Consider the following 54,204-nt stretch of genomic DNA (forward strand, 5'->3'; position numbering starts at 1 on the left):
GCCCACGAGACCCCGGTCAGCGTCATGTTCCCGATGGTCACGACCGTCGACGAGCTGCGGTGGGCACGCGAACGGCTCGACGAGGCCGTGCGCGCGGAAGGACGCGGCGCCCCGGCCGGGCTCGAGACCGGCGTCATGATCGAGGTGCCGTCGGCCGCGCTCAAGGCACGAGCGCTCGCTCCCTACGTCGACTTCTTCAGCATCGGCACCAACGACCTCGTCCAGTACGCGATGGCGGCGGAGCGGGGCAGCGCCGCCGTCGCCGCGCTGGCCGACCCGTACGACCCGGGTGTGGCCCAGCTCGTCGCGCACGTGTGCCGGGCGGGCAAGCCGGTCTCGGTGTGCGGCGAGGTCGCGGCCGACGAGGGCGCCGCCGCCCTGCTCGTCGGGCTCGGGGTGCGGCGGCTCAGCGTCGCCGCCCCTGCCGTCCCGACCGTCAAGCAGGCCGTGCGGGAGATCGACAGCGTCGCGGCTGCCCGGCTCGCCGAGGCCGCGTGCGCCGCCGCCTCCGGCGCCGAGGTGCGGGCGCTGCTCGGCTCGTCCTGACCGATCCGGCCAGCGCCCTGGAGCGGGATCGGCTACGGCGAGCTGAACGCCCTGCTCAGCGGTCGGTGACCGGCGCGCAGTCGGCCCGCAGCGCGCCGCCCAGCCGCGCCACGGACGCGTCGGCCTCGGCCAGGGTCCCGGCGTAGAGCACGAAGTCGTGCCACAGCCCGGGCACCCGGTCGTAGGTGTGCGGAGCCCCGGCGGCGGCGAGCCGTTCGACGAGGGCGTCCGCGTCGCCGAGCAGGATCTCGCCCATGGCGGCCAGGACGTGGATCGGCGGCAGCCCGGTGAGGTCGGCGTCGAGCGGACGCAGGTCGGCGGGGTCGGTGTCGCCGCGGTAGTCGGCGGCGGTCTGCTGCAGCCAGGCCGCGTTGAGCAGCGCGTCGGTGTGGTCGTTGGCCTGCAGGGTCGGCGAGGACAGGGTCAGGTCGATCCACGGCGAGATCAGTCCGACCGACCCGGGCAGCTCCTCGCCCTCCTCCCGCAGCCGCAGCAGCAGCGACATGGCCAGCCCGCCGCCCGCGGAATCTCCCGCGACCGCGATGCGTTGTGCATCGTGTCCGGCTGTGCGCAGCGCGCGGTAGGCGGCGAGTGCGTCGTCGACGGCGGCCGGGTGCGGGTGTTCGGGTGTCAAGCGGTACTCGGGCACGTGCACCGGAGCACCGATGGCCCGTCCCAGATGGGCGATCACCCCGCGGTGCGAACGGGCGGACCCCACGGAGTAGCCACCGCCGTGGAGGAAGAGCAGCTGGTGCGGGCCGACCGCGCCGGGCACGGTCACCCGCTCGGTGGGCACCCCGCCGAGCTCGCCGCGGACGCGGCGGGTGCCGGGTGGTGACGGCAGTGCGTACCCGGTGACGTCGATCAGGCGCCGCCGGACCGAGACGGGGAGGCGGGGGTCCAGCATGGGAGATACGACGAACCGGGTGACCACCCGGGCGACCTGCATCGGTACGCGCACGTCCGGACACTAACGGGCCGCACCACGATCACGTCACAGGCGGCGAGCGGGTGTTCTGCCGCGGTGAACGGGCGCGTCCCCTTGCGGGTGAACGGGTGGTGCGGCACCCTGGCCGTACCGACCACGCGGAGCCGGGACCCGTTTTGACCCCCTTCCGGAGGGGCGGGTACCCTTGTGTCTTGCGCCTGACTGCGGTCGGGCCGATCTGTGTGCGCCTCGCGCATCCCTACGGATGTGTCGAGCGCAGGCAGACCCCGAAGGTTCTCTCGTGAGGTCCCCCGATCTCTGGAGTGCGGACCCCACCGGGGTGACGACACGCCCGACCTCGGGGGACGACTCCGGGATCGGACCACCCAAGCACCACAGAGCAGCAGCAGTACGCCGACGGGAAGAAGTAGACGGTTACATGCCCACCATCTCTCAGCTTGTCCGCAAGGGCCGGCAGGACAAGCCCACCAAGGTCAAGACCAAGGCGCTTGCCGGTAGCCCGCAGCGACGCGGCGTCTGCACGCGCGTGTACACCACCACGCCGCGCAAGCCGAACTCCGCGCTGCGCAAGGTCGCCCGCGTCAAGCTGAGCAGTGGCATCGAGGTCACCGCCTACATCCCGGGTGAGGGCCACAACCTGCAGGAGCACTCGATCGTCCTGGTGAAGGGCGGCGGCCCGCGCGACCTGCCGGGCGTGCGGTACCGCATCCTGCGCGGCGCGCTCGACACCCAGGCCGTGAAGAACCGCAAGCAGGCCCGCAGCAAGTACGGGGCGAAGAAGGAGAAGAGCTGATGCCTCGCAAGGGCCCCGCACCCAAGCGTCCGCTGGTGTCCGACCCGGTCTACGGGTCGCCGCTGGTCACGCAGCTGGTCAACAAGGTGCTCAAGGACGGCAAGCGGTCGCTCGCGGAGCGCATCGTGTACGCCGCCCTCGAGGGCACCCGGGAGAAGACGGGCACCGACCCGGTCGTCACCCTGAAGCGCGCCATGGACAACGTGAAGCCCGCGCTCGAGGTCAAGAGCCGCCGCGTCGGTGGCGCGACCTACCAGGTGCCGGTCGAGGTGCGCGTGCCGCGCCAGACCACCCTCGCGCTGCGCTGGATCGTCAGCTACTCGAGCCAGCGCCGCGAGAAGACGATGACCGAGCGGCTCATGAACGAGCTGCTCGACGCGAGCAACGGCCTCGGCGCCAGCGTCAAGCGGCGCGAGGACACGCACAAGATGGCGGAGTCCAACAAGGCCTTCGCCCACTACCGCTGGTGATTCGGCCGACCGTCGATCGCCAATTGAGGGAGAGCTGAAGCAGTGGCAGCACAGGACGTGCTGACGGACCTGACGAAGGTCCGCAACATCGGCATCATGGCGCACATCGACGCCGGTAAGACCACCACCACCGAGCGGATCCTGTACTACACCGGGATCAACTACAAGATCGGTGAGGTGCACGACGGCGCCGCCACCATGGACTGGATGGAGGAGGAGCAGAAGCGCGGCATCACGATCACGTCGGCCGCGACCACCTGCTTCTGGAAAGACCACCAGATCAACATCATCGACACCCCCGGGCACGTCGACTTCACCGTCGAGGTGGAGCGCAACCTGCGGGTGCTCGACGGCGCCGTCGCGGTCTTCGACGGCAAGGAGGGCGTCGAGCCCCAGTCCGAGCAGGTCTGGCGGCAGGCGACCAAGTACGACGTCCCGCGCATCTGCTTCGTCAACAAGATGGACAAGCTCGGCGCGGACTTCTACTTCACCGTGTCCACGATCAAGGACCGGCTCGGCGCCACGCCGCTGCCGATCCAGCTGCCGATCGGCTCGGAGAACGACTTCATCGGCGTGATCGACCTGGTCCGCATGAAGGCGCTCACCTGGCGTGGTGAGGTCCAGAAGGGCGAGGACTACACGATCGAGGAGATCCCGGCCGAGCTGAAGGACAAGGCGGACGAGTACCGCCTGGCCCTCGTCGAGGCCGTCGCCGAGACCGACGACGAGCTCATGGAGCTCTACCTCGGCGGCGAGGAGCTCACCGAGTCGCAGCTCAAGCACGGCATCCGCGAGATCGTCCGCACCCGCGCCGCCTACCCCGTCCTGTGCGGGTCGGCGTTCAAGAACAAGGGCGTCCAGCCCATGCTCGACGCGGTCATCGACTACCTCCCGGCGCCGTCGGACCTGCCGCCCGTCGAGGGCACGCTGCAGGACGGGGAGACCCCGGCCTTCCGCAAGCCCGAGAAGGACGAGCCGTTCTCCGCGCTGGCGTTCAAGATCGCTGCGCACCCGTTCTTCGGCAAGCTCACCTACATCCGGGTGTACTCGGGTCGGGTCGCTGCTGGTTCCCAGGTCATCAACTCGACCAAGGACCGCAAGGAGCGCATCGGGAAGATCTTCCAGATGCACGCCAACAAGGAGAACCCGGTCGACGAGGCCCTGGTCGGTCACATCTACGCGGTGATCGGCCTGAAGGACACGACCACGGGCGAGACGCTCTGCGACCCGCAGGCGCCGATCGTGCTCGAGTCGATGACCTTCCCGGCGCCGGTCATCCAGGTGGCGGTCGAGCCGAAGACCAAGGCCGACCAGGAGAAGCTGGGCGTCGCGATCCAGCGCCTCGCCGAGGAGGACCCGACGTTCCAGGTCTCCAACGACGAGGAGACCGGGCAGACGATCCTCGCCGGTATGGGCGAGCTGCACCTCGAGGTGCTCGTCAACCGGATGAAGAGCGACTACAAGGTCGAGGCCAACATCGGCAAGCCGCAGGTGGCCTACCGCGAGACCATCCGCAAGACGGTCGAGAAGCACGAGCTCACGTACAAGAAGCAGACCGGTGGTTCGGGCCAGTTCGCCCGCGTCATCGTGAAGCTGGAGCCGCTCCACAGCGAGGACGGCGCCGAGTACGAGTTCGAGAACAAGGTCACCGGTGGCCGGGTGCCGCGGGAGTACATCCCGTCGGTCGACGCCGGCGCCCAGGACGCCATGCAGTACGGCGTGCTGGCGGGCTACCCGCTGACCGCGATCAAGTTCACGCTGCTCGACGGTGCCTACCACGAGGTCGACTCCTCCGAGATGGCGTTCAAGATCGCCGGCTCGATGGCCCTCAAGGAGGCTGCGAAGAAGGCCGACCCGGCCATCCTCGAGCCGATGATGGCCGTCGAGGTCACCACACCCGAGGACTACATGGGTGACGTGATCGGCGACCTGAACTCCCGCCGCGGGCAGATCCAGGCCATGGAGGAGCGGGCGGGCGCCCGCGTCGTCAAGGCACTGGTGCCGCTCTCCGAGATGTTCGGCTACGTCGGCGACCTGCGGTCGCGGACCCAGGGCCGGGCCAACTACACGATGGTCTTCGACTCCTACGCGGAGGTTCCGGCCAGCGTGTCCAAGGAGATCATCGCGAAGGCGACGGGCGAGTAATCGCCTGGAGTCGGGGACGGGTACCGTCCCCGACTCACCTGCTCCATCCCTACAGACCTGCCGTCAGCACGGCGGACAAGAACATCAGTCCAGGAGGATCCCCAGTGGCGAAGGCGAAGTTCGAGCGGACCAAGCCGCACGTCAACATCGGCACCATCGGTCACATCGACCACGGCAAGACCACGCTGACGGCGGCCATCACGAAGGTTCTGCACGACAAGTACCCGAACCTCAACGAGGCTTCGGCGTTCGACCAGATCGACAAGGCTCCCGAGGAGCGTCAGCGCGGCATCACGATCTCGATCGCGCACGTCGAGTACCAGACCGAGAAGCGCCACTACGCGCACGTCGACTGCCCCGGGCACGCCGACTACATCAAGAACATGATCACCGGTGCCGCCCAGATGGACGGCGCGATCCTCGTGGTCGCCGCGACCGACGGCCCGATGCCGCAGACGCGTGAGCACGTGCTGCTCGCCCGCCAGGTCGGCGTGCCGTACATCGTCGTCGCGCTGAACAAGGCCGACATGGTCGACGACGAGGAGATCATGGAGCTCGTCGAGCTCGAGGTCCGCGAGCTGCTGTCGTCGCAGAACTACCCGGGCGACGACCTCCCCGTCGTGCAGGTCTCGGCGCTGAAGGCGCTCGAGGGCGACGCGGAGTGGGCCGAGAAGCTCCTCGCGCTGATGGACGCGGTCGACGAGTCGATCCCGGAGCCGGAGCGCGACACCGAGAAGCCGTTCCTCATGCCGATCGAGGACGTCTTCACGATCACCGGTCGCGGCACCGTCGTCACCGGCAAGGTGGACCGCGGCGTCGTCAAGGTGAACGAGACGGTCGAGATCGTCGGCATCCGCGAGAAGTCGACCACGACCACCGTCACGGGCATCGAGATGTTCCGCAAGCTGCTCGACGAGGGGCGTGCCGGCGAGAACGTCGGCCTGCTGCTCCGCGGCATCAAGCGCGAGGACGTCGAGCGCGGCCAGGTCGTCGTGAAGCCGAACTCGATCACCCCGCACACCGAGTTCGAGGCGCAGGTCTACATCCTGTCCAAGGACGAGGGTGGCCGCCACACGCCGTTCTTCAACAACTACCGTCCGCAGTTCTACTTCCGGACGACGGACGTGACGGGCGTCGTGACGCTGCCGGCGGGCACCGAGATGGTCATGCCCGGCGACAACACCAAGATGACGGTCCAGCTCATCCAGCCCATCGCCATGGAGGAGGGCCTGCAGCTGGCCATCCGCGAGGGTGGTCGGACCGTGGGCGCCGGCCAGGTCACCAAGATCATCAAGTAGTACCGCCGCGGCCCGCGGACCCTCGTGGTCCGCGGGCCGCACCCCGGTCAGGGGTGCTCCACCTCGGTGTGGCATCCTTGACGAGTTGCGCGTAGGGCACCTGTGTGCCTGGCGCCAACCCCCGAGCACAGCGAACCTCCCCCCGGGGGGTTGCGGGTGATCCGGGGACGAGTCCGTGAGGTCACGGCGACACGCCCGACCTCGTGGACCGGAGCCACCCCAGTGAGACCGGATGGGCTCCTGGCGTGTGCCCCGACCCGGAGCACGTACACGAGCGGTAGGAAGAAGAGGACGACCGACGACCATGGCGGGACAGAAGATCCGCATCAGGCTGAAGGCCTATGACCACGAGGCCATCGACGCCTCCGCGCGCAAGATCGTCGAGACGGTCACGCGCACGGGCGCTCGGGTCGTCGGGCCGGTGCCGTTGCCGACGGAGAAGAACGTGTACTGCGTCATCCGCTCGCCGCACAAGTACAAGGACTCGCGCGAGCACTTCGAGATGCGGACGCACAAGCGGCTGATCGACATCCTCGACCCGACGCCGAAGACGGTCGACGCGCTCATGCGCATCGACCTCCCGGCCAGCGTCGACGTGAACATTCAGTAGGACGCGGACTGATGGCAGACAGGCAGATCACCGGGATCCTGGGCACCAAGCTCGGGATGACCCAGGTCTTCGACGAGAACAACCGGGTGGTCCCGGTCACCGTGGTCCAGGCCGGACCGAACGTGGTGACCCAGATCCGCACGCCGGAGAAGGACGGCTACACCGCCGTCCAGCTCGCGTTCGGCGCGATCGACCCGCGCAAGGTGAACAAGCCCGAGACGGGCCACTTCGCCAAGGCCGGCACCACCCCGCGGCGCCACCTCGTGGAGCTGCGCACCACCGACGCCGCCGACTACTCGCTCGGGCAGGAGATCACCGCCGAGGTGTTCGCCGCCGGCGTGAGCGTCGACGTCGTGGGCACCAGCAAGGGCAAGGGCACCGCGGGCGTCATGAAGCGCCACGGCTTCCACGGCCTCGGCAACTCCCACGGTGTCCAGCGCAAGCACCGCTCGCCCGGCTCGATCGGTGGCTGCGCCACCCCGGGCCGCGTGTTCAAGGGGCTGAAGATGGCCGGCCGCATGGGCCACGAGACCGTCACCACGCAGAACCTGACGGTCCACCGGGTCGACGCCGAGCGCGGGCTGCTGCTGATCAAGGGTGCTGTCCCTGGTCCGCGCGGCGGCCTGCTGTTCGTGAAGTCCGCGGCGAAGGGCGGTGCGAAGTGAGCACGGTGAAGGTCGACCTCCCGGAGCACGTCTTCGACGTCCAGGCGAACGTCGGGCTGATGCACCAGGTCGTGGTGGCCCAGCTCGCGGCCGCCCGCCAGGGCACGCACGACACCAAGACCCGTGGCGAGGTGCGCGGCGGTGGCCGCAAGCCCTACCGCCAGAAGGGCACCGGTCGCGCCCGCCAGGGCTCGACCCGTGCGCCGCAGTTCACCGGCGGTGGCACCGTCCACGGCCCGACGCCGCGCGACTACACGCAGAAGACCCCGAAGAAGATGAAGGCGGCCGCCCTGCGCGGTGCCCTCTCCGACCGGGCTCGCGGTGACGTCGTGTTCGTCGTCGACTCGCTGGTGACGGGCGACGCGCCGTCCACCAAGGCCGCGCGCACCGCGCTCGCCGAGATCGTCGACGCCGGCACCAAGGTGCTGGTCGTCGTCTCCCGCGACGACGTGCTGCACCAGCTGTCGCTGCGCAACCTGCCCGACGTGCACCTGATCGCGCCCGACCAGCTGAACACCTACGACGTGCTCGTCAACGACGCCGTGGTGTTCCTGCAGGACGCGTACGAGCTGTTCCTCGCGGGGCCGATCGCCACCGCGGGTGCCGCGAAGGGGGCGGCCCGCGAGAGCGAGGTCGCGCCGAGCCTGGTCAAGGGTGCTGCGGCCGACGAGGCCCCCTACGGCCCCGAGAGCCACGCGCCGCTGGCCGACGGCTCGCAGCCGGAGGGTTTCCCGGTCAAGGGCAACGCCGACTCGATGCTGTACCACGTGCCGGGCAGCTCGTTCTACGCCCGCACGGTCGCCGAGGTGTGGTTCACCACCGCCGAGGCGGCGGAGGCGGCCGGTTTCCAGCTGCCGCCGTCGCAGCGTAAGGAGGAGGACAAGTGATCCCCGACCCGCGCGACATCCTGCTCGCGCCGGTGGTCTCGGAGAAGAGCTACGGGCTGCTCGAGGAGCGCCAGTACACCTTCATCGTCCGACCCGACGCGAACAAGACCCAGATCAAGATCGCCGTGGAGCAGGTGTTCGACGTCAAGGTGCTGTCGGTCAACACCCTGAACCGCACCGGGAAGCGCAAGCGCACCCGCTCGGGCTACGGCAAGCGCAAGGACACGAAGCGCGCGATCGTCACAATCTCCCCGGAGAGCCGTGAGATCGACGTCTTCGGCGGCCGGGCGAGCTGAGGGGCGTAGAGACAAGATGGCCATCCGCAAGTACAAGCCGACCACTCCGGGCCGCCGCGGCTCGAGCGTGTCGGACTTCGCCGAGATCACCCGGTCCACGCCGGAGAAGTCGCTGATCCGCCCGATCCACAGCAAGGGCGGGCGCAACGTGCACGGGCGGGTCACCGCGCGGCACCAGGGCGGCGGGCACAAGCGCGCCTACCGCCTCATCGACTTCCGGCGCAACGACAAGGACGGCGTTCCGGCGAAGGTCGCGCACATCGAGTACGACCCCAACCGCACCGCCCGGATCGCGCTGCTGCACTACGTCGACGGCGAGAAGCGCTACATCATCGCCCCCGACAAGCTGAAGCAGGGCGACCGCGTCGAGGCCGGCGCCAAGGCCGACATCAAGGTCGGCAACAACCTGCCGCTGCGCAACATCCCCACCGGCACCGTGATCCACGCGATCGAGCTCCGCCCCGGCGGCGGCGCGAAGATCGCGCGGTCCGCCGGTGCGCGGGTGCAGCTCGTCGCCAAGGACGGGCCGTACGCGCAGCTGCGCATGCCTTCCGGCGAGATCCGCAACGTCGACGTGCGCTGCCGCGCGACGATCGGCGAGGTGGGCAACGCCGAGCAGTCCAACATCAACTGGGGCAAGGCGGGCCGCATGCGGTGGAAGGGCAAGCGCCCGACCGTCCGTGGTGTCGCCATGAACCCGGTCGACCACCCGCACGGTGGTGGTGAGGGCAAGACCTCCGGTGGTCGCCACCCGGTGAACCCGGCCGGTAAGCCCGAGGGCCGCACCCGCAAGGCCAACAAGCCGTCCGACAAGTTGATCGTCCGCCGGCGTCGCACCGGCAAGAAGCGTTGAGTAGGAGGTAAGACATGCCACGCAGCCTGAAGAAGGGCCCGTTCGTCGACGACCACCTGCTCAAGAAGGTGGACGCCCTCAACGAGTCGGGCAAGAAGACCGTCATCCGCACGTGGTCGCGGCGGTCCACGATCATCCCCGACATGATCGGCCACACGATCGCGGTGCACGACGGCCGCAAGCACGTGCCGGTGTTCGTGTCGGACTCGATGGTCGGCCACAAGCTGGGTGAGTTCGCCCCCACGCGAACCTTCCGCGGCCACATCAAGGACGACCGCAAGGCGAGGCGTCGATGACCACCGCAGAGAACAGCACCGAGGCCCGGCCGACCGCCCGCGCGGTCGCCCGGCGCATCCCGATGAGCGAGCGCAAGGTCCGCCGCGTCGTCGACCTGGTTCGGGGCAAGCACGTCGACGAGGCTCTCGCGATCCTCCAGCTCGACGTGCACGCCGCCAGCGAGCCCGTCTACAAGGTGATCGCCAGCGCGGTCGCCAACGCGAACAACAACCTGCAGCTCGACCCGCGGTCCCTCTGGGTCAAGACGATCTACGTGGACCAGGGCGTCACCATGAAGCGGATCCGGCCGCGCGCGCAGGGTCGCGCGTACCGCGTCCGCAAGCGCGCGTGCCACATCACGGTCGAGGTCGAGTCTCGTCCGACCACCGGTCGCGCAGCACGGGCACAGGGGAGGGCCCGCTGATGGGTCAGAAGATCAACCCGCACGGGTTCCGGCTCGGCATCACCACCGACTGGAAGTCGCGCTGGTACGCCGACAAGCAGTACTCCGAGTACGTCAAGGAGGACGTCGAGATCCGCCGCATGCTCTCCAAGGGCATGGAGCGGGCCGGCATCTCCAAGGTGGAGATCGAGCGCACCCGGGACCGGGTCCGCGTCGACATCCACACCGCCCGTCCGGGCATCGTGATCGGCCGCCGCGGCGCGGAGGCCGACCGGATCCGGGGCAACCTCGAGAAGCTGACCAAGAAGCAGGTCCAGCTGAACATCCTCGAGGTCAAGAACTCGGAGTCGGACGCGCAGCTCGTCGCGCAGGGCGTTGCCGAGCAGCTGTCCAACCGCGTCGCCTTCCGGCGCGCGATGCGCAAGGCCATCCAGTCGGCCATGCGTTCGCCGCAGGTCAAGGGCATCCGCGTGCAGTGCTCGGGTCGTCTCGGCGGCGCCGAGATGTCGCGCTCGGAGTTCTACCGCGAGGGTCGCGTGCCGCTGCACACGCTGCGCGCCGACATCGACTACGGCCTGTTCGAGGCCCGCACCACGTTCGGCCGCATCGGCGTCAAGGTGTGGATCTACAAGGGCGACGTCGTCGGTGGCCGCCGTGAGGGCGTGCCCGCCGCGCCGGCCGGCAACGAGCGCGGCCCGCGCCGCGAGCGTCCGCAGCGCCGTCGCTCCGGCGCGTCCGGCACCACCGGCAGCGGTGGCACCGACGCCGGGCGCGCTGCCGCTGCGGAGAGCTCGGCCCCCGAGGCCGCTGCTTCGACCGGTGGGGAGAGCTGATCATGTTCATCCCCCGCCGTGTCAAGCACCGCAAGCAGCACCGTCCGCACCGCACCGGTCTCGCGACCGGTGGCACCCAGGTCACCTTCGGCGACTTCGGCATCCAGGCTCTGGAGCCGGCCTACGTGACCAACCGGCAGATCGAGTCGGCGCGTATCGCGATCAACCGGCACATCCGCCGTGGCGGCAAGGTGTGGATCAACATCTTCCCCGACCGCCCGCTCACCAAGAAGCCCGCCGAGACCCGCATGGGTTCCGGTAAGGGTTCGCCGGAGAAGTGGGTGGCCAACGTCAAGCCCGGCCGGGTGCTGTTCGAGATGAGCTACCCGAACGAGCAGACGGCTCGCGAGGCGCTGCGCCGCGCGATCCACAAGCTGCCGATGAAGTGCCGGATCGTGACCCGCGAGGGTGGTGACTTCTGATGGCGTCCACGACCGCGGCCGAGCTGCGCGAGCTCACCGACGAGGAGTTGGTGCTGCGCGTGCGCGAGGCCAAGGAGGAACTGTTCAACCTGCGGTTCCAGATGGCCACCGGGCAGCTGGACAACAACCGGCGGCTGCGTACCGTCCGGCACGACATCGCACGGATCTACACGATCATGCGTGAGCGCGAGCTGGGTCTGTCGGCCGCACCGAGCGATGACGAGGTGTCGGCATGAGTGACGACGTGAAGGTGGACAAGCGCGGTGAGCGCAAGGTCCGCGAGGGCCTGGTGGTGTCCGACAAGATGGACAAGACCATCGTGGTGAACCTCGAGGACCGCGTGAAGCACCCGCTCTACGGCAAGGTCATCCGCCGGACGCACAAGGTCAAGGCGCACGACGAGGCCAACACGGCCGGCGTCGGCGACCGCGTCCGGTTGATGGAGACCCGCCCGCTGTCGGCGACCAAGCGCTGGCGGCTGGTGGAGATCCTGGAGAAGGCGAAGTGATCCAGCAGGAATCGCGGCTGCGCGTCGCCGACAACAGCGGTGCCAAGGAGATCCTCTGCATCCGCGTGCTGGGCGGCTCCGGCCGCCGCTACGCGGGGATCGGCGACATCATCGTCGCCACCGTGAAGGACGCCATCCCCGGCGCCAACGTGAAGCGTGGCGACGTGGTCAAGGCCGTCATCGTGCGCACCGTCAAGGAGCGCCGCCGGGCGGACGGCTCGTACATCAAGTTCGACGAGAACGCCGCCGTGATCATCAAGGCGGACGGCGAGCCGCGCGGGACCCGCATCTTCGGGCCGGTGGGTCGCGAGCTGCGCGACAAGCGATTCATGCGAATCGTCTCGCTCGCGCCGGAGGTGTTGTAGTGAAGGTGAAGAAGGGCGACACGGTGCTCGTGATCGCCGGTAAGGACAAGGGCGCGAAGGGCAAGGTCATCCAGGCCTACCCGGACCGCGACCGCGTGCTCGTCGAGGGCGTGAACCGGATCAAGAAGCACACCCGGATCACGCAGAACCAGCGGGGCGCCCAGTCGGGCGGCATCATCACGACCGAGGCTGCGATCCACGTCTCGAACGTGATGGTCGTCGACTCCGACGGCAAGCCGACCCGCGTGGGCAAGAAGACCACCGACGACGGCAAGCGCGTGCGGATCTCCCGGCGTTCCGGGAAGGAGATCTGATGACCACCGCTGAGAAGGTGGCGCCGCGGCTCAAGCAGCGCTACCGCGACGAGATCAAGGGCGAGCTGCAGGAGCAGTTCTCCTACGACAACGTCATGCAGATCCCCGGCGTCGTGAAGGTCGTCGTCAACATGGGCGTCGGCGACGCCGCCCGTGACGCGAAGCTGATCGAGGGCGCCGTGCGCGACCTCGCCACGATCACCGGCCAGAAGCCGCAGGTCCGGCGGGCCACGAAGTCGATCGCGCAGTTCAAGCTGCGCGAGGGCATGCCGATCGGCGCGAAGGTCACCCTGCGCGGCGACCGGATGTGGGAGTTCCTCGACCGTCTGCTGACGATCGCGCTTCCCCGTATCCGCGACTTCCGCGGCCTGTCCGGCAAGCAGTTCGACGGCCGGGGCAACTACACGTTCGGGCTCACGGAGCAGTCGATGTTCCACGAGATCGACCCGGACTCGATCGACCGGCCGCGCGGGATGGACATCACGGTCGTCACCACGGCTACGACGGACGAGGAAGGCCGCGCGCTCCTGCGCAAGCTCGGCTTCCCTTTCAAGGAGGCGTGAGATGGCGAAGAAGGCCCTGATCGTCAAGTCCAACCGCACCCCGAAGTTCAAGGTGCGGGCCTACACGCGGTGCCAGAAGTGCGGTCGTCCGCGCTCGGTGCTGCGCAAGTTCGGCCTGTGCCGGGTGTGCGTCCGCGAGATGGCGCACGCCGGCGAGCTGCCGGGCGTGAACAAGAGCAGCTGGTAACACCCCTCAGATCGCCGCAGGCCCGTAGGGGAACCACGGCGGGAAAACGAGTGTGACGTCGCCATGACGATGACCGATCCGATCGCGGACATGCTGACCCGGTTGCGGAACGCCAACTCGGCGTACCACGACCAGGTCACCATGCCGCACTCCAAGCTCAAGTCCGCCATCGCGGACGTCCTGCTGCGGGAGGGCTACATCGCCTCGCACCGCACGGAGGACGCCGAGGTGGGCAAGAGCCTGGTGATCGAGCTCAAGTACGGCCGCAACCGCGAGCGGAGCATCGCCGGTCTGCGCCGGGTCTCCAAGCCCGGCCTGCGCGTGTACGCAAAGTCCACCAACCTGCCCCGGGTCCTCGGCGGCCTCGGCGTCGCGATCATCTCGACGTCGAGCGGCCTGCAGACCGACCAGCAGGCGAAGAAGAACGGCGTGGGCGGGGAAGTCCTCGCCTACGTGTGGTGAGGGGGTAGGAACCATGTCCCGAATCGGGAAGCTGCCCATCGCCGTGCCGTCCGGGGTGGACGTCGCCATCGACGGCCGCACCATCACGGTCAAGGGCCCGAAGGGCACCTTGAGCCACACCGTGATCGAGCCGATCACGGTCGAGCGTGGCGACGACGGCGCTGTCGTGCTGAAGCGCCCCGACGACGAGCGGCGCAGCAAGGCCATGCACGGCCTGTCGCGGTCGCTGGTGAACAACCTGGTCGTCGGCGTCACCGCGGGCTACGAGAAGAAGCTGGAGATCGTCGGCGTCGGTTACCGCGTTGCACTGCAGGGCGGCAACTTGAACTTCGCGCTCGGCTTCAGCCACCCGGTGGTCGTCGAGCCGCCGGCCGGCATCACCTTCGCGGTCGAGTCCCCCACCAAGTTCTCGGTGTCGGGGATCGACAAGCAGCTGGTCGGCGAGACCGCTGCCAACATCCGCAAGATCCGCAAGCCCGAGCCGTACAAGGGCAAGGGTGTGCGGTACGCGGGCGAGAACGTGCGCCGCAAGGTCGGGAAGACGGGTAAGTGATGGCTGCCAAGAACACTGCGATCTCCGCGAACGCGAAGAAGCGGGCTGCCTCGCGGGTGTCGGCCGAGCGCCGCACCGCCCTCGCTCGCCGCCACGCACGGCTGCGCAAGAAGGTCGTCGGCTCCGCCGCCCGTCCGCGCCTGGTCGTCAACCGCAGCTCGCGCCACATCGTGGCGCAGCTGGTCGACGACCTGGCCGGGCACACGCTGGCGTCCGCCTCCACGCTGGAGGCCGACGTGCGCGCGCTCGACGGCGACAAGAAGGCCCGCGCGACGAAGGTCGGCGAGCTCATCGCCGAGCGCGCGAAGGCCGCCGGCGTCTCCGCCGTCGTCTTCGACCGGGGTGGTCGCGACTACCACGGCCGGATCGCGGCGCTCGCCGACGCTGCTCGCGAGGGTGGCCTGGAGTTCTGATGACCATGATCAAGATTGAAGGGAACGTCTGATGCCGGGACGTACACGGCGTGACGGCGGAGGACCCGGCGGCGGCAGCGGCGACAACCAGAACCGCGACCGCCGGGACCGCCGGGACGGAGGCCGTGGCGGGGCGGCCCAGGACAAGACCCCGTACATCGAGCGGCTGGTCACGATCAACCGCGTGGCCAAGGTCGTCAAGGGTGGTCGGCGCTTCAGCTTCACCGCCCTGATGATCGTGGGCGACGGCGACGGCCTCGTCGGCGTCGGCTACGGCAAGGCCAAGGAGGTGCCGGCGGCGATCGCCAAGGGTGTCGAGGAGGCGAAGAAGAACTTCTTCCGCGTCCCGCGCATCGGCGGCTCGATCGTCCACCGGGTGCAGGGCGAGGCGGCCGCGGGTGTCGTGCTGCTGATCCCGGCCAGCCCCGGTACCGGTGTCATCGCCGGTGGTCCGGTGCGTGCGGTGCTCGAGTGCGCCGGCATCCACGACGTGCTCTCCAAGAGCCTGGGCAGCGACAACGCGATCAACGTGGTGCACGCCACGATCGACGCGTTGAAGCAGATCCAGCGCCCGGAGGAGGTCGCGGCCCGCCGCGGCCTGCCGCTTGAGGACGTCGCGCCGGCCGAGATGCTGCGTGCCCGTGCCGCCGAGGCACAGGCTGCGAGGGCGTGATGGCGAAGCTCAAGATCACCCAGGTGCGCAGCACCATCGGGTGCAAGGCAGACCAGAAGGCCACGGTGAAGTCGCTGGGCCTGCGCAAGATCCGCCAGTCGGCCGAGTGGGACGACACTCCCCAGGTCCGCGGCATGATCAAGGCCGTTCGCCACCTGGTGACGGTCGAGGAGGTGAAGTCCTGATGAGCGAGCCGATCATCAAGATCCACCACCTGCGTCCGGCTCCCGGCTCCAAGACCGCGAAGACCCGGGTCGGTCGCGGTGAGGGCAGCAAGGGCAAGACGGCCGGTCGCGGTACCAAGGGCACCGGCGCGCGGAAGAACGTCTCACCGCGCTTCGAGGGCGGGCAGATGCCGCTGCACATGCGGCTGCCCAAGCTCAAGGGCTTCAAGAACAAGTTCCGCGTCGAGTACCAGGTCGTCAACATCGGTGACCTGGCCCGCCTGTTCCCGAAGGGCGGCGAGGTCGGCCCCGAGGAGCTTGTGGCCGCGGGTGCCGTTCGCCGCAACCAGCTGGTCAAGGTGCTCGGCTCCGGCGAACTGGAGGGCGTGAAGCTCAGCGTGAGCGCGCACGCCTTCTCCGGCAGCGCCCGTGACAAGATCACGGCGGCAGGCGGGACCGCCACCGAGCTGTAGGCGGTGTCCGTTCGGTCGGGCCGGCGCGATCGCGCCGGTCCGTGCCGTGCGGGGCACCACGGACGACGGCGTCGGCGTCGCTGTTAGAGTCGATTTCCGCCGGTCAGCTCGGAACCGGGCGGACTCACCAGGAGGATCTGCCAGTGCTCAGCGCATTCCGGTCGGCACTGACTACGCCGGACCTGCGGAAGAAGATCCTCTTCACGCTCGGCATCGTCGCGGTCTACCGGGCCGGGGCGTTGCTCCCGTCGCCCGGCATCTCGTACCCGAACATCCAGCAGTGCATCCGCGAGGCCGAGGCCGGTGAGAACTCGGGCGTCTACTCGCTGCTGAACCTGTTCTCCGGTGGTGCGCTGCTCCAGCTGTCGATCTTCGCGCTGGGCATCATGCCGTACATCACGGCGAGCATCATCATCCAGCTGCTCACCGTGGTGATCCCGCGGTTCGAGCAGCTGAAGAAGGAAGGGCAGTCGGGTCAGAACAAGCTGACCCAGTACACCCGCTACCTCACGATCGCGCTCGCGATCCTGCAGGCCACCGGCATCGTCGCCCTGGCGCAGCGCGGTCAGCTGTTCGCGGACTGCAGCCTCGCCGTCATCCCCAACGCCGGCATCTTCGACCTGGTCATCATCGTCATCGTGATGACGGCCGGCACCGCGATCGTCATGTGGCTCGGGGAGCTGGTCACCGAGCGCGGCGTCGGCAACGGCATGTCGCTGCTGATCTTCACCTCGATCGCGGCCCGGATCCCGGGCGAGGGCGCCAACATCATGCGCTCGGGCGGTCTGGTGTTCGCCGGCATCTGCGTCTTCGGCCTGGCCATCATCGCGAGCGTCGTCTTCGTGGAGCAGGGGCAGCGCCGCATCCCGGTCCAGTACGCGAAGCGGATGGTCGGCCGGCGCATGTACGGCGGCACGTCCACGTACCTGCCCTTGAAGGTGAACCAGGCCGGTGTCATCCCGGTCATCTTCGGCTCGTCGCTGCTGTACCTGCCCGACCTGATCTCGCGCCTGGCCGGCGCCACGGGCGGCCCCGTGCAGCAGTTCGTGCAGACCTACCTGGTCGACCAGTCCAGCTGGGTGCACATCGTCGCCTACCTCGCGCTGATCATCTTCTTCACCTACTTCTACGTCGGGATCACGTTCAACCCCGACGAGCGCGCGGAGGAGATGCGGAAGTTCGGCGGCTTCATCCCCGGTATCCGACCCGGCCGACCGACGGCCGAGTACCTCGGTTTCGTGCTGTCCCGGATCACGCTTCCCGGTTCGCTCTACCTGGGCATCATCGCGGTCCTGCCGAACTTCTTCCTCGGCATCACCGGCACCGGCCAGAACCAGAACTTCCCGTTCGGCGGTACGGCGGTGCTGATCATGGTCGGCGTCGGGCTGGACACCGTGAAGCAGATCGAGAGCCAGCTGAAGCAGCGGAAGTACGAAGGCTTCCTGCGCTGAACCCCGAGGTAGTGGGAGGTCGGAATACATGCGACTCGTTCTCGTCGGACCGCCGGGCGCGGGCAAGGGCACCCAGGCCGTGCGGCTGGCCGAGCGGCTGGGCGTGCCGCACATCTCCACGGGGGATCTGTTCCGCGCGAACCTGAGCCAGGAGACCCCGCTCGGTCTCGAGGCCAAGAGCTACATGGACAAGGGCAACCTCGTCCCCGACGACGTGACCGTGCGGATGGTGCGTGAGCGCCTCGCCGACGACGACGTGACGAAGGGCTTCATCTTCGACGGGTTCCCGCGCACGGTGAGCCAGGCCCGCTCGCTCGACGAGCTGCTGGACGAGCGGGGCGAGGAGCTCGACGCCGTCGTCGAGTTCCAGGTGGACGAGGACGAACTGGTCACCCGGCTGCTCGCGCGCGGCCGCTCCGACGACACCGAGGACGTCATCCGCAACCGGCAGCAGGTCTACCGCGACGAGACGTTCCCGCTGCTCGACCACTACCGCGCGATCGTCGTGAGCGTCGACGCCCAGGGCGGCGTCGAGGAGGTCACGGACCGCGTGGCCGCAGCGCTGCAGGACCGGTAGCCATGAACCGGAGCGGGGTCCGGGGGATGGTGGCGCGCCTGCGCGGGCGCGACATCGAGGTGAAGTCGCCGGGCGAGATCGAGGCGATGCGCGCTGCGGGTGCCGTCGTGGCCCGCACGCTCGCCGCCGTCACCGAGCTGACGGCACCCGGCGTCAGCACGGCTGAGCTGGACGCGCTGGCCGAGCAGACGATCCGCGACGCCGGCGCCGTCCCGTCGTTCCTGGGGTACCGCGGCTACCCGGCGTCGATCTGCGCGTCGGTGAACGAGCAGATCGTGCACGGCATCCCGTCGGCGGCGCAGGTGCTGGCCGACGGCGACCTGATCTCGGTGGACTGCGGCGCGATCCTCGACGGATGGCACGGCGACTCCGCCGTCACGATCCCGGTGGGGACGGTCTCCGCGGCCGACCTGGCGCTGTCGAAGGCCTGCGAGGAGGCGCTGCACGCCGGGATCGCGGCAGTGCGGGCCGGGGGCCGGCTCACCGACATCTCGCACGCCGTTGAGGTCGCCTGCGAGGCCGCCGCCGCCCGCGACGGTGTGCCGTACGGCATCGTGCAGGAGTACGGCGGCCACGGCATCGGCACGTCGATGCACATGGACCCGTTCCTGCCCAACCACGGCAAGCCCGGCCACGGCCCGCGGCTGCGGGTCGGGATGGCGCTGGCCGTCGAGCCGATGCTCACAGGCGGCAGCGCCGAGACCCGCGAGCTCGACGACGAGTGGACCGTCGTCACCGCCGACGGCAGCCGGGCCGTGCACTGGGAGCACACCGTGGCCGTCACGGCGGACGGGCCGCGGATCCTCACCCTGCCTGGCTGATCAGGTCCTCGACACCCAGCTCGACGGCGGGGGCGTAGGGAACGGTGATGCGCTCGCCCGGCTTGTGGAGCCGACGCTCGACGTACCGTCCGGCGTGCGGCTCGTTGTGCGCGTAGACACCGGCCGGGGTCACGACCCAATAGTGGGTGAATCCGACCTCGGCGTAGATATCGGCCTTGCGGCCCAGGTTATAGTCGATGGTCTCCTCGGACACCTCGACAACCAGCACGACATCCTCGGCGGGCCAGCGGGACATCCGCGGAGACAGCTGTTCGATCGGGCGGGCGCCTCGTCGGCGGACGAAGCAGTCGGGCCCAGGCAGCGACTCGCCTGAGGCGAGTGAGCCGGCGCTGATCCGGTACGAGCCGTCCGGTAGTGCGCGAATGACGTTCACGGTGGTTTCGGCATGCCAATCACCGATCGGCATGTGCCTGACCACCCCGTCGAGCAGTTCGGCGCGCTTGCCGTACTCGCCCGCTTCCCATGCCATGACGAACTCGCGCAGCGTCGTGCTTTTCTTGCCGTCGGTCGGAACGGCCATGGGACGAGGCTACCCGTGGTGGGGGCGTCTGTGATCCACGACTCCTTCAGGCACAGAAGCGCTGGTCTAGATTCTCGGCATGAGCTCGGACGCCGCAACGGAGCAGACGCCCGGCAAGACCATCGGGGTGGTGCGGGAGTCGACACCCGGCGAGACCAGGGTCGCGGCGACACCCGCGACGGTGGCGCAGCTGCTCAAGCTGGGCTACTCGGTGGTCGTCGAGGCGGGGGCGGGCGCGCGCTCCGACTTCCCGGACGAGGCCTTCGTCGAGGCCGGTGCCAGCATCGGCGACGCGTGGCAGGCGGACGTCGTGTTCGCCATCAACTCCCCGTCGGACGAGGAGCTGGCGCGGATGCGGCCGGGCGCGACGCTGATCGCGATGCTGGCGCCCCGCCTGGACCCGGACATCGTCGAGCGGCTGGCGCGGCGTCCGATCACGGCGTTGTCGATGGACGCGGTGCCGCGGATCTCGCGGGCGCAGTCGCTCGACGTGCTCAGCTCGATGGCGAACATCGCCGGCTACCGGGCCGTCGTCGAGGCCGCCCACGAGTTCGGCCGGTTCTTCACCGGGCAGGTGACGGCGGCCGGCAAGGTGCCGCCGGCGAAGGTGCTGGTGGTCGGGGCTGGCGTGGCGGGGCTCGCGGCGATCGGTGCGGCCGGGTCGCTCGGCGCGATCGTTCGGGCGACGGACCCCCGGCCTGAGGTCGCCGACCAGGTGAAGTCCCTCGGCGGGGAGTACCTGTCCATCGCCTCGCCCGAGGTGGAGGTCTCCACCACCGGCTACGCCAAGGAGATGGGCGACGACTACAAGGAGCGCGAGGCGGCGCTCTACGCCCAGCAGACCGCCGACGTCGACATCGTCATCACGACGGCGCTGATCCCCGGTCGGCCCGCGCCGCGGCTGATCACCGCCGAGATGGTGGCGGCGATGAAGCCGGGTTCGGTGATCGTCGACATGGCGGCCGCGAACGGCGGCAACGTCGAGGGCACGGTGAAGGGGGAGAAGGTCGTCACGCCGAACGGCGTCACGATCATCGGCTACACCGACCTCGCCGGCCGGCTGCCGGCCACGGCGAGCCAGCTCTACGGCACCAACCTCGTCAACCTGATGAAGCTGCTCACACCGGAGAAGGACGGGCGGCTCGTCCTCGACTTCGACGACCCCGTCCAGCGCTCGATGACGGTGGTGCGCGACGGCGAGTCGACGTGGCCACCTCCCGAGGTGTCCGTGTCGGCGGCACCGGCCGCGGCCGCGCCGGCGGCGGTGGCCGTGCCGGAGAAGCACCCGATGTCCGCCACCCGTCGGGGAGGGCTGATCGGTGTGGCGGGGCTCGTGCTGTTCGCGTTGATCGCGATCTCCCCGCCGTCGCTGATCGGGCACCTCGTGGTGTTCGCGCTCGCGATCGTCATCGGCTACTACGTGATCGGGAACGTGCACCACGCGCTGCACACCCCGCTGATGTCGGTGACCAACGCGATCTCCGGGATCATCGTCGTCGGCGCGCTCCTGCAGCTCGGCCAGCACAGCACCGCCGTCACGGTCATCGCCGGAGTAGCCGTGCTGCTCGCGTCCATCAACGTCTTCGGCGGTTTCGCCGTCACCCGGCGCATGCTCGGCATGTTCCGGCGCAGCTGATCGATGCGGAGCTGACACCATGACTGCACAGACCGTCGCCAGCGCCGCGTACGTCGTCGCCGCGCTGCTGTTCATCCTCGCGCTCGCCGGGCTCTCCCGCCACGAGACCGCTCGCGCCGGCAACACGTTCGGCATCGCCGGCATGGCGATCGCGCTGATCTCCACCCTCGTGCTCGCCCTCAGCGGTGGCATCGGCGGGCTCGGGCTCGGCCTGCTCGTCGCGGGCGTGGTCATCGGCGCGGCGGTCGGGCTCTTCCGGGCCTCGCGGGTGCCGATGACCGGCATGCCCGAACTGATCGCGCTCTTCCACAGCTTCGTCGGGCTCGCCGCCGTGCTCGTCGGCTGGAACGGCTACCTCGAGGTGGAGGCGGCCGGCGGTGGCGGGCTCGCCGCGGACCTGCTCGGCATCCACCGCGGCGAGGTCGCGATCGGCGTCTTCATCGGTGCGGTGACCTTCACCGGCTCGATCGTCGCCTGGGGCAAGCTGAACGGCCGCTTCAACTCGAAGCCGCTCGTGCTGCCCGGCAAGAACGCCCTCAACCTGGGCTCGCTCGTCGTCTTCGCCGGGCTCACGGTGTGGTTCGTCATCGATCCGACGCTCACCGCGCTCGTCGTCATCACGGTGATCGCGCTGCTGCTGGGCGTGCACCTCGTGGCGTCGATCGGCGGCGGCGACATGCCGGTGGTCGTGTCGATGCTCAACAGCTACTCCGGCTGGGCGGCAGCGGCGTCCGGCTTCCTGCTCGGCAACGACCTGTTGATCATCACGGGCGCGCTGGTCGGCTCGTCCGGTGCGTACCTGTCCTACATCATGTGCAAGGCGATGAACCGGTCGTTCATCTCCGTCATCGCCGGCGGCTTCGGCATCGAGGCGCCGAGCGGCGACGCCAAGGACTACGGCGAGCACCGCGAGGTCAACGCTGAGGGTGCAGCCGCGCTGCTCTCGACCGCGTCCAACGTCGTGATCACGCCCGGGTACGGCATGGCCGTCGCGCAGGCGCAGTACCCGGTCGCCGAGCTGACCCGGGCACTGCGGGACAAGGGCGTGAACGTCCGCTTCGGCATCCACCCCGTGGCGGGCCGGCTGCCCGGCCACATGAACGTGCTGCTCGCCGAGGCCAAGGTGCCCTACGACATCGTCCTGGAGATGGACGAGATCAACGACGACTTCCCCGACACCGACGTCGTGCTCGTCATCGGCGCCAACGACACCGTCAACCCGGCGGCGACCGACGAGCCGAACTCGCCGATCGCCGGCATGCCGGTGCTGAAGGTGTGGGAGGCGGGCAACGTGATCGTCTTCAAGCGGTCGATGGCCGCGGGGTACGCGGGCGTCCAGAACCCGCTCTTCTTCCGGGAGAACAGCCAGATGCTCTTCGGGGACGCGCGGGACCGCGTCGAGGAGATCGTCAAGGCGCTGTGACGGCCGCGGCGAACGCCGCGTGGTCGGCCTCGGTCCGGTCGGCGTAGGCGTCGGCGAACGTGGCCACCGCGTCGTCGAACTTGCCCGACGAACCCAGGTAGGCCGCGATCGCGGCCCGGTCGCCGGTGCGGGCGTGGGCGCGGGCCAGGCTCCACGCGCACATGCCCGCGTAGGACGCGAGCGTGTCGGGACGCTCGATCTCCTCGACGTCGATCGAGCCCTTCCAGTCGCGCAGCTGCCGAACGTAGTAATCGCGGGACGTTCCGTCGGGCTCGGTGATGCGCTGCCAGCCCAGGAAGATGTCGGACACGGTCTGCATGAGCCGCTGGCCCTCCACGACCCGCTGCCCGTCGTGGCCGTGGTCGGCGTCCCCGAGGTAGGGCTCCAGCACCGACGGCCCGGCCTCCTTGGCCTGCAGGAACAGCGGGTCGTCCGCGTCGCGGCCGATGAACAGCAGCATCCAGCAGCGGTTGCCCACGCTGCCGACGCCGACCACCTTCTGCGCGATGTCGGTGAGCCGGTACTGGTCGAACAGCCGCCGGCGCTCCGGCAGCAGCGACTCCCGGTAGCCGGCCAGCATCGTCTCCAGCATCGCCACCACGCGGCGGCGCACCCGCGCCTTGGGCACCAGGTGGTGCAACGGCACCACGAGCGGCGGATCGGCGACGATCCGCGGCGTCCCGTCCTCGACAGTGGCGAAGCGCGCGAGCGAGTCACGGTGGTCGCGTTTGCGCGCCTTCGCCAGCCGCTGCGCCGAGCCCTTCCCCTCGATCATCTTCCGGGCATGGCGTTCGTCGGCGATGGCGTACCAGACCTCCAGGTTCGTCATCTTCGCGAACCCGCGCATGGCGCGGCGGTACGCACGGACCGTCGTCGTGACGATCTCGCGCCGGTCGCCGTCGGCGAACCCGCGGTCGCGAGCGGCCACCTCGACGCTCGCCGCCAGCCGCTTGACGTCCCACTCCCACGGGCCCGGGAGGGTCTCGTCGAAGTCGTTCACGTCGAACACCAGGCGCCGCTCCGGGGAGGCGAAGAACCCGAAGTTGGCGAGGTGGGCGTCGCCGCACAGCTGCACCTGCGTCCCCGACACCGGCGTCGCCGCGAGATCGGCGGCCATCACCGCAGCCGCGCCGCGGAAGAACGCGAACGGGCTCACCGCCATGCGGGCGTGGCGCAGCGGCACCAGCTCGGGCACCCGGCCGGCATCCTGCGCCAGGACGATCTCCGTGGCGTCGGGACCGCTGCGCGCGGGCAGCTCAGCGTGCGCCGAACGCCGGACGGTCCGCCGCTGCCGATCGCTCACGCGACCAGCATCCCGCACCGCAGCCGGGCTACAGCGACTGCCGCACGAACCTCGCCACCCTCGGTGGGCCGCGACGCGTCGATGCACGCGTGGCCGGACTGCTGGTAGAGCCCGACGGCGAGGGCCCGGAGGCATCGGACCCGCACTGATACGTGCTCGACCTCGCCCCGGGGCGGACGGTCTCACCCGGGGGTGACTCGCGACCGGGCAGCGCTTTCGTCCTCCCGCCGGCACCGGCCACGCCCGAGGCTCTCCGGGGAACATCGCTGATCGGAGAGCCTCGACATGTCCTTCAACCTCACCCTCGACAAGAACGTCGACGCGCCCTACAGCGCGATGGCAACGGCCGGAGCTGCGCAGGACGCCTTCAACCACGCTCGCAAGAGCGAATCCCCGACCTGGTCCGGCGCGACCGACCTCACCCTGCCCGACGACCGGGTCTGGCAGGCGACGAGCCCGGAGGAGCAGGCTCTCCTCCTCGTCAACAAGGAGCGCGCCGACCGGGGGTTGCCGGCGCTGGAGTGGGACCGGGGGCTGCTGTCGCGCCAGGCGGCCAACCACTGCCGGGAGATGGTGCAGTTCGACTACTACGAGCACGCCTCGCCGCTGCGGTTCGAGAACGACGCGCAGTGGGAGTGCCTCGCGCTCGGCCCCACCGTCGCGTACGGCGTCTACTCGTGGATGTACCAGGACGCCGCGTCGAAGTGGAACCACCGCAAGTACGTGCTCGGGGAGCGCGCGGCGAAGGTCGGGATCGGCACCGCGGTGCGCCCCGACGGCCTGATCTTCCTCGCCTTCTACCTCGTCCCGGCCTCCTACGCGTCGGATCCGACCGTGGTGACCGCGCCACCCGCACTGGACGTGCCCACCGTCGTGAGGTCCGGGAAGGTGCAGGTCACGAACGTGCTGCCGGCGCAGAGCGGAGCTGCTGCCGCGATCGCGGCCGTGGTCTTCCACGCGGGGGCCGCCGTCGCGCCGCCGAAGCCGGGCGACCGCTGGCACATGAAGCCCACGTTCCTGACGGTCGCGGCGACGAACGAGCCGCCCGGCGGCACGACCTGGACCGCGCAGCTCGACGGGGCCACCGCGGCCACCCTGCACGCCGTCGCCGTCGACCGCAGCGGCAACTGGACCGACCGCGCCGCGGCAACCTCGGCCGGCACGGAGGACCCGCCGATCCGGTTGGGTACCGGGTTCACGAGCACGGACTGGGGCACGACCTTGGGCTCCGCGGTCGGGCTGACGACGACCTGGGACTCCGAGGGCGGCGCCTGGTGGGTCGACCCGGACGGGAAGCACGGGTTCGACTTCGAGAAGCGGATCGTGGGGGACCACGGTGCATGCGTCTACGGCTTCGCGCTGCGCCGGGTGAAGGGCGGCATCTACCGCTACGCCGTGGTCGTCGACGGCCGCGGGCCGAAGGGCTTCGGTTCCGGGTGGTTCACCCTGTGGTTCACCGACGAGACCGGCGACACGTACAAGCTGGGGTTGTGGGACTCGTCGCGGAAGTCGCACCAGGTCGAGTTCAACAGCGACAAGCCGTCGATCGTCAAGGTGTCGTGGGGATGACGGGTCACAGCAGACCGAGCCGCGCCCCGCGGTCCACCGCCGCCTGTCGGTCGGCGACGCCGAGCTTGGCGTAGACCGCCCGGCGGTGGGTCTTCGCGGTGTTGACGGATACGAAGAGGCGCTTGGCGATGTCGGCGAGCGACAGGTCCGTCGCCAGCAGTTCCAGGAACTCGCGTTCCCGGGTGGACAGCGGATCCGTGGGCTCGGTCGGCCCGTCGAGCGGGAGGCCGGCGGCCGCGCAGGCGGCGGCGACCCAGGCGGTCTGGACGGGCCCGGGATCGTGGCAGCGGTGCAGCGCCGCGGCGGCGAGGCGGGCGGGCTCGGCCGCCTCCGCCGTGCGGCCCGCGGTCACCAGCGTGTGCGCGACCTGGGCCAGCGCCAGCGCCTGGTGCCCCGGCAGGCCGAGCTCGACCGACCGGGCGGCGAGCCGGCGCGCGATCGTCTCGGCCTCGGCCAGCCGGCCGTCCTCGGCGAGCAACCGGCTGTGCAGCGCCAGCGCGTGCCCGGCGACCGGACCGTCGAGCAGCTCGTCGTGAGCGAGCACGCGATCGAGCTGCCGGCGGGTCTCGGCGACGTCACCGTCGTGCCACGCCCGCCAGGCCCGGACGGTCGCGGTGGAGGCGACGAGCTCCGGGAACTCCGCGAAGGCCTCCGCCCGGGCGAGCACCTCCTCGAGCCCGGGTTGGCCGGAGAACAGGATGCCGACCAGCTCCGAGACGACGCCCGCCGCGCGGGTGACGGGATCGGTGGCCGCCTGGCTCATCGCCCGACCGACGGCGACGGCACCGGTGACGTCGCCGTCGTGGCTCACCTGGATCAGGTCGACGACCAGGTCGGAGAGGCTCGGGTTGCGCGGGTCGGCCTTCCGGCGGGGACGGGTGGCCGGCCGATCGCCGAGGAACCGGTCGCTGTGCCAGAAGTTCGCGTCGATCGCCGTCTGGACCAGCTGCGGGGTGCGGGCACTGGGCGGCAGGGCGTCGACCCAGTCGAGGAAGCGACGCAGATCCGTCGGGTCGAGGCGTTCGAGCGGGCGTTCGGACAGCAGGGCGACCGCACGGGCCCAGTCCCGCGCCGCGATCGTGTGGTCGATCGCCTCGTCGGCGAAGCCCGACCGGGCGAACCAGCCCGCCGCGCGCGCGTGCAGCTCCTCCGCAGGCGTTTCCGACCACGTCTCCAGCCGAGCCGTGAGCAGCCGGCGCAGCAGGTGGTGGTAGCGGTACCAGCGGGCGTCCCCGTCGTCCGTCGCGACGATGAGGGCGTTCGCCCGGAAGAGGCGCTCGATCTCCTCGGGTGCGTCACGACGGCCTGTGACGGCTGTGGCGAGACCGCCCGTGAAGCGCTCGACGACGGACAGCTCGGCCAGCAGGCGCCGCGCGGCCGGCCCGTGCGCGGCGAGCACCTCGTCGAGCAGGTAGTCGTCGACGAGGTGCCCGTGCCGGACGAACGCGCCGGCCAGCCGGCCGGGATCGGGCCGGTCGGCCAGCGCCGCGACGGCGAGGACGGTCGCGGCGAACCACCCCTCGCAACCGGTGTGCAGGGCGGCGACCAGCCGGTCGTCGAGCTCGATCCCCGCCATGCGCAGCAGCGCGTCCGTCTCGGTGACGTGCAGGGTCAGCAGGGCCGGATCGAGCTCGCCGAGCAGGTGGCGGATCCGCCAGGTCGACAGCGGCAACGGCGGGCGCCTGCGCGTCACCAGCAGCACCCGCAACGATGTCGGGCTGCGTTCGACCAGCTCGGCGGCCGCTCGATGAGTGCTCACCTCGCCCAGGACGTGGTAGTCGTCGAGCACCAGGCCGACCCGCGGTTGGTCGTCGAGGACCGAGAACAGGCGGTTGAGGCGTTCCGCGACGGTCTCGTCCCGCTCGTCGAACGCGGCAGCGAGCGCCGGATCGGCGGCCGCGACGGCGCCGGCGGCAAGCGCCACGAAGCGGTGCGGGTCGTCGTCGTCCGGGTCGAGGGACAGCCAGCCGACGGGATCGGGACTCGTCCGCGCCCACTGTGCTGCTGCCGTCGTCTTGCCGGAGCCGGCCGGCGCGGAAAGCACGGTGACCTTGCGGGTCGCGGTCGTCCGGTGCATTTCGCGGAGCACGTCGGCCCGGTGGAGCAGCGCGGCGGCGCTCACCGGCGGATGCAGCTTGGCCGCGACCATCCGGGACAACCGCCGGTGCGGCGTCGGATCCTCGACCACCCCGTCCACGGCGCCCCCCGTCTCCAAGGGTCGGCGCGCCGGTCCAGGGTGTTACCAGGTCCAGCGGTTGCGCAGGTCCGCCCGCCAGTCGAGCGGCTTGCCGCCACCGACCGTGTTGTGGATGGCCAGGCCCATGCCGACGCCCTTGCCGATCTTGTGTGTCCGGTCGATCTGCACGCTGAAGGGGTGCCCGTTGTCGTCGGACCAGACCTCGTGCTGCTCGATGCAGCGCACCGTGCCCTGGAACCGCGTCGCGCAGTTCGTCGCGGGCTTCCAGATCTGGCGGTGCTCGAAGTTGACGATCCCGGCGCCGGGGCTCGTGATCGTGCCCTTCGCGATCAGGCAGTAGGGCTCGGCGGGGATCGTCCAGCGGACGTAGTGCTGCTGGCCGCCGTGGCTCGGCAGCGGGCGCAGGTTCCCGCAGCTGCCGTCACCGATCTGCTCGGACGTCACCCGCTGGGTGTTGTACTTGTGGTGCAGGTCGTCGGCGTAGCCGTCGAGGTAGAGCCAGTCGCCGTCGCGCAGGAAGTGCTCGATGCCGGTGGCGGGGTTGTTCCAGTTCTTCGGCTCGTCCCAGCGGATCTCCGCGGTCGTGGCGCCCGTCGGCCGCCACGCCCACTGCGACGCCGGGGTGCCGGCGGAGTCGACGAGCTGGCCGGCCGAGCGCTGGAACATCAGGGAGTACTGGTCGTAGGTCTCGCCGGGCGCGGCGGCTGCCGGGGCGGCCGTCGCCGTGACGGCAGCGATCGCGAGGGCCAGCGCCGCGCCGAGGCGACCGAATTCGATCTTCACCGCCGGGACCATAGAGCCCTTCCCGGCTCGTTCCGGTACCCGTTCGACGATCGTCGAAGCGAGATCAGTGTCCTGGCGGCGGACCCAGCAGCTCCACCGCATGGGTGGCGGCGATGTGGCCGAGCAGGACCGGGTCGACGGGCGCCGGATCGGGCAGCCGTCGCTCGCGTGCGGGCTCGCCGGCCTCCGCGGCGAAGCGCTCGAAGCCCGACGGCGTGGTCAGCTGCAGCGTGCGCAGGGGCCCACCGCTCCCGACGACGAAGGTGTGCGGCAGCCCGACCGGCAGCAGCACGAAGTCGCCGGGGCCGGCGTCGAGCACCTCGTCGCCGCAGTGGAACCGGGCCTCTCCCTCGAGGACGTAGAACGCCTCGTCCTCCTGGAGGTGGCGGTGCAGCGGCGGTGCGAAGCCGGGCGGGTTGACGAACTCCGCGACGGTGAGAGCTCCGCGGGTCTGCTCGCCGGTCGCCTTGAGGGTGACGAGGTTGCCCAGGAACCACAGCGCTTCGCCCTCTCCGGCACGCAGGCGATAGGGGCTGGTCAGAGCGGGGGCGGCCATGGCGGCTCATTTCGCTAGACGACGTCTATCCAATAGACGCAAGTATGCTCATCGAATGACCGACGTCAAGGGCCGCCGGAGTTACCGCTCTCCGGTGCGGGACGAGGCGCGGCGGCGGACCCAACAGGCGGTGGTCGCCGCGGCTGCGCGGCTGTTCGTCGAGCGGGGATACGCGGCGGCGTCCCTGCGCGAGGTCGCCGAAGCGGCCGGTGTTGCCCGCCCCACCGTCGCTGCCGCCTTCGGCTCCAAGCCCGCGCTGCTGCGCCAGGTGCTCGACGAGGCACTCGCCGGTGACGACGAGCCCGTACCCGTCGCCCAGCGCCCGTGGTTCGCGCCCGTCTGGCAGGCCGCCCGGCCCCGGGACGTGCTCGACGCCTACGCCGAGGTCTGCGTGGTGATCGGTCGCCGCGCGGGAAGGCTGTTCGAGGTCACCAGGCGAGCCGCCGGCGGGCATCCCGAGATCGAGGCGCTGTGGCTGACCCTCGTGGCCAACCGGCGCGCCGGCGCGGAGATGGTCGTGCGCAGGGCGCGGGAGGTGGGCGAGCTGCGGGCCGGCCTCACGCTCGACCGCGCGATCGACTCCGTCTGGGTCCTCAACGACCCGACGCTGTACCTCGCGCTCGCGGTCGATCGCGGATGGTCCGACGCCGAGTACACGGAATGGCTGGCCGCCCAGATGGCGGCGGCGGTGCTGGGGTGATCGGCGGCGACGGGTTCGACTACACCGCCGGCGCGAGGAACTGGCACATCTGGTCGGACGTGCCCGCGATGATCACCGTGTAGACCTCGCCCCTGCGGATCGGGCGGGACGTGCTGGCGCACGGAGACCACTCCGGCGGCGGGACGGTGACCCCCGGCGACGGCGGCGCGAACTGCGGCAGCAGGCCCTTCAGGTAGCAGACACCGATGTCCGCCGCGGCGTCGATGTCACCCCGGATGACCGCGGCCGCGCCGACCGACCACGCGTACCCGTCCTGCTGGTAGAGCCGGACCGCCAGGTGGTCGGTCTCGTATCCGCACTGGGCGACGGCGTTCGCGGACAGCGCTCGGCCGGCGGCCTTGAGCAGGGGGTCCGAGACCTTCGCGACGGTCGACCGGAACTGCGCCCGATGCGCCTTCGTGGCTTCCCCGGCATCCGACGGGACGAGGTCCAGCACCGCGCCGGCCAGATCGGCCAGCGGGATGCACGGGTTGTCGTCGACGGCGCTGAACGTCGACGTGCCCGCGGGGAGCAGAGCGCCGGCCTTGCCGGCCGCGCTGCCGCAACCGGTCTCGGCCTTCGGTCTGCTCGTCACGGAGGGACCCGGGTCGTGTCCGGGGACGTCACCGTCCGGGTCGCACCCGGCGAGGAGCAGCGCGACCGCTGCCGCGAGGGTGACCGCCACAGTGCGGAACGGCCCGCTGAACACCTGCACGACGACCCCCCGTAGCCCGACGCGACCTGCGCGGTGCGTGGTCGCGAAGCTACGTTCGGGTGGTCAGGCGCACATCGGGGCCAGCACTTAGGGCTGTGGCTCAGGCTCCGGATCGAGCGGGTGCGCCAGCTCGTCGGCCGGCAGCCGCCAGCCCACGATCGCGACGACCGCCAGCAGCACCGGGACGGTGCCCGCCACCAGGAACGTGACCGGCAGCCCGAGCCCCTCGCCGACCGGGCCGGCCGCGGCCATCGACACCGGCATCAGCGCCAGCGAGACGAAGAAGTCGAGGCTCGACACCCGGCCCAGCATGTGGGCCGGCACCCGACGCTGCAGCAACGTGCCCCAGATGACCCCGGCGGCGGCACCGGCGAAGCCCACGACGAACAGCGCCACCGCCATCAGCCAGACCTGCGAGGTGAACCCGATGACGGCCATCGGGAGGCTGCCCGCACCCCACGCCAGGATCATGACCGTGAGGTAGCGCCGAGGCATGCGGAACGACGACGTGACGATCGAGCCGACCATGGCGCCGATGCCGTACGCGCCGACGACCAGCGCGTAGCCGCTCGCACCGCTGCCGGTCTGGTTGCGCACGGCGAACGGCAGCAGGACCTCGATGGGGCCGAGCAGCAGGAACACCAGGAACGTGGCGAACGCGAGGGTGGCGAAGAACCAGCCGGTGCTGAACATGTAGCGGAAGCCCTCGCGCAGGTCGCCCAGCACCGAGGACCTCTCCGCGGTGGGCTCCGGCATCGGCAGCGGCCGCATGAACAGCAGGACGACGAGGGCCAGGCCGTACAGCGCGCCGGCGACGAGCAGCGCGATGCTCGGGGCGAACGCGCCGATCAGCAGGCCGGCGATCGCCGGACCCAGTGCGGCCTGCGCGGCCGGGCGCAATGTGCCCTCGACGCCGTTCGCGGCCAGGAGCTCGTCGGCCGGCAGGATCGTGGGCAGCAGCGCCGTGTAGGCGGGGAAGAAGAACGCCTCGGCCGCGCCCAGCACCACCGCGATCACGGCGAGGTGCCAGACCTGGAGCGTGCCGGTGACGGCCAGCAGCCCGACGAGCACGGCGGAGCCGACGCGCACCGACTCGACCACGATCAGCAGCGCACGCCGCGGCAACCGGTCGGCGGCCACCCCGCCGAGCAGCACGCTGGCCAGCAGGCCGGCCGACAGACCCGTCATCACGACGGAGACGTCGGTGGGGCCGCCGCCCAGTGCGATCACCTGCCACACCAGCCCGACCGCCCACATGCCGCTGGCCACCAGCGACACCGCCATGGACGCCGTGAGCAGCCGGTACTCCCGGTGCCGGAACGGGCGCAGAGCCCGCGGCCAGCGGGTGGGGGCGGGTGGTGCGGTGGCGGTGACGCTCGGCGTCGATGTCGGCTGGGGCTCGGGCTCGCCGGTCATGACTCCATCGCAGGCGCTCGACAGGGGTTCAGGTCAAGGACCCGACCGTATCGGGCAACCCCGACAAGATTCGCACGGTTTACCGGGCTGGCGACCCCACGCGGCGGCGACCCGCGCAGGCCACGTACACTGGTACTTCGGCGCGTCACGTGCGCCGGTTCCGTCGTGTCTCAAGCGCTCGGTTCCGGGGCGCTGGTGTGCCCAACGATAGATGGAAGAAACACACCAAGTCACGGATCGCGGAGGACATGGCCAAGAAGGACGGGGCGATCGAGGTCGAGGGCCGGGTCGTCGAACCCCTGCCGAACGCGATGTTCCGCGTGGAGCTGGAGAACGGGCACAAGGTCCTCGCACACATCAGCGGGAAGATGCGCCAGCACTACATCCGGATCCTCCCCGAGGACCGGGTGGTCGTGGAGCTGTCGCCCTACGACCTGTCCCGTGGCCGCATCGTCTACCGCTACAAGTGACGTCACACAGAGAGCGACGGACGTGAAGGTCCAGCCGAGCGTCAAGAAGATCTGCGACAAGTGCAAGGTGATCCGCCGTCACGGGCGGGTCATGGTGATCTGCGAGAACCTGCGCCACAAGCAGCGTCAGGGCTGATCAGAGCACTTCCGCAGTACGAGGAACCCGACACGCCTGAGGCGTCGCACGAGGCGCCGAACCACCTCCGGAACCAGGCCGGAGCCCCCGCGGCAGCGCGGGGGACGGGTGTCGGGAGGACCTGGCGGATGACACAGAGGAGATAGCTGCCGCATGGCACGCGTCGTCGGCGTCGACCTCCCCCGCGAGAAGCGGATGGAGATCGCGCTCACCTACATCTACGGGGTCGGCCGGACCCGCTCCAAGGAGATCCTGGCCGCCACGGGCATCAGCCCGGACCTGCGTACCCGCGACCTGTCCGACGAGGACCTGGGCAAGATCCGCGAGTACATCGAGGGCAACCTCCAGGTCGAGGGCGATCTGCGCCGCGAGGTCCAGGCGGACATCCGGCGCAAGATCGAGATCGGCTGCTACCAGGGGATCCGGCACCGCCGCGGCCTCCCGGTGCACGGTCAGCGCACCCGCACCAACGCCCGTGGCCGCAAGGGACCGAAGAAGACGGTCGCCGGCAAGAAGAAGGCAGGTAAGAAGTAATGCCGCCCCGTTCCCGTCAGGCCGGTGGAGCCAAGAAGGTCCGCCGCAAGGAGAAGAAGAACGTCGCCGCGGGCCACGCCCACATCAAGTCGACGTTCAACAACACCATCGTCTCGATCACCGACCCCACGGGTGCCGTGATCGCCTGGGCCTCCGCCGGCCACGTCGGCTTCAAGGGCTCGCGCAAGTCGACGCCGTTCGCCGCGCAGATGGCCGCCGAGAACGCGGCCCGCAAGGCCGCCGAGCACGGCATGAAGAAGGTCGACGTCTTCGTCAAGGGCCCGGGCTCCGGTCGTGAGACCGCGATCCGGTCGCTGCAGGCCGCCGGTCTCGAGGTCGGCGCCATCTCCGATGTCACCCCGCAGCCGCACAACGGCTGCCGTCCGCCCAAGCGGCGCCGAGTCTAGGAAAGGGAGTAACAACTCATGGCTCGTTACACCGGACCCATGACCCGCAAGTCGCGCCGGCTGAAGGTCGACCTCGTCGGCGGCGACCAGGCGTTCGAGCGCCGTCCTTACCCGCCCGGCCAGCACGGCCGGATCCGGATCAAGGAGACCGAGTACCTGCTGCAGTCGCAGGAGAAGCAGAAGGCCCGCTTCGCCTACGGCGTGCTCGAGAAGCAGTTCCGCCGCTACTACGAAGAGGCGAACCGCCGTCCCGGCAAGACCGGTGACAACCTCATGCAGATCCTCGAGCGCCGGCTCGACAACGTCGTCTACCGCGCCGGGCTCGCCCGCACGCGGCGGATGGCGCGTCAGCTCGTGAGCCACAACCACTTCCTGGTCAACGGGAAGAAGGTCAACATCCCGAGCTTCCAGGTCTCGCAGTACGACGTGATCGACGTCCGCCCGAAGTCGCTGGCGATGGACCCGTTCATCATCGCCAAGGAGACCCAGGGCGACCGGCCGGTCCCGGCGTGGCTGCAGGTCGTCCCGAACACGCTGCGGATCCTGGTCCACCAGGTGCCGGAGCGCGCGCAGATCGACACGCAGGTCACCGAGCAGCTGATCGTCGAGTTCTACTCGAAGTAGCAGCTCACACGGGGCGCCTCGGCGTTCCGTCCCCCCGCCCTGCAGTGGGGCGGGGGGCTCACTGCGGCATCAAATGGTGGGTGCCGCGGCAACCAAGGAGAAATTCACATGCTGATCTCTCAGCGCCCCACCCTCACCGAGGAGACGGTCGTCGAGACCCGCTCCCGGTTCATCATCGAGCCGCTGGAGCCCGGCTTCGGCTACACGCTCGGCAACTCGCTCCGCCGCACCTTGCTCTCCTCCATCCCCGGTGCCGCCGTCACCAGCATCCGCATCGACGGCGTGCTGCACGAGTTCACCACCGTGCCCGGGGTCAAGGAGGACGTCACCGACATCATCCTGAACCTCAAGGAGCTCGTCGTGAGCTCCGAGGAGGACGAGCCGGTCACGATGTACCTGCGCAAGCAGGGCCCCGGCGACGTCACCGCGGGCGACATCGTCCCGCCGGCCGGCGTCACCGTGCACAACCCGGACCTGCACATCGCCACCCTCAACGACAAGGGCCGCCTCGAGGTCGAGCTCGTCGTCGAGCGGGGTCGCGGCTACGTCCCGGCCATGCAGAACAAGGCCACGGGCGCCGAGATCGGCCGCATCCCGGTCGACTCGATCTACACGCCGGTGCTGAAGGTCACGTACAAGGTCGAGGCCACCCGCGTCGAGCAGCGCACCGACTTCGACAAGCTCGTCATCGACGTCGAGACCAAGCCGTCCATCACCCCCCGCGACGCGCTGGCCTCGGCCGGCAAGACGCTGGTGGAGCTGTTCGGCCTGGCCCGCGAGCTGAACGTCGACGCGGAGGGCATCGAGATCGGCCCGTCGCCGCAGGAGGCCGACACCATCGCGGCCTTCGCGATGCCGATCGAGGAGCTGGACCTCACCGTCCGCTCCTACAACTGCCTCAAGCGCGAGGGCATCCACACCGTGGGTGAGCTCGTCGGCCGCAGCGAGGCGGACCTGCTCGACATCCGCAACTTCGGCGCCAAGTCGATCGACGAGGTCAAGATGAAGCTCGTCGGCCTCGGTCTCGCGCTGAAGGACAGCCCGCCCGGATTCGACCCGTCGGCCGCCGCCGTCGAGTACGGCTCCGAGGCTTTCGACCCCGACTCGCCCTTCGGTGACGACGGCCAGGACTACGCAGAAACGGAGCAGCTGTAGCCATGCCTCAGCCCACCAAGGGCCCCCGCCTCGGCGGTTCGCCCGCGCACCAGCGGCTGATCCTGGCCAACCTGGCGACCTCGCTGTTCCAGCACGGCCGGATCACCACCACGGAGGCCAAGGCGAAGCGGCTGCGCCCGTACGCCGAGCGCCTGATCTCGAAGGCGAAGCAGGGCGACCTGCACAACATCCGCCAGATCGCCAAGGTCATCCGCGACAAGGACGTGATCCACCGGCTCGTGTCGGAGATCGGGCCGTTCTTCGCCGACCGCAACGGTGGCTACACGCGCATCACGCGCGTCATGCCCCGCAAGGGCGACAACGCGCCGATGGCCGTCATCGAGCTGATCACGCAGAAGACCGTCACCGACGAGGCCAACCGGGCTCGCCGCGCGGCGGCCTCGCAGGCGGCGGCGAAGGCCGAGCCCAAGGACGAGCCGAAGGCCGACGAGACCCCGGCCGAGGTCGAGGAGTCCGCCAGCACCGACGAGGCGCCGTACGGCGAGGGCAGCCACGCCCCGCTCGACGACGTCAACGAGGCGCCGGAGGGCTTCCCGATCAAGGGCAACGCCGACTCGATGCTGTACCACGTGCCCGGCTCGGCGTTCTACGAGCGGACCGTGGCCGAGGTCTGGTTCGCGAGCGCGGAGGCCGCCGAGGCCGCCGGGTTCTCGCTGCCGCCCTCGCAGCAGGAGGACGAGTCCTGACCGACTCGCTCGAACGCATCGGGCCCGCCGTCGACACCGACGGCGGGCCCGTTCGTCGTTTCCGCATGGACATCGCCTACGACGGCACCGACTTCTCCGGCTGGGCGATGCAGCCGACGCGGCGCACGGTCTGCGGGGTGCTCGTCGAGGCGTTGTCGACGGTGCTGCGCACACCCGTGACGCTGACGGTGGCGGGGCGCACCGACGCCGGCGTGCACGCCACCGGGCAGGTGGCGCACGCCGACCTGCCGGCCGATCTGGACACCGCATGGCTGGTGCGCCGGTTGGCCCGGATCCTGCCCGCTGACGTGCGCGTTCGTGCCGTGACGCCCGTGCCGGCGGCGTTCGACGCGCGCTTCTCCGCGCTGCGCCGGCACTACCGCTACCGGGTCGCGACCGCCCCGCACGGCGCCGAGCCGCTGCGCGCCCGCGACACGGTCTCCTGGCCGCACGCCCTCGACCTGGACGCGGTGCGGGCGGCGTCCGCGCAGCTCCTGGGCGAGCACGACTTCGCGGCGTTCTGCAAGCGCCGCGAGGGCGCCACGACGGTGCGGGCGCTGCAGCAGCTGGACTGGAGCGACCCCGACCCCGACGGCGTGGTGACCGCCGCCGTCGCCGCCGACGCCTTCTGTCACTCGATGGTGCGCAGCCTCGTCGGCGCCCTGCTCGACGTCGGGCGGGCGCGGCGGGCACCGGACTGGCCCGGCACGCTGCTGCGCCGGGCCGAGCGGGTCAGCGACGTGGCCGTCGCGCCGGCCCACGGGTTGACGCTGGTGGCCGTCGACTACCCGCCGGACGACCAGCTGGCCGCCCGCGACGCCGTCACGCGGCGGATGCGGACGCTGTCCTGACCCGTCTCGCGTAGGGTGCGAAGCACCTGATCAGCGGGGATGGTGACGATGCTCGACGGTGTGCTCCCGGGGGAGGCGTTCTACGCCGACCGCGTCGAGATGACGTTGGGGCGGGTGCGCATCGAGCGCTCCGGGGCGCGGTTCGTGCCGGCGGTCGCCGAGCAGGTCACCGGGGTCATCCATCTCACGTTCGCCGACGTCGCGACGTTCCTGCGCCAGCCGGAGTTCCTGCGGACGATCATGGCCGGCATCGACGTGGTCGCGCGGCTGGATCTCGCGCTCGCCAACGACGCGGACGGGGGCCTGCGGATCACCGGTGCCGTGGAGATCCTGGGCTCCCGCTTCCCGATCTCGACGTCGGCCGGCCTGCGGATCGACGACGGCAAGCTCGTCGTGTCGGCGGCATCGCTGGAGGGCGTGCCGTTCCTCGGTGCGCTGCAGGTGCAGCCGTTCGACCTGGTCCTGCCCCTGCGCTCGCCGCCGGGGATGGCGTTCACCGGCGTCTCCACAGCGCCGGGAGAGGTCCTGCTCGAGTTCGCCGGCACCGACTTCGAGCTGCGCCGCTAGTTCTGTACTGATCCATCCAAAACCGTGCTACGGTCGAGGTGTGGCCAGGCCCAGGACCTTCGACGAGGAGCGCGCGCTCGACGCTGCGATGCGCGCGTTCTGGGCCACCGGCTTCACCGGCACGTCGACCGACGACCTCTGCGCGGCGACCGGCCTGGGCCGCAGCAGCATCTACAACACCTTCACCGGCAAGCGCGAGCTGTTCCTCGCCGCCCTGCGCCGCTACTCCGACGAGATGTACGGACGGGCGAGCGAGATCTTCGGCCGGCCGTCACCGATCCGGGACCGCGTGCGAGCCCTGTTCGAGCAGGCGATCGAACCCCTGCCGGGTGATCCGGTCGGCTGCCTGGTCGTGAACTCGGTGGTGGAGCTCGGCGGGTCCGATCCCGAGGTTGCGGAGCTGCTCCACCGAGACGGCGAGCGCCGGCTCGTGCTGATGCGCGACGCGCTGGCCGCGGCGCAGACCGCAGGCGAGATCGCTCCCGGGCGTGACCCGGAGGCGCTCGCCCGGTTCGTGGGCGCGACGATCAGCGGGATGCGCGTGGCCGCCCGTGCCGGCACCGACCGGGCCGCGCTCGCCGCCATCGCCGACACCGCGATCGCGGCGCTCTGACCTGCTTTCTCGTAGTGACTTGGGGGAACCATGCCGTTGGCCGTCGTCGTGCTCGGGTTCGCGATCTTCGCGCAGGGCACGTCCGAGCTGATGCTCGCCGGGCTGCTGCCGATGATCGTGACCGACCTGGGCATCTCCGTGCCGCAGGCCGGCCTGCTGATCTCCGGCTTCGCCGTCGGGATGCTCGTCGGAGCACCGATCCTGGCCGTCGCCACGTTGCGCCTGCCCAAGCGGACGTCACTGCTCGGGTTCGTCGGCGCCTTCGCGCTGGCCCACGCCGTGGGCGCGCTCGCGCCGAACTACGCCGTCCTGATGGCGAGCCGGATCGTCGCCGCGCTGGTCTACGCGGGGTTCTGGGCGGTCGCCACGGTGACCGCGGTGGGGCTCGTGCCCCGCGACAAGCGGGCGCGGGCGATGGGCATCGTCGTCGGCGGGCTCACCGTGGCCGCCGTCGCCGGCCTCCCGCTCGGCACGCTGGTCGGCGAGCAGTGGGGCTGGCGAGCCGTCTTCTGGACGATCGCGGTGTTGTCGGCGGCGGCCGGCGTCGCGATCCGGCTGACGGTGCCGGCCGGCGTGGACGACCGCGACGAGCGCCCGAGCGTCGGTGCCGAGCTGCGCGCGATGCGCAACCCGCGGCTCTGGCTCGCCTACAGCACGAACGCGCTGATGACCACGTCGGTGCTGGTCGTGTTCAGCTACTTCGCACCGATGCTCGTCGAGGTCACCGGGCTGCCGGCGGGAGCCGTTCCGGCAGTGCTGGGCCTGTACGGGCTGGGTTCCGTCGCCGGCATCGCGCTGGCCAGCCGGACCGCGGACGGATGGCCAACCGCGACCCTGCTGGTCTCGCTCGGCGCGCTGGCCGTGCTGGCCGTGGTGCTGAACGTCGTGCTGGCGTCGGCGATCCCCGCCGTGATCACGATCGGGTTGTTCGGCATGGCGTGCTTCGCGTCCAACCCGGCGCTCAACGCCCGCGTCTTCGACCTGGCCGGGGAGGCGCCGACGCTGGCCGCGGCCACGAACATCTCGGCGTTCAACCTCGGCATCACCGTCGGGCCCGCCGTCGGCGCGGCGATCATCGGTGCCGGCCTCGGGTACGGCGCGCTCACGTGGGCGTCGGCGGTGGCTGCGGTGCTCGCCGTGGGGTCGGTGGTTGCACTGCGTGTTCGGACGGTCGACGCCGTGCGGGTGTGAGCGCTACAGCGGTGTTACGGATGGATCAGGTACTTGTCCGGGCAAGGGTGAGCAGCGGAGAGTGACCGGCGTGACCGCCGAACCCAGCACGACACCGGGCCGCGACTACGGCAGCAAGGTCGTCGCCGTCGAACCCGGGGGCAACGAGCCCATCCCGGCCGAGGAGCGGCACGGCCGCCCGATCCGCCTGTTCTGGATCTGGACCTCGCCCAACCTCGAGTTCGCCACGGTGTTCGTCGGCGTGCTCTCGGTGCTCGTCTTCAAGCTGACCTTCGGCCAAGCCGTTGCCGCGATCCTGCTCGGCAACGGGCTGGCCAGCCTCGGGCACGGCGTGCTCTCGGCGCACGGGCCGCGGGTCGGGGTGCCGCAGATGGTGCTCGGTCGGCTCGCGTTCGGCTACCGCGGCAACGTCCTGCCGTCCGGCCTGATGACGCTCACCTCGGGCTGCGGGTGGTTCGCGGTCAACAGCGTGAGCGCGTCGTTCGCGCTGAACGAGCTGACGGGCATGCCGCTGGTGGTGTCGCTCGTGCTCGTGGTGATCGTGCAGGTCGGCGTGGCGTTCTTCGGGCACAACCTGGTGCAGGCGTTCGAGCGCATCGCGTTCCCCGTCCTCGCGCTGATCTTCCTGATCGGCTCGGTGATCGTGCTGACGAGCTTCGACCCGGCCGTGCTCCCCACCGAGGGTGGTACGGGCGGCCTCGCCGGATTCCTGCTCACCTTCGGCGCGGTGTTCGGCTACACGGCCGGCTGGAGCCCCTACGCCGCCGACTACGCCCGGTACCTGCCCGCCGACAGCTCGCGGGTGCGCACCGGTCTCGCAGCCGGCCTCGGGATGTTCGGGTCGACATCGGTGCTGATGGTGGTCGGCGCGGCGTCCGTGTGCGCCGCCACCGGCGCCGGCCTCTCGTCGGACAACCCCACGGCCAACTTCACCGGGCTCCTGCCCGGCTGGCTCGCCGCCCTCACCCTGCTCGCGATCGTGCTCGGCGCCATCGCGGCCAACGTGCTCAACGTCTACTCCGGCGCGATGGCGTTCCTCTGCCTCGGCATCGACGTTCCGCTGGCGAAGGCGCGCGCCGCCGTCGCCGTCGGGTTCGGGGTGGTCGGGTTCGTGATCGCGTTCCTCGCGCTCGCCGACGCCGCACATGGCTACGAGAACTTCCTGCTCGTCATCGTGTACTGGATCGGGCCGTGGCTCGGGATCACGCTGACGGACATGTGGCTGCGCCGCACGGCGCCGGCCCCCGCGCTGCTGTACGACCGGAGCTACACCAACCACGCCGGACTGATCGCGCTCGTCGTCGGCATCGTGGTGTCGGTGCTGCTGTTCGCCAACCAGCAGCTCTACACCGGCCTCGTCGCGGCGGCCGCCCCGCAGATCGGCGACATCGGGTTCATCGTCGGGTTCGTCGTCGCCGGCGGGCTCTACGCGCTGCTCTTCCGGCGCCTCGGTGGGCACACTGGTGCCCGTGTCTGATCACGACCTGCTGGCCGTCGCGGTCGAGGAGGCGCGCGCCGGGCTCGCCGAGGGCGGCATCCCGATCGGTGCCGCACTCGTCGCCGCCGACGGCACCGTGCTGGGTCGCGGCCACAACCGGCGCGTGCAGGACGGCGACCCGTCCATGCACGCCGAGACGTCCGCGTTCCGGGCCGCCGGCCGGCAGCGCGACTACCGAACGACGACCATGGTCACCACGCTCTCCCCGTGCTGGTACTGCTCGGGGCTGGTGCGCCAGTTCGGCATCGGTCGCGTGCTGATCGGGGAGTCGACGACCTTCCACGGCGGGCACGACTGGCTCGCCGAGCACGGCGTGGCGATCACGATCGTCGACGACGCCGAGTGCGTCGCGCTCATGACCGACTTCATCGCGGCCCGGCCCGAGCTGTGGCACGAGGACATCGGAGAACCCACATGATCCCCACCGTCGACCTCGACGCCTGGCGCGCCGGCGACACCACCGTCGGACCTGCCGTCGACGATGCCCTGCAGCACGCCGGGTTCCTGCTGGTCACGGGGCACGGCGTCACCGACGCCCTGCGCGCCGAGCTGCGTGCGGCGGCCCGCCGGTTCTTCGCGCTGCCCGCGTCGGTGAAGCAGGAGTACGCGGTGCGCATCGGCGGTCGCGGCTGGCTCCCGCCGGGCGTGGAGGCGAACGGGCTCGTCGAGGGCACGGTGACGCCGCCCGACCTCAAGGAGTCGTTCGCGATCGGGCCGGAGACCTCGACCGGCGACCCGGCCGTCGACGACGTGTGGTTCCCGCCCAACGTGTGGCCCGCCGAGGTCCCGGAGCTGCACGCGGCCGCGTCCCGCTACCTGGCCGCGATGACCGCCGTCTCGCAGGACCTCCTGGAGCTCTGCGCGGACTCGCTCGGCCAGGAACGCGACGCGCTGACCCGGCTCGCCCGGCACTCCACCTGGACGTTCAACATCAACCGGTACCCGCCGCTCGCCGAGGTCGGCGAACCCGAGCCCGGGCAGTACCGGATCGGTCCGCACACCGACTTCGGCACCGTCACCGTCCTCGACCGCGAACCCGGCGTGGGTGGCCTGCAGGTCGACGTCGACCCCGGTGGTTGGGTCGACGCGCCGTACGACCCGGCCGCGCTCACGATCAACATCGGCGACCTGTTGGAGCACTGGACCGGCCGGCGGTGGCGGTCCGGGCGGCACCGCGTCCTGCCGCCGCAGGCCAGCGCGCCGCAGGAGGAGCTGATGTCGCTCGTGTTCTTCTACGAGCTCGACCACGACGCCGTCGTCACACCGCTGGAGCCGCCGGTGGGTCGGGTCGCGGGGCTGGACCCCGTCGTCTCGGCGCCGTTCCTGAAGGAGCGGCTGGACGCCATCTCGGTCTGAGGTCACACATCGCCGGGCCCGTTCACACACGTTCGAACGTGTGTGAACGGGCCCGCGCGTGTGTGAGGTGCGAGTTTTCCCGAACGGCCACGGGCGGGGCGGGCTGGTCGTTAGCGTTCTCCCGTGCCCCGTGCGAGCGCCACGCGAGCCCCCGCCACGCGGGACCAGGCCGACGCGTACCGCTTCGGGATCCGCCGCATCGAGGCCGCGCTCGTCCGCGGCGACCCCGTTCCGCTGCACGAGCAGATCCGCACCCAGCGCCGGGCCGCCGGCGGCGGGGTCGTGCTGGGTGCGCTCGCCGTCGCCGGCTGCCTGATCTTCGCGCTGATCAGCCCCCAACCGCTGTGGGAGCGCTCCGCCGTCGTCGTCGGGCGGCAGTCCGGCTCGATGTACGTGGTTGCGCACAACCCCGACCGGCTCGTGCCCGTCGCCAACCTCCTCGCCGCCCGGCTCGTCCTCGCCGCCCTCAAGCGCGGCGGCGGCGACTCGGCCGACCCGGCGACCGCCGAGCCCGTCGTCGTCGGGGACGACAGCATCGCCTCGGCACCTCGCACCGCCGCCGCGGGTGTGCCCGGGGCGACTGCCGCCCGACCGGACGCGTCCATCGCACCGCGCTGGTCCCTCTGCGACACCGTCGACCAGGCCGGACGGCTCGTCGCGACCACCGTCCTCGCCGGCGCCTTGCCCGAGCCGCCCGCGCCCGGGCCCGTCGACGACGCCGCGCTGATCACCGACCCCGGCGGCAGCCTCTGGCTCGTCGCCGACGGCCGCCGCCACCTCGTCGACCCGAACGACCACGGCGCGCTCGCCACCCTCGACTCCACGCGACCCCGAGCGGCGTCCGCAGCACTCGTCGACGCCATCCCGGAAGGCGCGCCGTACGCCGTACCGGCCATCGCCGGCCGCGGCCGGCCCGGGCCCGGCGGGCTCGACGCCACCGTCGGGCAGGTGCTCGTCACCCACGTCGCCGGCAGCGCCGACCGCTACGTCGTCGCCCTCGCCGACGGCGTCCAGCAGATCCCGCTGGGCCTCGCCAACATGCTCCTCGACGGTGCCCCGGCCCGCGAGACCACGCTCGCGGCCCTCAGCAGCGTCGAGACGGTCGACCACCTCCCCGTCGACGGCTGGCCCAGCCGGCCCATGCGCTTCCCGCGCGCCGGCGAGCTGCCCGTCACCTGCTGGGACTGGCAACCCGACCGGCCCGCCGGCACGGCCCGCACCGCCACCGCGCTCCCGCTCCCAGCCGGCGCCGCACCCGTCCAGCTCGCCCGCGCCGACGGTGCGGGAGCCGAGATCGACGCCGCCGCCGTCGGGCCGGGTGGGGCCGTCCGCGGCACCGGACCGGACGGTCCCGGGCCCGTCTGGCTGGTGGCGGCCACCGGCGTCACCTACGGCGTCGCCGACCCCGCGACCGCCGCGGTCCTCGGCGTCCGCGAGACGCAGCCCGCGCCGGAACGTGTACTGCGGCTCCTCCCCGGCGGCCCAACGCTGGACGCGGCCGGCGCCGTCACGGCAGTGGACGTGCCGCAGCCCGGTTGACGTCCAGGAGGCGTCGCGGGTGCATGCCGTCGACCATGCCGACGAAGGGCGGATGGATGCTGTAGCCGAGCATCCGGCGGATGTCCTCCGACGTCTCCCGGGCGGTGTCGGTGCTGGTCGACAGCGTGAACGCTTCCTGCGTGCGGAGCCAGGGCTGGCAGTACTGGGCGGTGGCCGCGAGCCGGGGCGCGGGGCTGCGGTTGGCGCCGCCGCCGTGCCAGAGCGAGCCGAGGAACAGCACGCACGAGCCGGCCGGCATGACTGCCGCGCGCCGCGGATCGGTGTCGGTGGGCATTCGACCGTCCGGCCAGCGGTGGCTGCCCGGGACGAGGACGGTGGCGCCGTTGTCCTCGGTGAACTCGTCGATCGCCCACACCGTGGCGGCCGACAGCTCCGGTCGGGGGCGGGCGACCGGGTAGATGCCGTCGTCGGGGTGGAGCAGTTGGGCGTCCTCGCCGGGCCGGATGTTGATGACCTGCAGCTGGGAGAGCAGGTAGTTGGGCAGCAGCAGCCGGTCGAGCAGCGCCAGGACGCGGGGGTGGTCGACGAGCCCGTCCACGGCCCGGGTCTTGTCGAGCACGCTGTAGATCCGCTGCGTGCGGTGGCCTTCGAACGCGTTGCGCCCGGTCTGCGCGAGCAGCGGGGTGAGCTCGGCGCGCAACCGGTCGCACTCCGCCGGGCCGAGCAGGCCGGGCAGGACGACGTAGCCGTCGCGGTCCAGCGCGGCCAGATCGGTCTCGAGCTGCCCGTCGTCGACCCCACGGTCGCCACCGCCCGTGGAGCGGTGCGTGCGGGCGAGGTCGCCGGCCAGGTCCTCCAGGCGGCGCACCTCGGGGTGGTGCTCGGTCATGACGCCCTCCCGGCTCCGGCGGCGCCGCGGACGAAGGCCCACAGCTCGGTGGCGACGCGGGCGCGGTCCGGGCGCGGGGTACGCGTCAACGCGAGGGCGATCGCGGTGTGGACCCCGCCGAGCACCGCCGCCACGAGCAGTTCCGGGTCCCGATCCGCCGGCAGGTCACCGTCGCGCTGACCGCGCGCGATGTTGCGGGCGCCCAGCTCGACGGCCTTGTGCAGGCGCTGCACCTCGATGCCCGCGGTGGCCGCGTCGCCGCCCGACCGCCCGAGCACGACGGGGGCGAGCGGATCGTCGTACAGGTGGTCGACCCAGGCGATCACCCGCGCCTGCTCCCGGTCGTACCAGGTGTCGCCGGCGAACTCGCGGTCGATGACCGCCTCGTCCAGCCGGTCGTAGAAGGCGGAGATGATCGCGCCGAGCAGGCCGCTCCGCGTGCCGAAGTAGCGGTAGGGCAGGCCGACGCTCACCCCTGCGCGACGGGCCACGGCGGCCACCTCGACGTCACCGGTCGTGGCCAGCTCCTCGGTGGCCGCAGCCAGGATCCGCTGACGAGCGGTCGAACCCCGGGCGGTCAACTCTTGATCCATGCCCCAGATAGTAAGTTGAGCTCAACTCAACAGGCAAGACCGCGGGGGTCAGGGGCGGCGCAGGCGGAGGGCCACGATCCCTGCGGCCAGCACCAGGAGGCCGAGGACGAGGAGGTCGTAGGGCACCCCCGGGGCGGGTTGGGCGGGTAGCGGGGTGGTGCCGGAGAGGGTGGCGGCCGGGCGGGTCTCCTCGTGCGCCGCGGCGAGGATGAGCGGCGCCGAGGTCAGCGCGGCGACCGGGTCGATCACCCCGTACCCGAGGGCGGCGTCTCGGCCGTCGCCGGGTCGATGTGCCGTGGCGACGATCCGGTCGACGACCTGACGGGCCGTCAGCTGCGGGAACCGTTCCCGCAGCAGCGCCGCCAGCCCGGCCACCCAGGGCGCGGCGAAGCTGGTGCCGTTGACGGCCTCGCTGGTGTAGCCGCCGCCGGGGGCGAGGGAGTGCAGGTCGGTGCCCGGCGCCGCGACGTCGACGTAGGAGGCGCGGAAGCTGAACGCGGCCGGCGCGTCGAACGCGTCCGCCGCGCCGACGGCGAGCACCTCGTCGTCGAACCACGCCGGCATCGAGACGAGCCCCTTGCCGGTGCAGGTGCGACCGGCCGCGTTGCCCATCGCGGCGACGACGACGACGTCGCGGGCGATGGCGTAGTCGAGCGCGGCGTGCATGAGGTCGCCGACGTCGCCGGCCTGCTCGGCGGGCACGCACGCGGCCTCGCTCATGTTGATGACGGTGGCGCCCTGGTCGACGGCCAGCACGATGGCCTTCGCGAGCGTGGTGGTGGTGCCGGGGGAGACCTTGGCGCCGTGGCCGTCGGTGACGGTCAGCGCGTCGCTGGTCTGGCGCACCGACAGGACCTCGGCCTCGGGCGCGATGCCCGTCATGCCGGTCGACCCGGCCGGTGGCCGGGCGGCGATGATGCCGGCGACCGCGGTGCCGTGGCCGTCGCAGTCCTGCAGGCCGTCGCCCCCGGCGAGGTAGTCGCCGCCGCCCACCAGCCGGCCGGCGAGGCCGGGATGGCTCGCCACCCCGGTGTCGATGACGGCGACGCGCTGGCCGCGCCCCGTGGCGATCCGGTGCAGCCGGTCCAGGTGCATCCGGTCGGTCTCGGTGGCGGGAAGCTCGGCGCTCGCCTTGCCGGGGGTGCTGCACCGGGTGGGGCCCAGCTGGGCGTTCTCGGGGGTGGGCCGCGCACCGGACGGCACCGCCGACCGGGCCGGCGGCGGAACCGGATCGTCACCTTCTGCGGCGACGGCGGTGCCGGGCGCGGCCAGCAGCACGCACACGGCGAGGACGGCGGCGGCGAGCGCGGGACGTTTCACAGGCCGCGCGCGATCCGGTAGATGCCCATGGCGCCGAGCGCCAGCGGCACGGCGGCCACGACGAGCGCCCCTTCGATCATGTCGACGAGTCTGCGGGTGACCGGCGAGATCGGCGCGGTGGCGCGGCCGGTGGAGAGCAGTCCGGCACCGCACACGGCCGCCAGCGCGAGACCGACCCAGGTGCCGGCGCCGGTGCGGCCGAGCACGAGCGCCAGCCCGGTGGCGCCGGCCAGCGCGGCGGCGAGGGTGGCGCGTGCCGGGACGGGGTCGGCGTAGCCGCGTGCACGCAGACCGAGTGCGGCGACGGCCGTGCCCGCGAACACGGCACCGACCCAGCCACCGGCCGCGACGTCGATCAGCGCGGTGCCCGCGGCACCCGCGGCCACGACGGCTGCGCTGCCCGCCGTGAGACCGCCGAGGTAACCGCGGGCCAGTGCGGCCCGTTCGGCGAGCTCGTCGGGTGGCAGCCCGCCGTCGCCGGGATCGGGGTCACCGGGCACGACCGGTCGCGGCAGACCGGACAGCCGGATCGCCGCCCGCGGCAGCAGCGGTCCGATCACGAGCGCCAGCGCCGCAGCCGCTGCCGACGCTGCGACGGGCGCCGCACCGAGCCGCATCCCGATCAGCGCCCCGCCCAGCAGGACGGCCGCCACCAGCACCCCGATCAGCGCCGGCGCCACCACCCGGACGACGACCTGACCGACGGTCGCCGCGACCCCGGCGGCGGCCACGGCCAGCAGGAGGCCGGCGAGCTGTGCCCCGTCGATCATCGGGGGCAGGGCGGTCCAGCCGGCTGCGGCCGCCAACGGCACCGCGACCAGTGCCGCCGTGCCGGCGGCCGCCGGCCCCGGCGCGGGACGCCGGGCGAGCCAGGCCGCCGCCCAGACCGCCGCGATCGCGGCCAGCGCCGCGACGATCGCCGACCCGGCCGACCCCGGCCCGGGCAGCGCGAGCACGGCCGCTGCCACGACGGCGACGCCGAACAGCGCGCTGGAGCCGAAGCGCCCGCCGAGCGGGTGCCGCTCACCGGCCGAGTCGGCGACGGCCTCGACGGGATCGTCGAACACGGGTGCCGGTGGTGGCGGTGCGGCGGGCGCGAGCCGCAGCAGCTCCCCGTCCGGGACGGCGAGCTCGTCGAGCGTGGCCGCCGTGGGCAGGGTGCCGCCGGCCGCGCCGGACAGCCGCCACGGCACCGGCCGCCAGCCAGCGCCGCGGGGTTCGCCGACGAGCTCCAGCAGCATCGGCACCAGGTCCGCGACCGGGACGTCGACGGGCAGGGCGACGTCGACCCGCGTGCGTGGCGCGAGGACCGTGAGCCGGCAGAACGTGCGTCCGGGAACCAACGTGCCCCTCCGGGTTTTCCCAACTGGCCCCGCGGCCGCCGGGTCGCTGCCTAGCATCGCAAGGCCCGACGAGCCCGTGGGGCCGAATGGTGGAACTCGCGGGAACGACGGGGGGCGGCGCAGGTGGCGACGGTGGAGCTGCGCAGGCCGGTGCGGAAGCAGCCGCGGCCGCCGGGCGGGGAGCTGGTGCTCCAGGCGCCGCCGGAGCCGGAGCGGGTGGTCCCGGCCGGGATGCTCGCGCGGCTGATGCCGCTGATGATGATGGTCGGGGCCGTCGCGTTCATCGCGATGGCGCCGGACAACCCGATCAACTGGATGTTCGGCGGAATGTTCGCGCTGTCCACCGTGGGCATGCTGGCGGCCGGCACGGGCCGCGGCGGCGGCTCGCGCACCGCCGACATCGACGAGGACCGCCGCGACTACCTGCGCTACCTCGACACCGTCCGCGGCCGGGTGCGGGAGATCGCGGATCGGCAGCGCGAGGCGGCGGAGGCGGTGCACCCCGATCCGGCGGCGTGGCCGGCGGTGCTGGCAGCCGGCCGGTTGTGGGAGCGCCGCCCGGCCGACGACGACTTCGGGCACATCCGGATGGGGCGGGGCGCGCAGCGGCTGGCCACCCGGCTGATCGCGCCACAGACCGGGCCAGTCGAGGGGATCGAGCCGGTCACGGCGTCGGCGCTGCGGCGGTTCCTGCTCGCCCACTCCGTCGTACCGGATCTGCCGGTGGCGCTGTCGCTGCGGGCCAGCTCCACGGTGTGGCTGGAGCCCGCGCAGCCCGACGGCGACCTGGGCCCGGCGCGGGCGCTGGCCCGCGCGATCGTCACCCAGTACGCGCTGTGGCACGGGCCGGACGAGGCCGCGCTGGCCGTCGTCGCGTCCCCGGGCACGACGCCGGCGTGGGAGTGGGTGAAGTGGCTGCCGCACCTGGAGCACCGCCGCCGCCGCGACGCCGTCGGTCCCGTGCGGATGCTCACCGGGCACGCCGACGACGTGCGTCGCTGGTGGATGGCCGAGCTGACCGGACGGCCGCCGGGGCCGGGTGCGGCCGATCCGCACCTGCTCGTCGTCGTCGACGGGGTGGCGGAAGGTCCCGGTCCGTGGGCGGGCGTCGCCGGCGTGACGGTGCTGCGGGTGGGTGCCCCGCCGGGCCGCCGGCCGGGACCGACGGTCGTGCGGCTGCGGGTGGGCGCCGACGGGCTGCACCGGGCGGGCGCGGAGGCCGGCTCGACGCTGATCGGGCGCCCGGACGCGGTGTCCGTGGCCGAGGCGTCGGCGATGGCGCGGCGGCTGGCCCGCTTCCGCCTCGGCGGCCCGGCCACCGAGGACGGGCCGCGGGCGAGCGCGACCGGCCTGCCCGCGCTGCTGGGGCTGGACCACCACGACGTCTCCGCAGCCGGGATCGCCCGGCTGCGGTCTCGCTGGGCGCGGGTGCCCACCGAGCGGCTGCGCGTCCCCCTCGGCCTGGACGAGCACGGCGGCCCGGTGGCGCTGGACCTGAAGGAGTCGGCGCTGGGTGGCAGCGGCCCGCACGGGCTGTGCATCGGCGCCACGGGCTCCGGCAAGAGCGAGCTCCTGCGCACGCTCGTGCTCGGGCTCGTCGCCACCCATCCGCCCACCGAGCTGAACCTGGTGCTCGTCGACTTCAAGGGCGGCGCCACGTTCCTCGGCATGGCCGGGCTCCCGCACACGGCGGCCGTGATCACCAACCTCGCCGACGAGCTGACGCTGGTCGACCGCATGGCCGACGCCCTGGCCGGGGAGATCACCCGCCGGCAGGAGCTGCTGCGCGCGGCCGGCAACCTGGCGAGCGTCACCGACTACGCCGCAGCCCGTCGCGCCGGGGTCGACCTGCCGCCGTTGCCGGCGCTGTTCGTCGTCGTCGACGAGTTCTCCGAGCTGCTGTCGCAGCGGCCGGAGCTGATCGACCTGATGGTGATGATCGGCCGGCTGGGCCGCTCGCTGGGCCTGCACCTGCTGCTCGCCTCGCAGCGCCTGGACGAGGGCCGGCTGCGCGGGCTGGAGTCGCACCTGTCGTACCGGATCGCGCTGCGCACGTTCTCCGCGTCCGAGTCGCGGGCCGTGCTCGGGGTGCCCGACGCGCACCAGCTGCCGTCCGCACCCGGCTCGGCGTTCCTCTCCACCGGCACCGACGAGCTGGTCCGCTTCCGCTCGGCGTACGTGTCCGGGCCGAGCGCGGCGCCGGCGGCTGCACCCGCCGGCGCGCCGGCCAGGGCCCCGCGCGCCTACCCGTTCGGGACGGCGCCGGTGCCGCTGCCGCCCGACGACCCGGCCCCGACCCCGCAGACCGACGCCGACGAGTCGAGCGTGCCGACGGTGTTCGACACGGTCGTGGCGGCGCTCGCCGGGGACGGGCCGGCCGCCCACCGCGTGTGGTTGCCCCCGCTGGACGAGCCACCGCCGCTGGACGAGCTCGGCGCGCCGGCGCCGGTGCCGCTGCGCGCCGCGATCGGGCTCATCGACCGGCCCTACCAGCAGCGCCGCGACCCGCTGCTCGTCGACCTGGCCGGGGCAGCGGGGCACGTCGCCGTCGTCGGCGGTCCGCGCGCGGGCAAGTCGAGCGCCGTCGCGACGCTGCTGCTGGCGCTCGCGGCCACCCACCGGCCGGACGAACTCGGCGCCCACGTGATCAACTTCGGGGGAGCGGTGCTGACCGCGATCGCCGGGCTGCCGCACGTCGGCACGCTCGCCGGCCGGCAGGACGCCGACCTGGTGCGGCGCATCGTCGCCGAGGTCGGCGCCACCGTCGCCCGTCGGGAGCGGTTGTTCCGCGACGCCGGGCTCACGTCCGTGGAGGAGTTCCGGGCCCGCCGCGCCGCCGGTGCCTTCCCCGACGAACCGGCCACGGACCTGCTGCTGGTGATCGACGGCTACCAGAGCCTGCGGGCCGACTTCGAGGACGTCGAGATGCGGCTGCTGCCGCTCGTCACCCAGGGGCTGTCCTACGGCGTGCACGTGGTGCTCACCGCCAACCGCTGGACCGAGCTGCGGCCCGCCGTGAAGGACCTCGTGGGCGGGCGGCTGGAGCTGCGGCTCGGCGAGCCGTCGGAGAGCGAGATCGACCGGCGCAAGGCGGCGGGGGTGCCCGTCCGCGGCGGGCACGGGCTCGCCGCCGACGGGGCCGCCATGGTCGTCGGGGCCCCGCACCTGGCGGCCGGCGACACGGCCGACCTGGTCGCCCGCATCACCGCGGACGCCGGATCGTTGCGGGTGCCGCCCGTGCGGCTGCTGCCCGACCTCGTCGAGCTCGCCGACCTGCCCGCGCCGGAGGGTGCCGCGGCCGGCCTACCGATCGGCGTGGACGAGGAGGCGCTGGCGCTGGTGCAGCTCGACCTGCGCGCCGAGCCGCACCTCGTCGCGTTCGCCGACGCGGAGAGCGGCAAGACCACCCTGCTGCGCGTGCTGGCCCGCGGCATCGTCGACGCGCACCCGCCGGAACAGGCGCGGATCGTGGTCGTCGACCACCGGCGCAGCCTGTTCGGCGAGGTGCCGGACAGCCACCTCATCGGCTACACCAGCACGTCCACGGCGACCGCGGCCGCCGCCGAGGAGATCGCCGAGTCGCTGCGCGGCCGCCTGCCCGGCCCCGACGTGAGCGCTCGTGAGCTGCGCGAACGCTCCTGGTGGACGGGCCCGGACGTGTACGTGCTCGTCGACGACTACGACCTCGTCGCGCCCACGGGGATGGCCACGCACCCGCTGCTGCCGCTGGTGGAGTTCCTGCCGGTGGCCAAGGACGTCGGGCTGCACGTGGTGCTCACCCGGCGCACCGGCGGGGCCGGGCGGGCGCTCTACGACCCGGTGCTCGGCCGGCTGCGCGAGCTGGGCGCGCCCGGGCTGGTGATGAACGGCAGCCGCGAGGAGGGTGCTCTGGTGGAGGGCGTGCGGCCGGCGCCGGAGCCGCCCGGCCGCGGCACGCTCGTCGACCGCAGGCGCGGGGCGCGGCGCATCCAGCTCGCCTGGGTGCCGCCGGCCGGTGACTGACGTGCCCGGCGTGCGGATCGCGGTGCAGGTGGGCTCCGCGAACGTGCGGATCGCGGTGGCCGGCCCGCGGTCCGCCGCGCAGCTGGTGGCGGAGGTGCCGCGGGAGGGGTTCGCCGGGCTCGCCGACGCGGTCGCCACCTGGGCGGGACCTCGTCCGGCCGAGCTGGTGCTGGTGCACGCGGCCACCGCGCCGGCCGCGGAGGTGGCGGCCGAGGTCGCGGCCGCGGCGCCGCTGGCCGCCGTGGTGCGGGCGGTCCCCGCGCCCGTCGCGGCCGCCGCGGGGACGGACGCCGTCGCCGTCCTCGACGCCGGGCACTCCGGGATCGAGATCACCGTGCTGGGCCACGGGTCGCAGCGCGTGCCGGGCGGTGGTGCGGCGGTGGCCGTTCCCGCGGCCGTCCGGGAGCGGCTCTCGCTGCTGCCAGCGGTCGGCTCGCTGACGGCTGCCGCGATCGCGCCGCTGCTCGCCGACGCCTTCCGCGCACCCGTGGCGGCGCTGCGGGCCGCGCTGGACGGGGCGGGCGTGACCGGTCCGGTGCTGCTCGTCGGCGGGCTGGCGCGCACGCCCGCGCTGGCCGAGCTGGTGGACGCGGCCGGCGTGCGCGCGGCCCGGGTGCCGGCCCGACCCGAGGCGGCGGCCGTGCTCGGTGCGCTGCGTGCGCCGACAACATCGGAGCCGCTGCCGGAACCGCCGCGCACCTGGTTGCCACCGGCGCGCCCGCCCGCCCCCCGCAGGCGGTTCGCCGTCGCCCTAGCCGCGGTGCCCACGGCTGCGGCGCTGCTCGCCGCCGGTCGGCTGGTGCCCGCCCCGGCCGCGGTGGACCCCGCGCCGGGCGTCGTCCAGTACGGGTACCGAGCGGCGCTGCCGGACGGCTGGGCGCACACCGGCGGGCGGCCGGAGCGGCGGCGCACCCTGCTCACGCCGGTCGGGGCGCCGGAGGGCAGCGACCTCGTCGCCATCGAGGCCTCGCCGCTCGGCTACGACCCGGTGGCCGAACCGGAGCGAGCCGCCCGCGAGCTGCGTGCCGTCCACGACGCCGGTCTTGCCGGCGGCGCACAGCTGGAGGGCTACGACCCGGCGGCGACGTACGCGGGCCGCGCGGTGACCGCGTACCGGCAGCACCGTCCCGACGGGCTCGTCGTCGACTGGTACGTGCTGTTCGAGCACGACACCCAGCTCTCGGTGGGCTGCCAGCACACCGCAGCCGGCGCGACAAGTGTCGCGACCGCGTGCGCCGCGGTCGTCGGGACGCTGCACCGTACCTGACCGCGGCCGATCCCGTGGCCGAACGGGACAAGCGTTCACACCTGCACACACTTCTCCGGAACGGCCCCGCCGACCCGTTCCCGCCTGCGATGGTCGCGGCACCCACACGCACACATCCAGGAGGTACGCGTGACGCAGGGAGGAGCCGGTCTGGGCACCCAGACCGACGTCATGGCGCAAGCGGCCCAGCACGTGGCCACCGTGCGGTCCGACATCGACGCGCAGCTCGCAGCGCTGCGCACCCGGCTGCAGGCGCTGCCGGAGCTGTGGCAGGGCGACGCCGGTGCGGCGTTCGTCGCGGCCATGACCCGCTGCGAGTCCGACTCGAAGCTGCTCGCCGGCGCACTCGGCGGCATCGCCGACCAGCTGCGCGCGTCCGGCGTGGCCTACGACACCACCGAGCAGGAGCAGCACCGCGACGTGCTGCGCTCCGCGGACCAGGCGTCCTCGGGGATCTCCGCGGCGCTGAAGGGGCTGGCATGACCAACATCAAGGTGAACTACGCCGGGTTGACCGCGGCATCCGCCGACATCCAGAAGACGGCGGAGGCCATCAACACCCAGCTCGCCGACCTGCAGAAGTTCCTCGCCCCGCTCGTCGCCACCTGGACCGGCACCGCCGCCGACGCCTACAACGAGAAGCAGCGGATCTGGAACGCCGCGCAGACCGACCAGCAGGCCGTGATGGCGCAGATGGCGAAGCTGCCGCTGGTCGCGCTGGAGCGCTACCGTGCCGTCGAGATGCGGGTGGGGCAGGCCTTCAGAGCTTGACCACCTGAGCACAGGGGTGCTTTCGCACGCCGCCGAACCGCCAGGTACCCTCGTACTTCGATGTGCGGCGCGTGGGCGCTCGCGGCGGTGTTCCGCCGTGCCTCCGGACCCGCACCTGCGCCCGCAAATGAAACAGCACTGCCGAGCAGTCGAGAAGCACAGAGGTGTTGGTCCGTGTCCACGTACAGCCCCAAGCCCAGCGAGATCACGCGCGCGTGGCACGTCATCGATGCCAGCGACGTCGTGCTCGGCCGGCTGGCCGTCCAGGCTGCCACCCTGCTGCGGGGCAAGCACAAGCCGACGTTCGCGCCTCACCTCGACACCGGCGACTTCGTCGTCATCGTCAACGCCGAGAAGATCGCGGTGTCGGGCAACAAGCGCGACGACAAGTTCGTCTACCGCCACAGCGGTTACCCGGGCGGTCTGAAGAAGCGCACGGTCGGCGAGATGATCGAGAAGCACCCCGACCGGCTCGTCGAGAAGGCGATCAAGGGGATGCTCCCGAAGAACCGCCTCGGCCGCGCGCAGGCGAAGAAGCTCAAGGTCTACGCAGGCCCGGAGCACCCGCACGCCGCCCAGCAGCCCACCGCGTGGGAGATCAC

The 54,204-nt window shown here is 71.8% G+C and carries 65 protein-coding genes (2 of these 65 running past the window's edge); 53 read left to right on the plus strand and 12 right to left on the minus strand.

Annotated features, from left to right (window positions below):
• Positions 1-546, plus strand: the 3' portion of a protein-coding gene (gene ptsP, locus ACQEVB_RS11155) for a phosphoenolpyruvate--protein phosphotransferase (protein ID WP_432968563.1). Its footprint begins 1,920 nt before the window's first position; only the last 546 of its 2,466 coding nucleotides appear in the window; the start codon falls outside the window, past its left edge; the stop codon is at positions 544-546.
• Between the two features lie 55 nt (positions 547-601).
• Here ptsP and ACQEVB_RS11160 read toward each other — a convergent pair whose 3' ends face one another.
• Positions 602-1,507: an alpha/beta hydrolase gene (locus ACQEVB_RS11160; RefSeq protein ID WP_432968566.1), complete on the minus strand. Its 906-nt coding sequence runs from the start codon at positions 1,505-1,507 to the stop codon at positions 602-604.
• Positions 1,508-1,913: 406 nt separating this feature from the next.
• On the opposite strand from ACQEVB_RS11160, the gene rpsL reads away from it, so the two are divergent.
• From rpsL to map, 28 genes are all read left to right on the plus strand, one after another.
• On the plus strand, positions 1,914-2,288 hold the full coding sequence (gene rpsL / locus ACQEVB_RS11165; protein ID WP_432968569.1) for a 30S ribosomal protein S12: 375 nt from the start codon (positions 1,914-1,916) through the stop codon (positions 2,286-2,288).
• Positions 2,288-2,758 (plus strand): 30S ribosomal protein S7, encoded by a 471-nt coding sequence (gene rpsG, locus ACQEVB_RS11170; RefSeq protein WP_432968571.1) that lies wholly within the window; start codon positions 2,288-2,290, stop codon positions 2,756-2,758. The genes rpsL and rpsG overlap by 1 nt, the downstream gene beginning before the upstream one ends.
• A 42-nt stretch (positions 2,759-2,800) precedes the next feature.
• Positions 2,801-4,903, plus strand: coding sequence for an elongation factor G (gene fusA, locus ACQEVB_RS11175; RefSeq protein WP_432968574.1), 2,103 nt, complete (start codon positions 2,801-2,803; stop codon positions 4,901-4,903).
• 104 nt (positions 4,904-5,007) lie between these two features.
• On the plus strand, positions 5,008-6,201 hold the full coding sequence (gene tuf, locus ACQEVB_RS11180; protein ID WP_432968577.1) for an elongation factor Tu: 1,194 nt from the start codon (positions 5,008-5,010) through the stop codon (positions 6,199-6,201).
• A gap of 304 nt (positions 6,202-6,505) precedes the next feature.
• Positions 6,506-6,811, plus strand: a complete 306-nt coding sequence (rpsJ, locus tag ACQEVB_RS11185) for a 30S ribosomal protein S10 (RefSeq protein ID WP_003938093.1) — start codon at positions 6,506-6,508, stop codon at positions 6,809-6,811.
• An 11-nt stretch (positions 6,812-6,822) separates the two neighbouring features.
• The gene (gene rplC / locus ACQEVB_RS11190; protein ID WP_432968580.1) at positions 6,823-7,476 is read left to right on the plus strand and encodes a 50S ribosomal protein L3; all 654 of its coding nucleotides are present in this window, start codon (positions 6,823-6,825) and stop codon (positions 7,474-7,476) included.
• Positions 7,473-8,363 carry a 50S ribosomal protein L4 sunset domain variant gene (gene rplD, locus ACQEVB_RS11195; RefSeq protein WP_432968583.1) on the plus strand — a complete coding sequence of 297 codons (891 nt, stop codon included), beginning with the start codon at positions 7,473-7,475 and terminating at the stop codon, positions 8,361-8,363. The genes rplC and rplD overlap by 4 nt, the downstream gene beginning before the upstream one ends.
• Complete coding sequence (rplW, locus tag ACQEVB_RS11200; RefSeq protein WP_432968586.1) at positions 8,360-8,659, plus strand: 50S ribosomal protein L23; 300 nt, start codon at positions 8,360-8,362, stop codon at positions 8,657-8,659. Before rplD ends, rplW begins: the two co-directional genes overlap by 4 nt.
• Before the next feature lie 16 nt (positions 8,660-8,675).
• The gene (gene rplB / locus ACQEVB_RS11205) at positions 8,676-9,512 is read left to right on the plus strand and encodes a 50S ribosomal protein L2 (RefSeq protein ID WP_432968589.1); all 837 of its coding nucleotides are present in this window, start codon (positions 8,676-8,678) and stop codon (positions 9,510-9,512) included.
• Positions 9,513-9,526: 14 nt separating this feature from the next.
• Positions 9,527-9,808: a 30S ribosomal protein S19 gene (gene rpsS / locus ACQEVB_RS11210; protein ID WP_020622935.1), complete on the plus strand. Its 282-nt coding sequence runs from the start codon at positions 9,527-9,529 to the stop codon at positions 9,806-9,808.
• Entirely contained in the window at positions 9,805-10,212 is a 408-nt protein-coding gene (gene rplV, locus ACQEVB_RS11215) for a 50S ribosomal protein L22 (protein ID WP_432968593.1), read from the plus strand. Before rpsS ends, rplV begins: the two co-directional genes overlap by 4 nt.
• Positions 10,212-11,024: a 30S ribosomal protein S3 gene (gene rpsC, locus ACQEVB_RS11220; RefSeq protein WP_432968596.1), complete on the plus strand. Its 813-nt coding sequence runs from the start codon at positions 10,212-10,214 to the stop codon at positions 11,022-11,024. The genes rplV and rpsC overlap by 1 nt, the downstream gene beginning before the upstream one ends.
• 2 nt (positions 11,025-11,026) lie before the next feature.
• Positions 11,027-11,446, plus strand: coding sequence for a 50S ribosomal protein L16 (rplP, locus tag ACQEVB_RS11225; RefSeq protein WP_432968599.1), 420 nt, complete (start codon positions 11,027-11,029; stop codon positions 11,444-11,446).
• A complete protein-coding gene (gene rpmC / locus ACQEVB_RS11230; RefSeq protein ID WP_432968602.1) occupies positions 11,446-11,682 on the plus strand; it encodes a 50S ribosomal protein L29 in 237 nt (78 codons plus the stop codon). Before rplP ends, rpmC begins: the two co-directional genes overlap by 1 nt.
• Entirely contained in the window at positions 11,679-11,954 is a 276-nt protein-coding gene (rpsQ, locus tag ACQEVB_RS11235) for a 30S ribosomal protein S17 (protein ID WP_432968605.1), read from the plus strand. The genes rpmC and rpsQ overlap by 4 nt, the downstream gene beginning before the upstream one ends.
• Positions 11,951-12,319 carry a 50S ribosomal protein L14 gene (gene rplN, locus ACQEVB_RS11240; RefSeq protein ID WP_432968608.1) on the plus strand — a complete coding sequence of 123 codons (369 nt, stop codon included), beginning with the start codon at positions 11,951-11,953 and terminating at the stop codon, positions 12,317-12,319. The genes rpsQ and rplN overlap by 4 nt, the downstream gene beginning before the upstream one ends.
• On the plus strand, positions 12,319-12,633 hold the full coding sequence (gene rplX, locus ACQEVB_RS11245; RefSeq protein WP_432968611.1) for a 50S ribosomal protein L24: 315 nt from the start codon (positions 12,319-12,321) through the stop codon (positions 12,631-12,633). The genes rplN and rplX overlap by 1 nt, the downstream gene beginning before the upstream one ends.
• Complete coding sequence (rplE, locus tag ACQEVB_RS11250; RefSeq protein WP_432968614.1) at positions 12,633-13,196, plus strand: 50S ribosomal protein L5; 564 nt, start codon at positions 12,633-12,635, stop codon at positions 13,194-13,196. Before rplX ends, rplE begins: the two co-directional genes overlap by 1 nt.
• Position 13,197: 1 nt before the next feature.
• Positions 13,198-13,383, plus strand: a complete 186-nt coding sequence (locus tag ACQEVB_RS11255) for a type Z 30S ribosomal protein S14 (RefSeq protein ID WP_432968617.1) — start codon at positions 13,198-13,200, stop codon at positions 13,381-13,383.
• Between the two features lie 63 nt (positions 13,384-13,446).
• On the plus strand, positions 13,447-13,845 hold the full coding sequence (rpsH, locus tag ACQEVB_RS11260; protein WP_432968620.1) for a 30S ribosomal protein S8: 399 nt from the start codon (positions 13,447-13,449) through the stop codon (positions 13,843-13,845).
• A 13-nt stretch (positions 13,846-13,858) separates the two neighbouring features.
• Positions 13,859-14,398 carry a 50S ribosomal protein L6 gene (gene rplF / locus ACQEVB_RS11265; protein WP_432968624.1) on the plus strand — a complete coding sequence of 180 codons (540 nt, stop codon included), beginning with the start codon at positions 13,859-13,861 and terminating at the stop codon, positions 14,396-14,398.
• A complete protein-coding gene (gene rplR / locus ACQEVB_RS11270; RefSeq protein ID WP_432968627.1) occupies positions 14,398-14,811 on the plus strand; it encodes a 50S ribosomal protein L18 in 414 nt (137 codons plus the stop codon). The genes rplF and rplR overlap by 1 nt, the downstream gene beginning before the upstream one ends.
• Positions 14,812-14,842: 31 nt before the next feature.
• A complete protein-coding gene (rpsE, locus tag ACQEVB_RS11275; protein WP_432968630.1) occupies positions 14,843-15,484 on the plus strand; it encodes a 30S ribosomal protein S5 in 642 nt (213 codons plus the stop codon).
• Complete coding sequence (gene rpmD, locus ACQEVB_RS11280; RefSeq protein ID WP_432968633.1) at positions 15,484-15,669, plus strand: 50S ribosomal protein L30; 186 nt, start codon at positions 15,484-15,486, stop codon at positions 15,667-15,669. Before rpsE ends, rpmD begins: the two co-directional genes overlap by 1 nt.
• Positions 15,669-16,121, plus strand: coding sequence for a 50S ribosomal protein L15 (rplO, locus tag ACQEVB_RS11285; RefSeq protein WP_432968636.1), 453 nt, complete (start codon positions 15,669-15,671; stop codon positions 16,119-16,121). The genes rpmD and rplO overlap by 1 nt, the downstream gene beginning before the upstream one ends.
• A 143-nt stretch (positions 16,122-16,264) precedes the next feature.
• The gene (secY, locus tag ACQEVB_RS11290; protein ID WP_432968638.1) at positions 16,265-17,572 is read left to right on the plus strand and encodes a preprotein translocase subunit SecY; all 1,308 of its coding nucleotides are present in this window, start codon (positions 16,265-16,267) and stop codon (positions 17,570-17,572) included.
• Positions 17,573-17,600: 28 nt separating this feature from the next.
• Positions 17,601-18,149, plus strand: a complete 549-nt coding sequence (locus ACQEVB_RS11295) for an adenylate kinase (RefSeq protein WP_432968641.1) — start codon at positions 17,601-17,603, stop codon at positions 18,147-18,149.
• Positions 18,150-18,151: 2 nt separating this feature from the next.
• Positions 18,152-18,970 (plus strand): type I methionyl aminopeptidase, encoded by an 819-nt coding sequence (map, locus tag ACQEVB_RS11300; RefSeq protein WP_432968644.1) that lies wholly within the window; start codon positions 18,152-18,154, stop codon positions 18,968-18,970.
• Here the strand turns inward: map and ACQEVB_RS11305 are convergent.
• Positions 18,954-19,511, minus strand: coding sequence for a Uma2 family endonuclease (locus tag ACQEVB_RS11305; RefSeq protein WP_432968647.1), 558 nt, complete (start codon positions 19,509-19,511; stop codon positions 18,954-18,956). The genes map and ACQEVB_RS11305 overlap by 17 nt on opposite strands.
• Before the next feature lie 79 nt (positions 19,512-19,590).
• Between ACQEVB_RS11305 and ACQEVB_RS11310 the strand changes: the two genes are divergently transcribed.
• Positions 19,591-21,147: a Re/Si-specific NAD(P)(+) transhydrogenase subunit alpha gene (locus ACQEVB_RS11310; protein WP_432968650.1), complete on the plus strand. Its 1,557-nt coding sequence runs from the start codon at positions 19,591-19,593 to the stop codon at positions 21,145-21,147.
• 19 nt (positions 21,148-21,166) lie between these two features.
• Complete coding sequence (gene pntB / locus ACQEVB_RS11315; protein WP_432968653.1) at positions 21,167-22,570, plus strand: Re/Si-specific NAD(P)(+) transhydrogenase subunit beta; 1,404 nt, start codon at positions 21,167-21,169, stop codon at positions 22,568-22,570.
• Here the strand turns inward: pntB and ACQEVB_RS11320 are convergent.
• Entirely contained in the window at positions 22,557-23,873 is a 1,317-nt protein-coding gene (locus tag ACQEVB_RS11320) for a DUF2252 domain-containing protein (RefSeq protein ID WP_432968656.1), read from the minus strand. The two genes, pntB and ACQEVB_RS11320, sit on opposite strands and share 14 nt — an antisense overlap.
• A 285-nt stretch (positions 23,874-24,158) precedes the next feature.
• Between ACQEVB_RS11320 and ACQEVB_RS11325 the strand changes: the two genes are divergently transcribed.
• A complete protein-coding gene (locus ACQEVB_RS11325) occupies positions 24,159-25,442 on the plus strand; it encodes a CAP domain-containing protein (protein WP_432968659.1) in 1,284 nt (427 codons plus the stop codon).
• 4 nt (positions 25,443-25,446) lie between these two features.
• Here ACQEVB_RS11325 and ACQEVB_RS11330 read toward each other — a convergent pair whose 3' ends face one another.
• The 3 genes from ACQEVB_RS11330 to ACQEVB_RS11340 all read right to left on the minus strand — a co-directional run bounded on the left by ACQEVB_RS11330 (position 25,447) and on the right by ACQEVB_RS11340 (position 28,978).
• Entirely contained in the window at positions 25,447-27,639 is a 2,193-nt protein-coding gene (locus ACQEVB_RS11330) for a LuxR C-terminal-related transcriptional regulator (RefSeq protein WP_432968662.1), read from the minus strand.
• A 42-nt stretch (positions 27,640-27,681) separates the two neighbouring features.
• On the minus strand, positions 27,682-28,422 hold the full coding sequence (locus tag ACQEVB_RS11335; protein WP_432968665.1) for a hypothetical protein: 741 nt from the start codon (positions 28,420-28,422) through the stop codon (positions 27,682-27,684).
• 64 nt (positions 28,423-28,486) lie between these two features.
• Positions 28,487-28,978 carry a quercetin 2,3-dioxygenase gene (locus tag ACQEVB_RS11340; protein ID WP_432968668.1) on the minus strand — a complete coding sequence of 164 codons (492 nt, stop codon included), beginning with the start codon at positions 28,976-28,978 and terminating at the stop codon, positions 28,487-28,489.
• A gap of 55 nt (positions 28,979-29,033) precedes the next feature.
• On the opposite strand from ACQEVB_RS11340, the gene ACQEVB_RS11345 reads away from it, so the two are divergent.
• A complete protein-coding gene (locus ACQEVB_RS11345; RefSeq protein WP_432968671.1) occupies positions 29,034-29,678 on the plus strand; it encodes a TetR/AcrR family transcriptional regulator in 645 nt (214 codons plus the stop codon).
• Between the two features lie 19 nt (positions 29,679-29,697).
• On the opposite strand, the gene ACQEVB_RS11350 is transcribed toward ACQEVB_RS11345, so the two are convergent.
• Positions 29,698-30,393: a hypothetical protein gene (locus tag ACQEVB_RS11350; protein WP_432968674.1), complete on the minus strand. Its 696-nt coding sequence runs from the start codon at positions 30,391-30,393 to the stop codon at positions 29,698-29,700.
• Between the two features lie 87 nt (positions 30,394-30,480).
• Positions 30,481-31,809: an MFS transporter gene (locus ACQEVB_RS11355; RefSeq protein ID WP_432968677.1), complete on the minus strand. Its 1,329-nt coding sequence runs from the start codon at positions 31,807-31,809 to the stop codon at positions 30,481-30,483.
• Between the two features lie 248 nt (positions 31,810-32,057).
• Here ACQEVB_RS11355 and infA point away from each other — a divergent pair, with 248 nt between their 5' ends.
• The 15 genes from infA (at position 32,058) to eccB (ending at position 43,457) form a co-directional block, all read left to right on the plus strand.
• The gene (gene infA / locus ACQEVB_RS11360) at positions 32,058-32,279 is read left to right on the plus strand and encodes a translation initiation factor IF-1 (RefSeq protein ID WP_004558881.1); all 222 of its coding nucleotides are present in this window, start codon (positions 32,058-32,060) and stop codon (positions 32,277-32,279) included.
• Positions 32,280-32,301: 22 nt separating this feature from the next.
• Positions 32,302-32,415, plus strand: coding sequence for a 50S ribosomal protein L36 (gene rpmJ / locus ACQEVB_RS11365; protein ID WP_010148647.1), 114 nt, complete (start codon positions 32,302-32,304; stop codon positions 32,413-32,415).
• A gap of 153 nt (positions 32,416-32,568) precedes the next feature.
• The gene (gene rpsM / locus ACQEVB_RS11370; protein WP_432968682.1) at positions 32,569-32,949 is read left to right on the plus strand and encodes a 30S ribosomal protein S13; all 381 of its coding nucleotides are present in this window, start codon (positions 32,569-32,571) and stop codon (positions 32,947-32,949) included.
• Positions 32,949-33,356: a 30S ribosomal protein S11 gene (gene rpsK / locus ACQEVB_RS11375; protein ID WP_432968685.1), complete on the plus strand. Its 408-nt coding sequence runs from the start codon at positions 32,949-32,951 to the stop codon at positions 33,354-33,356. The genes rpsM and rpsK overlap by 1 nt, the downstream gene beginning before the upstream one ends.
• Before the next feature lie 18 nt (positions 33,357-33,374).
• Entirely contained in the window at positions 33,375-33,980 is a 606-nt protein-coding gene (rpsD, locus tag ACQEVB_RS11380) for a 30S ribosomal protein S4 (RefSeq protein ID WP_432968688.1), read from the plus strand.
• Between the two features lie 108 nt (positions 33,981-34,088).
• A complete protein-coding gene (locus ACQEVB_RS11385; RefSeq protein WP_432968691.1) occupies positions 34,089-35,135 on the plus strand; it encodes a DNA-directed RNA polymerase subunit alpha in 1,047 nt (348 codons plus the stop codon).
• A 2-nt stretch (positions 35,136-35,137) separates the two neighbouring features.
• Positions 35,138-35,842, plus strand: coding sequence for a 50S ribosomal protein L17, sunset domain variant (gene rplQ / locus ACQEVB_RS11390; protein ID WP_432968693.1), 705 nt, complete (start codon positions 35,138-35,140; stop codon positions 35,840-35,842).
• 65 nt (positions 35,843-35,907) lie between these two features.
• Positions 35,908-36,693: a tRNA pseudouridine(38-40) synthase TruA gene (gene truA / locus ACQEVB_RS11395; RefSeq protein ID WP_432968695.1), complete on the plus strand. Its 786-nt coding sequence runs from the start codon at positions 35,908-35,910 to the stop codon at positions 36,691-36,693.
• Between the two features lie 48 nt (positions 36,694-36,741).
• On the plus strand, positions 36,742-37,260 hold the full coding sequence (locus ACQEVB_RS11400) for an LmeA family phospholipid-binding protein (RefSeq protein WP_432968698.1): 519 nt from the start codon (positions 36,742-36,744) through the stop codon (positions 37,258-37,260).
• A gap of 40 nt (positions 37,261-37,300) precedes the next feature.
• Positions 37,301-37,873, plus strand: coding sequence for a TetR/AcrR family transcriptional regulator (locus tag ACQEVB_RS11405; RefSeq protein WP_432968701.1), 573 nt, complete (start codon positions 37,301-37,303; stop codon positions 37,871-37,873).
• 30 nt (positions 37,874-37,903) lie between these two features.
• Positions 37,904-39,064 carry a Cmx/CmrA family chloramphenicol efflux MFS transporter gene (locus ACQEVB_RS11410; RefSeq protein ID WP_432968704.1) on the plus strand — a complete coding sequence of 387 codons (1,161 nt, stop codon included), beginning with the start codon at positions 37,904-37,906 and terminating at the stop codon, positions 39,062-39,064.
• Positions 39,065-39,134: 70 nt separating this feature from the next.
• Positions 39,135-40,541 carry a purine-cytosine permease family protein gene (locus tag ACQEVB_RS11415; RefSeq protein ID WP_432968707.1) on the plus strand — a complete coding sequence of 469 codons (1,407 nt, stop codon included), beginning with the start codon at positions 39,135-39,137 and terminating at the stop codon, positions 40,539-40,541.
• Positions 40,534-40,980, plus strand: coding sequence for a nucleoside deaminase (locus ACQEVB_RS11420; protein ID WP_432968710.1), 447 nt, complete (start codon positions 40,534-40,536; stop codon positions 40,978-40,980). Before ACQEVB_RS11415 ends, ACQEVB_RS11420 begins: the two co-directional genes overlap by 8 nt.
• Complete coding sequence (locus ACQEVB_RS11425; RefSeq protein ID WP_432968713.1) at positions 40,977-41,918, plus strand: isopenicillin N synthase family dioxygenase; 942 nt, start codon at positions 40,977-40,979, stop codon at positions 41,916-41,918. The genes ACQEVB_RS11420 and ACQEVB_RS11425 overlap by 4 nt, the downstream gene beginning before the upstream one ends.
• A gap of 123 nt (positions 41,919-42,041) precedes the next feature.
• Positions 42,042-43,457 carry a type VII secretion protein EccB gene (gene eccB / locus ACQEVB_RS11430; RefSeq protein WP_432968716.1) on the plus strand — a complete coding sequence of 472 codons (1,416 nt, stop codon included), beginning with the start codon at positions 42,042-42,044 and terminating at the stop codon, positions 43,455-43,457.
• On the opposite strand, the gene ACQEVB_RS11435 is transcribed toward eccB, so the two are convergent.
• From ACQEVB_RS11435 to eccD, 4 genes are read right to left on the minus strand one after another with little or no spacing between them, the layout of a single operon-like run.
• Positions 43,426-44,307, minus strand: a complete 882-nt coding sequence (locus tag ACQEVB_RS11435; RefSeq protein ID WP_432968719.1) for a phytanoyl-CoA dioxygenase family protein — start codon at positions 44,305-44,307, stop codon at positions 43,426-43,428. The genes eccB and ACQEVB_RS11435 overlap by 32 nt on opposite strands.
• Entirely contained in the window at positions 44,304-44,900 is a 597-nt protein-coding gene (locus tag ACQEVB_RS11440; RefSeq protein WP_432968722.1) for a TetR/AcrR family transcriptional regulator, read from the minus strand. Before ACQEVB_RS11440 ends, ACQEVB_RS11435 begins: the two co-directional genes overlap by 4 nt.
• Positions 44,901-44,948: 48 nt before the next feature.
• Complete coding sequence (gene mycP / locus ACQEVB_RS11445; protein WP_432968725.1) at positions 44,949-46,220, minus strand: type VII secretion-associated serine protease mycosin; 1,272 nt, start codon at positions 46,218-46,220, stop codon at positions 44,949-44,951.
• Positions 46,217-47,563 (minus strand): type VII secretion integral membrane protein EccD, encoded by a 1,347-nt coding sequence (eccD, locus tag ACQEVB_RS11450; protein WP_432968728.1) that lies wholly within the window; start codon positions 47,561-47,563, stop codon positions 46,217-46,219. Before eccD ends, mycP begins: the two co-directional genes overlap by 4 nt.
• Before the next feature lie 132 nt (positions 47,564-47,695).
• Between eccD and eccCa the strand changes: the two genes are divergently transcribed.
• The 5 genes from eccCa to rplM form a co-directional block, all read left to right on the plus strand.
• A complete protein-coding gene (gene eccCa / locus ACQEVB_RS11455) occupies positions 47,696-51,565 on the plus strand; it encodes a type VII secretion protein EccCa (protein ID WP_432968731.1) in 3,870 nt (1,289 codons plus the stop codon).
• The gene (locus ACQEVB_RS11460; protein WP_432968734.1) at positions 51,558-52,832 is read left to right on the plus strand and encodes a type VII secretion-associated protein; all 1,275 of its coding nucleotides are present in this window, start codon (positions 51,558-51,560) and stop codon (positions 52,830-52,832) included. Before eccCa ends, ACQEVB_RS11460 begins: the two co-directional genes overlap by 8 nt.
• Positions 52,833-52,961: 129 nt before the next feature.
• Positions 52,962-53,315 carry a WXG100 family type VII secretion target gene (locus ACQEVB_RS11465; protein WP_432968737.1) on the plus strand — a complete coding sequence of 118 codons (354 nt, stop codon included), beginning with the start codon at positions 52,962-52,964 and terminating at the stop codon, positions 53,313-53,315.
• Positions 53,312-53,602, plus strand: a complete 291-nt coding sequence (locus tag ACQEVB_RS11470; RefSeq protein ID WP_432968740.1) for a WXG100 family type VII secretion target — start codon at positions 53,312-53,314, stop codon at positions 53,600-53,602. The genes ACQEVB_RS11465 and ACQEVB_RS11470 overlap by 4 nt, the downstream gene beginning before the upstream one ends.
• Before the next feature lie 174 nt (positions 53,603-53,776).
• A protein-coding gene (gene rplM / locus ACQEVB_RS11475; RefSeq protein ID WP_432968743.1) for a 50S ribosomal protein L13 crosses the window boundary here: on the plus strand, positions 53,777-54,204 show its 5' portion. 16 nt of this gene lie beyond the right edge of the window; the window shows 428 of its 444 coding nt (coding positions 1-428); its start codon is at positions 53,777-53,779; the stop codon falls past the right edge of the window.

The organism is Pseudonocardia sp. CA-107938 (assembly GCF_050936315.1).
Classification (GTDB): Bacteria; Actinomycetota; Actinomycetes; order Mycobacteriales; family Pseudonocardiaceae; genus Pseudonocardia.

What these genes read in the sequence shown, in the direction of transcription:
- ACQEVB_RS11435 (WP_432968719.1), bottom strand. Translation starts at nt 44,307, where the DNA reads ATGACCGAGCACCACCCCGAGGTGCGCCGCCTGGAGGACCTGGCCGGC.
- rplF (WP_432968624.1), top strand. Translation starts at nt 13,859, where the DNA reads ATGTCCCGAATCGGGAAGCTGCCCATCGCCGTGCCGTCCGGGGTGGAC.
- rpsL (WP_432968569.1), top strand. Translation starts at nt 1,914, where the DNA reads ATGCCCACCATCTCTCAGCTTGTCCGCAAGGGCCGGCAGGACAAGCCC.
- ACQEVB_RS11340 (WP_432968668.1), bottom strand. Translation starts at nt 28,978, where the DNA reads ATGGCCGCCCCCGCTCTGACCAGCCCCTATCGCCTGCGTGCCGGAGAG.
- ACQEVB_RS11400 (WP_432968698.1), top strand. Translation starts at nt 36,742, where the DNA reads ATGCTCGACGGTGTGCTCCCGGGGGAGGCGTTCTACGCCGACCGCGTC.
- rpsK (WP_432968685.1), top strand. Translation starts at nt 32,949, where the DNA reads ATGCCGCCCCGTTCCCGTCAGGCCGGTGGAGCCAAGAAGGTCCGCCGC.
- infA (WP_004558881.1), top strand. Translation starts at nt 32,058, where the DNA reads ATGGCCAAGAAGGACGGGGCGATCGAGGTCGAGGGCCGGGTCGTCGAA.
- rplR (WP_432968627.1), top strand. Translation starts at nt 14,398, where the DNA reads ATGGCTGCCAAGAACACTGCGATCTCCGCGAACGCGAAGAAGCGGGCT.
- ACQEVB_RS11255 (WP_432968617.1), top strand. Translation starts at nt 13,198, where the DNA reads ATGGCGAAGAAGGCCCTGATCGTCAAGTCCAACCGCACCCCGAAGTTC.
- rplB (WP_432968589.1), top strand. Translation starts at nt 8,676, where the DNA reads ATGGCCATCCGCAAGTACAAGCCGACCACTCCGGGCCGCCGCGGCTCG.
- rpsE (WP_432968630.1), top strand. Translation starts at nt 14,843, where the DNA reads ATGCCGGGACGTACACGGCGTGACGGCGGAGGACCCGGCGGCGGCAGC.
- rpsG (WP_432968571.1), top strand. Translation starts at nt 2,288, where the DNA reads ATGCCTCGCAAGGGCCCCGCACCCAAGCGTCCGCTGGTGTCCGACCCG.
- pntB (WP_432968653.1), top strand. Translation starts at nt 21,167, where the DNA reads ATGACTGCACAGACCGTCGCCAGCGCCGCGTACGTCGTCGCCGCGCTG.
- rpsM (WP_432968682.1), top strand. Translation starts at nt 32,569, where the DNA reads ATGGCACGCGTCGTCGGCGTCGACCTCCCCCGCGAGAAGCGGATGGAG.
- ACQEVB_RS11305 (WP_432968647.1), bottom strand. Translation starts at nt 19,511, where the DNA reads ATGGCCGTTCCGACCGACGGCAAGAAAAGCACGACGCTGCGCGAGTTC.
- ACQEVB_RS11385 (WP_432968691.1), top strand. Translation starts at nt 34,089, where the DNA reads ATGCTGATCTCTCAGCGCCCCACCCTCACCGAGGAGACGGTCGTCGAG.
- ACQEVB_RS11410 (WP_432968704.1), top strand. Translation starts at nt 37,904, where the DNA reads ATGCCGTTGGCCGTCGTCGTGCTCGGGTTCGCGATCTTCGCGCAGGGC.
- map (WP_432968644.1), top strand. Translation starts at nt 18,152, where the DNA reads ATGAACCGGAGCGGGGTCCGGGGGATGGTGGCGCGCCTGCGCGGGCGC.
- ACQEVB_RS11325 (WP_432968659.1), top strand. Translation starts at nt 24,159, where the DNA reads ATGTCCTTCAACCTCACCCTCGACAAGAACGTCGACGCGCCCTACAGC.
- ACQEVB_RS11425 (WP_432968713.1), top strand. Translation starts at nt 40,977, where the DNA reads ATGATCCCCACCGTCGACCTCGACGCCTGGCGCGCCGGCGACACCACC.
- rplO (WP_432968636.1), top strand. Translation starts at nt 15,669, where the DNA reads ATGAGCGAGCCGATCATCAAGATCCACCACCTGCGTCCGGCTCCCGGC.
- ACQEVB_RS11345 (WP_432968671.1), top strand. Translation starts at nt 29,034, where the DNA reads ATGACCGACGTCAAGGGCCGCCGGAGTTACCGCTCTCCGGTGCGGGAC.
- ACQEVB_RS11295 (WP_432968641.1), top strand. Translation starts at nt 17,601, where the DNA reads ATGCGACTCGTTCTCGTCGGACCGCCGGGCGCGGGCAAGGGCACCCAG.
- rpmC (WP_432968602.1), top strand. Translation starts at nt 11,446, where the DNA reads ATGGCGTCCACGACCGCGGCCGAGCTGCGCGAGCTCACCGACGAGGAG.
- rpsC (WP_432968596.1), top strand. Translation starts at nt 10,212, where the DNA reads ATGGGTCAGAAGATCAACCCGCACGGGTTCCGGCTCGGCATCACCACC.
- ACQEVB_RS11310 (WP_432968650.1), top strand. Translation starts at nt 19,591, where the DNA reads ATGAGCTCGGACGCCGCAACGGAGCAGACGCCCGGCAAGACCATCGGG.
- rpsS (WP_020622935.1), top strand. Translation starts at nt 9,527, where the DNA reads ATGCCACGCAGCCTGAAGAAGGGCCCGTTCGTCGACGACCACCTGCTC.
- rplV (WP_432968593.1), top strand. Translation starts at nt 9,805, where the DNA reads ATGACCACCGCAGAGAACAGCACCGAGGCCCGGCCGACCGCCCGCGCG.
- rpmD (WP_432968633.1), top strand. Translation starts at nt 15,484, where the DNA reads ATGGCGAAGCTCAAGATCACCCAGGTGCGCAGCACCATCGGGTGCAAG.
- rplP (WP_432968599.1), top strand. Translation starts at nt 11,027, where the DNA reads ATGTTCATCCCCCGCCGTGTCAAGCACCGCAAGCAGCACCGTCCGCAC.
- rplE (WP_432968614.1), top strand. Translation starts at nt 12,633, where the DNA reads ATGACCACCGCTGAGAAGGTGGCGCCGCGGCTCAAGCAGCGCTACCGC.
- rpsH (WP_432968620.1), top strand. Translation starts at nt 13,447, where the DNA reads ATGACGATGACCGATCCGATCGCGGACATGCTGACCCGGTTGCGGAAC.
- ACQEVB_RS11440 (WP_432968722.1), bottom strand. Translation starts at nt 44,900, where the DNA reads ATGGATCAAGAGTTGACCGCCCGGGGTTCGACCGCTCGTCAGCGGATC.
- ACQEVB_RS11470 (WP_432968740.1), top strand. Translation starts at nt 53,312, where the DNA reads ATGACCAACATCAAGGTGAACTACGCCGGGTTGACCGCGGCATCCGCC.
- rplC (WP_432968580.1), top strand. Translation starts at nt 6,823, where the DNA reads ATGGCAGACAGGCAGATCACCGGGATCCTGGGCACCAAGCTCGGGATG.
- rpsJ (WP_003938093.1), top strand. Translation starts at nt 6,506, where the DNA reads ATGGCGGGACAGAAGATCCGCATCAGGCTGAAGGCCTATGACCACGAG.
- truA (WP_432968695.1), top strand. Translation starts at nt 35,908, where the DNA reads ATGGACATCGCCTACGACGGCACCGACTTCTCCGGCTGGGCGATGCAG.
- rplQ (WP_432968693.1), top strand. Translation starts at nt 35,138, where the DNA reads ATGCCTCAGCCCACCAAGGGCCCCCGCCTCGGCGGTTCGCCCGCGCAC.
- rpsD (WP_432968688.1), top strand. Translation starts at nt 33,375, where the DNA reads ATGGCTCGTTACACCGGACCCATGACCCGCAAGTCGCGCCGGCTGAAG.
- rpsQ (WP_432968605.1), top strand. Translation starts at nt 11,679, where the DNA reads ATGAGTGACGACGTGAAGGTGGACAAGCGCGGTGAGCGCAAGGTCCGC.
- ACQEVB_RS11355 (WP_432968677.1), bottom strand. Translation starts at nt 31,809, where the DNA reads ATGACCGGCGAGCCCGAGCCCCAGCCGACATCGACGCCGAGCGTCACC.